This is a genomic window from Streptomyces sp. NPDC028289 (assembly GCF_055565975.1).
On record NZ_JBVHTI010000011.1, the window covers coordinates 1 to 56,219 of the forward strand.

The following is a 56,219-nucleotide window of genomic DNA, read 5'->3' on the forward strand; positions in this document are numbered from 1 at the left end:
GCCTCAGGGAAGCCCTCGGCACCACCGCCTGACTCACCCCCGACGGCGGCCGCCCCACCCCGGCGGCCGCCGCGGAGGACACCTCCATGGCACGAGCCACCGAACCTCATGAACTACAACGCAGCGGGAGGATCAGCATGAGCGACGCGCAGACGCCCAGCGTGCAGATCGTCGACAACACAGCAGCCAACCGTTACGAGGCGCGCATCGGAAGCGTGGTGGCAGGCTTCGCTGAGTACATACGTACCGAGCGACTCATCGCCTTCGTGCACACCGAGGTCAACCCCGGATACGAGGGCCAGGGTATCGGCGCGGCACTCGTCCGTTCATCCCTGGACGAAGCGCGCTCTGCGGGTCTCGCTGTCCTGCCGGTGTGCCCCTTCTACGCGGGATGGATCGCCCGTCATCCCGATTACCAGGCTCTCCTCTACTCGGGCAAAAGCAAAGTCAGCGACTGATGACCACGACACCTCCTGCGGGTTCGGACCCGACGCTGAGGGACGGCGCCAAGCGCTACGAGGGCTCAGACATCGCGGTCAGTTACGAAGCGCGGATCTGCCTTCATCAGGCAGAGTGCCTGCGAGGGCTCCCGGCTGTCTTCGACGTCGAGCATCGGCCATGGATCGACGTAAGTGCTGCACCAGCTGAGGCCATCGCCGAGGTGGTGGAACGGTGTCCCAGCGGCGCTCTGCAATATCACCTGCGCGCGGGCCGGGACGAGGAACCCTCGCAGCCCACCCGGCTGCGACGGCACGCGGGCGGGATTCTGTACCTTCGGGGCGACCTGCAGATAGAAACAGCTGCAGGAATTCGACGTGAAAGCAGGGTCATGCTGTGCGGCTGCGGCACTTCCGGCAACCAGCCGTTCTGTGACCACTCCGGGCCTTGCGGAAGCGCAGCCTGACAATGTCGACCAGCGGGGCCGTGTGGAACCGCCGTCTCGTATGGTGGACTCATGGATGATAGACAGGCTCCGCTGTCAGAAACCGAAATGCGGGCATGGCGCAGCCTTTTGCGCATGAGTGCGCTCCTGGCCAGCAGAACGGCACGCCCTATTCAGGTCGAATTCGGGCTTTCCGAAGCCGATTGCGCCGTGCTGGCGGAGCTCACGCAAACCGTCACGGAGGACGGCTGGATACGCATCTCTGAGCTGATTGCCTGTCTGGGCTGGGAGAAGAGCCGCCTGTCTCATCAGTTGAGTCGAATGGAGAAGCGCGGCCTGGTCGCGCGAAGAGAATATGCCGATGACCGGCGAACCGCTCTCGTAGCGGCTACCCAGACAGGGCGATCAGCCATCGTCGAAGCGACACCCCGCCAGGCGGAGGAAATCCGACGACTTTTCCTCGACCACCTTTCCCCTGGACAATTAATCTGGCTGACGGAGATCGCGGAACGCGTCACCGAAAAGATGCGTGTCACTCCTGAAACTCCTTAAGTGCTGTGCCCGAAGATTTGAGGAACTCGTGCCAGAAAACATCGAGAAGGCGCGGACCGCCATCATGACTGTCGACGATGACCCGGGAGTATCCCGAGCCATCGCCCGCGATCTGCGGCGACGTTACGGGGCCGCGCATCGAATCGTGAGGGCGGAATCCGGTGCAACCGCACTTGAAGCACTTAACGAGTTGAAGCTGCGCGGCGACCAGGTGGCCCTCATCCTGGCCGACCATCGCATGCCGGACATGAACGGCATCGAGTTCCTCGAGCAAGCCATGGATATCTTTCCCAGCGCCCGCCGTGTCCTGCTCACCGCCTACGCCGACACCAACGCAGCCATCGACGCAATCAACGTGGTGGACCTGGACCACTACCTGCTCAAGCCGTGGGACCCACCGGAGGAAAAGTTCTACCCAGTCCTCGACGACCTGCTCGCGGCGTGGCGTGCCAGCGACCACCGAACCGTGACCAGCATCAAAATCATCGGCCACCGCTGGTCCGCCCGTTCCTCCCAGGTACGGGACTTCCTGGCCCGCAACCAGGTGCCCTACCGGTGGTACTCCTCCGACGAACCCGAAGGGCAGCGGCTGCTGGGCGCCGCGGGTCAGGACGGGACGCGACTGCCCGTCGTGATCACTTCCGACGGCACGCCGCTGGTCGAGCCGGAGGTACCAGACCTCGCGACCTGGGTCGGGCTGGCCACCGAGCCGACCACCGACTTCTACGACCTCGTCGTCATCGGCGGAGGCCCGGCCGGACTCGGGGCCGCCGTATACGGCGCCTCGGAAGGACTTCGCACGGTCCTGGTCGAGCGGTCCGCGACCGGAGGACAGGCCGGACAGAGCTCACGCATCGAGAACTACCTGGGCTTTCCCGACGGCGTCTCCGGAGCGCAGCTGACCGACCGGGCCAGGCGGCAGGCGGCCAAGTTCGGCGCAGAGATCCTCACAGCGCGGGAGGTGACCGGCCTGGAAACCAGCGGGGCCGCCCGGGTCATACGCTTCTCCGACGGCACCGCGATCGCTGCCCGCAGCGTCATCCTCGCGACAGGCGTGTCCTACCGCCAGCTCCCCGCCGAAGGCGCCGACTCCCTGGCCGGCTGCGGGGTCTACTACGGCTCGGCGCTGACGGAAGCCGCATCCTGCGAAGGCCACGACGTATACATCGTGGGCGGGGCCAACTCGGCCGGACAGGCCGCGATGCATCTGTCACACACAGCCAAATCGGTCACTCTCCTGGTACGAGGGCCCTCCCTGGCAGCGTCGATGTCGCACTACTTGATCCAGCAGATCGAGCAGACTGCCAACATCCAGGTCCGCTGTCATACAGTCGTCGACTCCGTACAGGGGACCGACCACCTCAAGCAACTCATCCTGCGCGACACCGAAACCGGCCAGAGCGAAACCGTGGAAACGCACTGGCTGTTCGTCTTCATCGGTGCCGCCCCGCTGACCGGCTGGCTCGGGGATGCCGTCCAACGCGACGCACGCGGCTTCATCCTGGCAGGCCCTGATCTCACCCCTGACGGAAGCACTTCTGATTCCTGGGAACTGGATCGAGCCCCCTTCCACCTGGAGACCAGCATCCCCGGCGTGTTCGTCGCCGGTGACGCACGGGCTGAGTCCGCCAAACGCGTTGCCTCCGCCGTAGGCGAGGGAGCCATGGCCGTCATGCTGGTCCACCGCTACCTGGAGCAGTCATGACCAGCCCGCTGCCCTGCTACGTCCAGGAGATCAAACAGCTCTTCCTCTTCGAGAAGCTCGCCCCCGAGCAGCTGGACCGCCTCTGCCAGGACGGGCGCGTCGAGCTCGCCCAGCCCGGCATCCTCTACACCGAAGGGCAGCCGGCCACCTGCTTCTACGTGCTGCTCGAAGGCACTGTCGTGATGTACCGAAAGGTCGGCCAGGACGACGTCGAGGTCAACCGCACCTCACAGCAAGGTGTCTACGCCGGCGCCATGCAGGCATACCTCGGCGATCGGACGCCGCAGGTATACAACAACACCCTGCGTGTCACCGAGCCGACCCGGTTCTTCGTGCTTCCCGCCGACACCTTCGCCACCGTCATGCAGGAATGGTTTCCCATGGCCGTTCACCTACTGGAGGGGATCTTCTTCGGTGTGAAGAACACCCAACAGGCCATCGGGCAACGTGAACGGCTCCTGGCCCTCGGATCTCTGTCAGCGGGGCTCACCCACGAACTCAACAACCCTGCCGCCGCAGCCGCGCGAGCTGTTGCCGCACTGCGGGAGCGACTGGCGGCCATGCGCCACGATCTCGCTGCGCTCGCCGGCGGCAAGTTCACCACGGCCACGCTAGCCGTTCTGATCGAGGCCCAGCAGCAGACAGCCGCCATGGTCGGTAAGGCACCACAGCTCAGCCCACTGGAGACCGCGGACCGCGAAGACACTCTCACCGACTGGCTCGACGGTCACGGCATCGAGCACAGCTGGCAGATCGCGCCGACCCTCGTACAAGCCGGCCTGGACGACGCCTGGCTGGACCACATCGCGGCGAGGGTCGACCAGCCCGCCTTGCCGACAGCGATCAGATGGCTCAGCCAGACCGTCGAGAACGAGCTGCTGATGAACGAGATCGCGGAATCAACGGCACGTATCTCCCACCTCGTGGACGGAGCCAAGCAGTACGCGCAACTGGACCGAGCACCCTACCGCCCCGTCGACGTACACGAGCTGCTGGACAGCACCCTGATGATGCTGTCCAGCAAGATCGGACCTCACATCGCGGTCGACAAGATTTACGACACCACACTGCCCGCAATCCCCGCCTACGCCGCTGAGCTCAACCAGGTCTGGACGAACCTGATCGACAACGCGATCACCGCCATGAGCAGCGCCACGGACACAGGGACACTCACCATCCGTACCGCCCGCGTCCAAGATCAACTGCTGGTCGAAATCCGTGACACCGGCGCCGGCGTCGACGCCGAGATCCGCGACAGGATCTTCGACCCCTTCTTCACCACGAAGCCCGTGGGGGAAGGCACCGGACTCGGACTCGACATCGCCTGGCGAATCGTCGTCAACAAGCACCACGGCAACCTCAGCGTGGAGTCCGCACCAGGCGACACCCGCTTCCAGGTACTGCTCCCTCTCGCCGCCCGCACACCCAACCTCGAGGAGTCTCGATGACCAGCCACCCCGCGATCGACCCCACCACACCACCGAGCGGGACCGGTTGTGTCGACTGCGAGGCCACCAATGGCTGGTGGTTCCACCTCAGGCGCTGCGCCGCATGCGGGCACGTCGGCTGCTGCGACAGTTCCCCCTCCCAGCACGCCACGGCCCACTACCGCGCCACCGGGCACCCCGTCGTCCAGAGCTTCGAACCCGGAGAAGACTGGTTCTGGGACTTCGCCCGCAACGATGTTCTGGACATCGGGCTGGAGCTCGCACCTCCCAGCAGCCACCCCGAAGCACAGCCGGCCCCGGGGCCGGCGGGCCGGGTGCCGCAGGACTGGGTCCGCCAACTGCGGCGTTGACACCCCCCACGGAACGCGAGCGAGCAGAGGCGATTCGCCCGTCTGTTGTGAGCGGGGTACCGAACCGCGGGCGAGATGGGGGCCACATAAAGGCCATGCAGCCAACGCTATCCTCGGCGGTGGCGCTATCTGCACCATCGATACGGGACGCGACCAGTTGGACGCTACTCGAAAACGCCCAGCCCGGGGGCTGGGCGCGAGCGCCTTCCTTACATGTGCAATGTCCGATGTACATGCTTAAAGTGCCTCGGCCAGCTCTTTGATTCGTGCGCAGAGGGCTGGGACCCGCCGAAACGAGGACGCCCTCGGCGAGGGCTGCAGGAGCAGACGGGTCAGCGCCGGCGTCGCACTTCGAACCCGGAGACTCATTCTGACCCGGAACGGAAACATGGAAAACCCAGACCAATTTCGGAGATTCCCTTTCATGGGTCAAACAGAAACGAATCCCCAGCTCCCAAGCGTAGTATGTCGAAAAAGAATGGATGCTAAAAAGTTTTGGACTGGCAGCCGTGCGAAAGTCAGGTACCCCTGGGGGGTATCTGTTGATCGTAGTAGTACCGGGCGGCTGCCCGGGAGTCGAGATGATGTGAGGTGCGTTGGCCACCTTCCTCGTCGGCCCGTTAAGGCCAATCCGTAGGACGTCCTGATCTGTGGGGTTCCTGCCCATTAATGAGGGGCGTAGAACGAAACCAGGATGCAGGCTGGTCAGCATAGAGATGTGCCGCAAGGGCGCGTCGGTAATTACTCAGGGAGTAAAGCATGTCTGAAAAGTTCACTGGGCGTTGTGAGTGCGGCGCCATTACTTACGAGTTCAGTAACGCACCCGAGTTCGTCGCGAACTGCTACTGCAAGGACTGTCAGAGGTCGTCCGGCGGCGTCATGGCGAGCTACTTCAGTGTCGCCCAGGACGACTTCAAGCTCCTCAGTGGCAGCCCGCGTTCCTACCCCTATGTGGCCGACAGCGGGAACACCCTGGAACGCAACTTCTGCGCCGATTGCGGTGCCAGGGTCTTCACCGACAAACTCTCGGGGTTCCCGGGCCAGGTTTTCGTGATGCTCGGCAGCATGGACGACCCTGAAAGCATCAAGCCGCCGCTCATGGAGATCTTCACGGCGCGCCGCATCTCTTGGACCAAAGCGCTCGATGTGCCGCAGTATCTCGCTCGTCCCGACGCAGACCCGCAGTCCACGGTCGGGCGCCTGCCCGGGGGGTGCGGCTGAGCGTTGATCCACAACGTGATGGTTGTGGATCAATCGTTTGAGACGAGAAAGCAGGTTCCGGCCTGCAGTGTTGAGAGCATTGCAGGCTCCCTGCCTGCACGGCAGGTGAGACAGTCCGAGTTGCGCATGTGTCCCATGCTCCCGCGACGGTGTTCGCTGCGTCCGATTATCGGCGAGCGCCGCATCGAGGGTGACGCGGTCTCCGTGCCGGCGACCTTCGTCTCCACCACAGCCAGTCCCGGCTCCGTCATGTTCGCGTCGATGGCCGCCCCCTCCCGCAGCAGGACATGCTGGCAGGCGGCGGCGTTCGCTGTCTCCGCCAGCATCACCCGTCCGATACGTGGCGGGCGGGCGGCCACGTCGAGCGCTGGCGTAGCAACACAGGCACCCCGACTGCGTCTTCGCCTCGGCCATCCACACGAGTGTTCTTGCCCCAGCCGTACACCCTCAGGCGCTGCCGGAGCAGGCCAAGCGCGCACTCACCGGCGCCACGCAGTCAACGCGGACTGATCACAGCGCCTCACAGGCCTCCGGGCCGCAAACAAGGAGTACGAGTTGAGTTCTCTTTTCGACGGTTACACCCTGAGGTCGCTGACCATCCCCAACCGCATATGGATGGCCGCGATGTGCCAGTACAGCGCGGCGCCAGAGGGGGAGGCCGTCGGTGCCCCGACTGACTGGCACTTCGCCCACCTTGCGGCACGGGCCACCGGTGGAACCGGTCTGATCCTCACTGAGGCCACGGCCGTGAGCCCTGAAGGCCGCATCTCTCCATACGACCTCGGCATCTGGAACGACACGCAGGTGGCCGCCTTCCGGCGCATCACCGAGTTCCTCAAGTCGCAAGGAACCGTACCGGGTATCCAACTGGCCCACGCCGGGCGCAAAGCGTCGACTGAACGGACTTGGGTTGACCGCGGCCGGCAGATCGCTCCGAACGAGCCCTTCGGTTGGACGCCGGTAGCCCCCAGCGCAATCGCCTTCGACGAAACGTCCACCACTCCGAAAGAGCTCACGGCTGAGCGCATTGGCGAGATCGTCCAGGAGTTCACCGACGCCGCCAGGCGCGCGCTGGCAGCCGGATTCGAAGTCGTCGAGCTGCATGGGGCCCACGGTTATCTGATCCACCAGTTCCTGGCTCCCTACAGCAATCACCGCACCGACGGGTACGGCGGATCCTTCGAGGCTCGGACCCGCTTTGCCCTGGAAGTCGTCGAAGCTGTTCGGGCAGTGTGGCCTGAGGAGCTGCCGGTCTTCTTCCGTATCTCCGCCACGGACTGGCTCACGGAAAACCCTGAGGATGACCGGGAGGGCTGGACAACCGAAGACACCGTGCGCTTCGCCAAGGAGCTCCAGGCCCGCGGCGTTGACCTCATGGACGTCTCCACCGGCGGCAACGTTCCCGACGCGAAGATTATCGTCGGCCCCCACTACCAAGTGCCCTTCGCTCAGAAGGTCCGCAACAAGGCCGGGATGCCCGTGGCCGCTGTCGGCATGATCACGGAGCCGGAGCAGGCCCAGGACATCATCGCCTCCGGCCAGGCGGACGCGGTTCTCCTGGGTCGCGAGCTGATGCGCAACCCGTACTGGGCGCGCCGCGCAGCCAAGGAACTCAACGGCCAAGTCGCCGGCCCTGTCCAATACCCCCTCGCATGACGACGCTGGGGGCAGCAACCTGATGATCTGCTCGTCCTGCCGGCTGTGACGTCACACGCCGCGAGGGCGCACAGCTTTTCTCCGACGGTCATGGTGGTCGGAGAAAAGGCGATTTCCCTCGCAACGTGAAGAGCGTGACTAGGGAGAAGGGGAATTACCGCCAGCTCGACAACGCCGCCGGCATCGTGCCGGAGGAACTACGGCCTGTCGAGGACTCCGGGTGTGTCGTGCAGGACCACGCTCTGCTGCAGCGGAACCCGCCCCGTGCGGAGCGTGTTCACCGGTGCCGCCGGGTCGGCCGTGCCGAAGGAGATGCCGAACAGCAGCTTGAGCTCCGCGGGGACGCCCAGGAACTCGCGGACGGTGTCGGCGTAGACGCCGAGGACGGTTTGCGGGATGCCGGCCAGCCCCCGGGTCGCCAGCGAGAGCAGGAAGTTCTGCGCGTACATGCCGATGTCGCCGGCCGTCCGTACCCCGTCTCCGAGGGTCGGCATGAACAGGAAGGCGGCATGGGGAGCGCCGTAGAACTCCAGGTTCTCGCGGACCGCCGCCCTCCTGCCGTCCCGGTCCGAGCGCTCGATGCCCCGGGCCTGGTAGACACTCGCGCCCAGGGCTCGCGACCGCTCGACGTGGATGCCCTCGTCGCCGTAGCCATCGGTGAAATCCTGCGAGGTCCGCCCCTCCTCCTCGGCCCGGAGCAGTTCTTTGGCCAGGGCGTCCCGTGCCGCACCTGAGACGACGTGCACGGTCCATGGCTGGGTGTTGCTGTTCGAGGGGGCCGTCTGTGCGTCTTCCAGCACGCCGCGGATGTCCGAAGGGGACAGGGCGCTGGGCAGGAATCGCCGGGGGAGCGTCGGGAGCGCGCGATGTCGGTGAAGGGTGATGCGGTGCCGGGCACGGCGGTTCCTCTCCCTGGCGCGCGGCCACCGCCACGGAGGCCGCGGCACGGCGCCGTACGGCAGGCCGCGTGACGTGGCAGCTGACGTATGGGCCGGGCGCGGGACGCACCCTTCGCGGGTACCGGCAGGCATGCGGATGCTCGCAGGCAGCGGAGTGCCGAGACCGCAGGTCGCAGCGTGGGGGACTGCGCGCTCTTCGTGTTCGTCGTGTGTGTTCGTGGGCTGGGGGCGCTGCCGCTCTCGTGTCGTTGCGTGCGCGAGAGTCGCGTCGGGTGACTCAGCGGTGGGCGGCGCGGTTCATCTCGACGACGTCGTCGACGGTGGGGTTGGCCGGGAGGGCGGCGAAGCGTTCCGGGAGGCTGTCACGGATGGCCGCGTCCTTGACGCGGTCGGCCGCGGCCAGGGCTGCGGGCAGTTCGTCGAGGGTAAGTTCGGTGCAGTAGGCGGGGCTGTTCGGCTGCTGGCGCCAGGAGTCGGCCAGCGTGCCGGCGTCGTAGGGGTCGAAGCCGGTGTCGTCCACCAGGCTCATGGCCACCTTCCGCGCCTCCTCGGAGTCACCGGCGACGGGGATGGCGAGGCGGCCGGGCGTTCCGGCCGGGACGCCCTTGGTCCGCTGGGTCTCGGCCAGCGCGGCGTTCCACGCCTTGACCACGGGGCGGCCGAGCAGCTCGGCGGTGTACACGCTCTCCACCTGGCCGTTGTCCACCGCCTCGATCGGGTCGCTGAGCATGCCGGGGTAGTAGTTCGAGGTGTCGATGACCACTGTCTCGTCGGGCACCGACGCGAACAGGTCCGCCAGCTGGCCCGCCACCCCGAACGGGATCGACAGGACGATGACGTCCCGGCCCTGGACGGCGGCGTCGGAGAGGTCCGCCGCGCGGGCCCCGGACTCCAGTACCTCCGCCCGGACGGCCTCGGGGCCGCGGGCGTCGGCCACCTGGACGTCGTGACCGGCCGTGCTGAGCTTGGCAGCGAGGTTCCCGCCGATTGCACCAGCGCCTATGACAGTAATTTTCATGATTTGTTCCTTAGAAGGTTGTGCCGCCCCTGGGGGCAGCACGATGTGATGGATGGGTGATGGTGCCGCCTGGCCTTGCGGGAGCGGAGCGGGGCGCCTAGCGGTTTACGCCTGGGGGTCCTGCTGGCGGTAGCCTCTCGCGATGAGCGTGCGGAGCCGGTCGAGCGACTCCTCCTCGGTGCCGGTGCCCTTGATCCAGGCGACGGAGCAGGCCGCGAGGAACAGGTCGTTCCCCCGCACTGACGCGCGCACGCGCCCGGCGAGCTGGGCGGCTCGCACGTATTGATCGGTGGCGGAGATGAGGATGTGGCAGGGAATGGTGAGCGGGTTGTCCGGCTCCTGTGCCCGGGCGGCGGCCATGAGCGGGTCGGGCAGCCCGTTGAAGGCGCTGAAGTACTCCTCCATCGCCCGCAGCCACTGTTCCAGCGCCTCGGCGGGGTCGCTGATTTGCTCGATGTCCGCCTGGCGGGCCACCAGTTCCTCGCAGCGGGTCTGCAGTACAGCCGCCAGCAGTGCCTCCCGGGTGGGGAAGTGCCGGTACAGGGTGCCGGGTCCGACGCCCGCCTCCTTGGCCACCGCCTCGAGGGAGGTGCCGACCCCATGCTGCAGGAAGTGACGCTGCGCGGTCTCCAGGAGGGCAGCGCGGTTGCGCTGGACGTCCGCGCGGGGCTTGCGTCCCCGCTGTTCACCGGCGTTCATGCGCCCTCCTGCCTGCCGTGATCCTGCGGCCGCATCAAAACGGATGCTGCCTCCGTACTTGGTCGAGAGTAAAGCGGAGGCGGCGTCCGGTCAAATGGGCGGTCTGAGCGCGGAGCCTGGACACCTCAGAGGGCCGACACATTGAGCAGCCGTAGAGCGCGGGAACCGTGCGGGCTGCACCATTCCAGGGGCCCCTATCCCGTCTCTCCAGCGCGGAGCCCGGTTCTCGGTCCAGGACGTCAGGGGGTGAGCTGCTGGTGCCCTATGACGGAGAGCAGTTCGAGTTTGCTCTGGCTCTCCGTGCCGGGGCGGGTGGTCAGCACCACCAGGGTCTGGGCGCGGTTCTCGGTGTACAGGAGCTGGGCGTCGACATCGATGCGGCCGAGTTCGGGATGGAGAAGGGTGTTGCAGTCGCCGTAGCGGGCGACTTCCTGCAGTTCCCACATGCGGACGAACTCGGGGCTGTGTTCTTGGAGTTCGGCGAGGATCCGGGCGGCTCGGGGGGTGTCGCTGCCGGCGGTCAGTGCGGCCCGCAGGCGTGCCGCCTGGGCGCGGCCGTGGCTTTCGTGGGTCTCCTCGGGATACACCAGTCGCTCGGCGGGGTCCATGAACCAGCGGTAGTAGCCGCTGCTGGCCAGACCGGTGTGGCGGGTCTGGTCGCCGAGCAGCGCGATGGCCAGGGGGTTCATCGCGAGAGTGTCGGACAGGTCGGTCGTTACCAGGGCCGGGGTGTCGTCCAGGCGGTCCAGGACCCGCATCAGGGTCGGGCTGACATGCTCGGAGCGGTGAAAGCGGGCCGGAGCGTTGTGGCCGATGAGCGCGAAGAGATGGTCGCATTCGTCCAGCGTCAGCCGTAGTGCCCGGGCGAGAGCCGCGGTGATCTGCACGGAGGGCTGCGGAGCACGCTGCTGTTCCAGCCGGGCGTAGTAGTCGGTGGACATGCCGGCGAGCTGCGCGACCTCCTCGCGTCGCAGCCCCTGCGTACGCCTGCGCGGACCCTCGACCAGCCCGACATCGCGGGGCCGCAGCGCCTCACGCCGATGACGCAGGAATTCCGCCAGTTCCTTCTTGTCCATGCCACCCATCCTCGCCCCATCCCGCCCGGCTATCCAGAGACCGCCGATCCATGGCTAAGCCACTCCTCTCCCAGCCGCGCGAAGCCGCTCACACGGCCGACGCCGAGGGCGTTCTCAGCGAGACGACCCGATGATCATCAGCCCTGCGTGATCCGCTGGGAGATTCACCAGCTGTCGGCAGTGCGCCGGAGGCCGTCGGCATGGCAGACAGCTGGCCGCGACATTGCCCCGTCGAGGACACCCAACGCTTGACCGGCCCCGGGCCTCGTCGCCCGGCCCGGCTGGCACGACGAAGTTCGCCGTGTCAGCCGGGCGCTCGCGTGCCCCTCGGCGCTCGGACGGAGCCGGTCGCCTCCAGTGCGACGACCGGGGCGGAGCCGAAGGCGCTTCCGTACCGTTCCGCGGCCTCGGTGAGGAGCTCCCCGAGGCGGATCCTGCTCGCGTTGGTCCATGATGCGGCTCAACAGGACCCGCCCGCGTGCTGTTGTTCCGCGTCTGTCACAGGTCGGTCAGCTGCCGCTGATCATGGCGAGGACCTCGTCGTAGGAGCCGTTGGCCTGTGCGTCGCGGAGGAACCTGGCGCGCTCGACGACAATCTCCTTCGCGTCGGGCTTCTCGCGCAGCAGGTCGAGAGCCTCGGTGAGGAAATCGTCCAACGGCATGGATTGCTCGTTGTCCTGCTGGCCCATCAGGGTCGTGCGTACAGCCGGCGGGACCACCTCGATCACCTGGACGCCGGCGTCAGCGCCGGCGAGCTGGATGCTCAGGCTCTCGGAGAACGAGTGCAGCGCGGCCTTGGTCGCGCTGTAGGTCGGTGTGAACGGGAGCGGTACGAACGCCAGCGCGGAGGTGACGTTCACGACGGCCGCGTCGTCCTTGCCCGAAAGCAGCGGCAGGAAGGCGTACGTCATCCGGATCGTGCCGAGCAGATTGGTCGCGATGTGATCCTCCGCGGCCTGGAGTCCGGCCGGGTCGAGGACGCTCTCCAGCAGCTGAATGCCTGCGTTGTTGACCAGGATGTTCAGCCCGGGGTGGCTCGCCGCCACGGTCTCACGGGCCCGGGCGATCGAGTCGGGGTCCGCGACATCGAGAACGAGGGCGTCGATGCCGGGGTGCTCGGCCGTGATCTCGTCGAGGAGTTCCTTGCGCCGGCCGGCGACGATCACCTTGTTGCCTGCCTCGTGCAGACGCAGGGCCAGACCGAGGCCGATGCCCGAGGTTCCGCCGGTGATCAGGATCGTGTTGCCGGTCATCTTCATGGGGGACTTGCTCCTTCGGTACGGCGGGCCGGTGAGCGCCCGCAGCCTCGACCGTAGGAGCGCCCGCGCAGCGGCGGGAGAGGACGGTTTATCCATGGATGGGTGGTCTCTGCCTCGTGAAGCGAACGCTGGCCGTCGGGCTGGGTCCTGCAGAAGCGGGACGGCGGCCGCGGTCCCGGCCGAGGCGTTGTCCACGCCGTCGACTGCCAGGAAGCACTCGCCGGGGCGCCGCTGCTGACCCTGGACCAGGCGCTGGGCGCCGCGGAGCATCCCGGTACCCGGCTGTGCTCTCTGTGCAGCCCATGCTCGACATCCCGTACGAGCTGGTTGAGCACGTCTCGTAGCTCACGACCGCAGCTCTTTCTCGTGCGCGATCTCCATCGTGGCCGGCTGGGGAGGATTGTCGGTCCATGGACATGTGATCCTCTCCCGCCCCCGCCGATACACCCCCATAGTCGAGACTGCCGGGCGCGCCCGGCCCCTGCGGCGAAGGAGAGTATCGCCGAGGTCAACGGCGCCTACGACCAGGTGCTGGCCCTGCTGAGCGGCGCCAAGGCCTGATCCAGCAACGCACAAAATGGAGAGCCGAACATGAAACCCACGAATGAAGACACCGTCGAAATCAGCAGGGTCGTGGCGCTGTGGGCGCACATCATGGACGACCACGAACTGGACCGTCTCGGAGAATGCCTCACCGAAGACGCGGTGTGGGACGGCAGCGTCTTCGGCGGTGACCCGGTGGTCGGGCTGGACGCGATCGCGGCCTTCATGAGCGCCCCCGGACACGCGAAGGCCCACCACACGACGAACATCGTCGTGTCGGAAGGCCCGGGCGACGAGGTGCGGGCCCGATCCAAAGGACTGAGCCTGCTGGAGGGCGGCGATGTCGCCAGCGTCGTATACGCCGACGACCTGCGACGCACCGATGACGGCTGGCGCATTTCCCGGCGGGCCATCCATCTCACCTGGCCACGTCGCTTCTAGGGGTGCTTGCAAAAGCCGGGTGCTTGCGGGCGAGTGTCATGCAGTGGGCGAGTTGCAGGAAGGCGTCGTGCATGTCGTCGCGTGCTTCCCACCGGATCCACAGGCGGCGAGGTCCACGGAGCCAGGCGTTGGCGGACTCGGCGTCCCAGCGGACCTTGCCCGGACCCGAGCCGTGCGGCTGGCTCCGTCGAGCGATCTCCGGTGTGATGCCACGCTCGCGCAGTCGGCGGCGATAGAGGTCGTAGTCCTGGCCGCGGTCGGCATACAGCATCCTGGGTTTGCGCCGGGGGCGGCCCCTCTTGCCCGCACCGGCCCAAGGCTGTCGATCAGCGTCAGAAGCCCGGTGACATCTTGGCGGTGACCGCCGGTCAGAGACACCCGCAGCGGAGTGCCGCGGGCATCGGTCAGCACGTGATCCTTCGAACCCGGCCGCCCGCGGTCAACCGGGCTCGGACCGACTTTCGGGCTGCTTCGCCCCCGCTCGGCCTGCACATGAGAGGCGTCGACGGTGGCGCGGGAGAAGTCGAGACGGTCCGCCGCCCGCAACCCGTCCAGCAGCACCCGCTGGAGCTCCTCCCACACCCCTGCCTCCTGCCACTCGGCCAGCCGCCGCCAGGGGGCAGGACCCGAACCGAACCCCAACTCCTGCGGCAGGAACTCTCACTGGACACCTGTGTACAGGACGAACAACACACCCTGGAGCGTCCTGCGGTCATCGCTCCGCTTACGCCCCCGGTATCGGAACCGCCGCTCATGCTTCGGCAACAGCGGCTCGATCACCACCCACAACCCGTCACTGACCTCCCACGGCTTCCGCCGCGCCAGGTCACACCCCACAGAAAACACGGGATTACGTACATCTCCGCCGTAGCGCAACACGATCTTTCTGCACGGACCCCAAAAAAAGGACGTAACGCCGCCATGAACGCTTTCACCACCGCCGTAGCCGTCGGGTCGGAGGAGCCGCTCAGCCCCGGCTACGACGCGGCGACCAAGGACGACGCCGAGTTCAACAAGTACTTCCGGCACGGCTTCATCACCATCGACGACGTGCAGATGCACTACGTCATCGGCGGCGACGGCCCGCAGGTCATGGTGCTGCTGCACGGCTGGCCGCAGAGCTGGTACGAGTACCGCCCGATCATGCCCTCACTGCTGCCCGGCCGCACCGTCATCGCCATCGACCTGCCGGGCATGGGCGACTCGACCGGAAACCCGCCCTCCATGACCAAGACGGTCCTGGCCACGTACGTCCACAAGCTGCTCAACCACCTGGGCCACCACGAGAACGTACAGGTCGTCGGCCACGACTTCGGCCTCAACGTCGCCTACCCACTGGCCGCCCAGCACCGCGACCAGGTGGCGGGCCTGTTCCTCATGGACGGCGGCCTCGTCGGCAAGAACCTGAAGTTCGCCACCCTCGCATCGGTATCTTGGCACTTCTCCTTCTTCTTGCAGAATCCGCTCGCCGAGGAACTGGTCACCGGCCGGGTCGAAACCTTCCTCACCCACTTCTTCCAGAGTGTGAAGACCGCCGGCGAGAACGTCTCCGACGACGAACTCGCCGAGTTCGTCCGGGTGTTCTCCCGTCCCCAGGTCCTGCACGCCGGCTTCGAGCTCTACCGGACCCTGACCCAGGACGAGGCCGACAACACCACACTCCAGGACACCCCGCTGACCATCCCGGTCCACATGATCACCCAGGCCGCCCTCGCCGACGTGTTCCTGCCGCCCATCCAGGACGCCGCCCCCCACGCCACCTCCGCCGTCGTCCCCGGCACCGGACACTTCCTCGCCCACGAAGCACCCGACCGCGTCCTGGCCGAGATCAACGCCTTCTACCCCACCTCCACCCCCTGACGAAAAGGCACCACACGACCACATGACGTCCAAACCATCCGATGCCAGAACTCGCGCGGTCCCTGAACGGAGACCTCGAAAGCCGGTACACCGAGGCCAACGTAAATGGCGCCTGACGACGTCTCAGCCGGATCACACCTGCCGGCATCCGCGGACGAATGGATCCGCACCCCGGTCGGGGAACACGTCGAGGTGCAGTCCGCGAGTGGTGGGACGGGCGTGGCGACCGCGCTCGTCGGCGGCGCACCGATCCTGCCAGTCCGGCCCGGCGAGCTGTCCGGTCCGTCCCTGGGCGTCACGCTGGAGGCGTGGGGTCCGGCGGGCGAGCCGGTCCGTGGGCAGACCGCCGAGCTGGTGATCACCCGACCGATGCCGTCCATGCCGCTGCACTTCTGGAACGACGCAGGTGGCAGCCATCACAACGACTCCTCCTTCCCCGCCTACCCGGGAGTGCGGCTGCACGACGACCGGGTCACCATGACCCAGCGCGGCACGGTGATCGTGAACAGCCGTCCGGACTCCACCCTGAACCGCCCGGGGGTTCGGATCGGATGAGGAGCGCGGGAGGGCGGCGGTGTCGCCAGCGTCGTCCACGCCGACGACCTGCGACGCACCGATGCCGGCTTCCAGTGAGGTGTCTGTTGCCTGGCGTCACCACCTGTGGCAGTTGACTGGCTTTCAGGAGAGCAGAAGGCCGGTACGCGCGGTTCGCCGACGAGCCCTCCATTCAGGAGCCGGAGGGGTTCTCCGGCTGGACGTGGTGGCCTTGGAACAGACCCGGGCCAAGCGCCGGTCTCACAACCGGCTGGGCCGCGGTGCAGTGGGGCACTGTACGGATGCCGGCACCTTCTTGTCGGCGTCGGCCGACGTGCCGCCGGGGGTGGCGGGGTTCGTCGCGGAGCAGTTGGAGACAGGGGCGAGACACGAGGGCCTCTCACGGGTCACCGCGTCGGCCCCCGTACCTCCTCACATGGAAATTGCGCGGTTCAGGCGGACAAGGTATTCCGCGTCCGGCTGCACGCCGGCCTCGAAGCGTTCCCGGATCACGGCGAGCCCGAGGTCACGCCGCTTCGGTGATCGCGCCGCGTCGGCCGTCGCCAGTGCGTCCGGCAGCTCTTGACGGGTGAGATCCGTGCAGTAGGCGGGTGTGCCGGGCTGCTGCCGCCACGATTCCGCGAGCGGCCCCGCATCAAAGGCGTCGAACCCGGTGTCCTCCACGAGTGCCATGGCCAGGTCACGCTCGCGCGGACTGTCGGCCGCGACGGGGAGCGAGATGCGGTCCGCACTTCCCGCCGGCTTGTTCCTGTGCGCGAACGACTCGGCTCCGATCGAGTTCCACGCCTTGACGATGGGCCGGCCCAGCAGCTTTGCAACCCACACGCTCTCGGCCTGGCCGGCCTCGATCGCCGCGATTTCGTTGTCCCGATGCGGGAAGTAGTTCGACGTGTCGATGACAACCGTGTCAGCCGGAACCTTGGCGATCAGCGGCGCGACCTGCGGAATGCGGGCGAAGGGTATGGAGAGGATCACGGCATCGACGTCCACTACGGCTTCCGCCGCTATCACCGCTCGTCCGCCCGAGGCCAGCACGTCCGCCTCGATCGTCTCCGGGCCGCGCGAATTGGCCGCCTTTACCTCGTGCCCGGCCGCGCTCAACCGCCTGGTCAACGTCTTGCCTATGTTCCCGGTGCCGATAATGCCGATCTTCATGGTGAAACTCCTTGTCCGGAATGGAACCCCGGTTTCAGTGACCGGGGTTCCCGGGCTTGGTCCCTGCGGCGCGGCCGGGGCTGCGGCCGCGCCGCGGACGCGGTGGTGTCAGTGGGTGATGACGACCTTGCCGAAGTGAGCGCCGCTCTTCGTGCTCGTCGTGTGTGTTCGTGGTGTGCCGGCGTTGCCGCCCTCGTGCCGTCGCGTCCGCGAGAGTCGCGTCGGGCGACTCAGCGGTGGGCGGCGCGGTTCATCTCGACGAGGCCATCGACGGTGGGGTTGGCCGGGAGGGCGGCGAAGCGTTCCGGGAGGCTGTCGCGGATGGCCGCGCCCTTGCCGCGGTCGGCCGCGGGAAGCTCGTCGAGGGGCAGTTCGGTGCAGTAGGCGGGGCTGTTCGGCTGCCGGCGCCAGGAGTCGGCCAGCATGCCGGCGTCCTAGCCGGTGTCGTCCACGAGCCGCATGGCCACACGCCGCGCCTCCTCAAAGTCGCCGGTGACGGAGCTGGCGAGGCTGCCGGGCGTACCGGCCGGAACGCCCCGGATGCGCTCAGGAGGGCAGCGCGGTTGCGCTGGACGACCGCGCGGGGCTTACGTCCCCGCTGTTCACCGGCGCTCATGCACCCTCCTGCCTGCCGTATTCCTGCAGCCGCATCAAAACGGATGCTGCCTCCGTATATCTGCGAGAGTAAAACGGAGGCGGCATCCGGTCAAACCGGCGGCCCGACCACGGAGTCCGGACAGCCCAGGGGGCCCACCTGTCTGGCCGCAGCGCGCAGGACAAGAGCCGTGCGGAAGTGGGTGCGCGGGGTGCCGCGCCGCCGGACCCGACGACTTCCGGCGTCCTGGACCGTGACCCGCATGCATCACCAGCGCCCCTGGCCGGATTCGGCACACAGGTCTCCAGCTTGTTCGGCCCCTCCCGCGCCGAGCCCGGCCCGGTCCCCCCAGTCCAGGACGTCAGGGGGTGAGCTGCTGGTGCCCGATGACGGAGAGCAGTTCAAGCTTGCTGTGGCTCTCCGTGCCGGGGCGAGTGGTCAGCACCACCAGGGTCTGGGCGCGGTTCTCGGTGAACAGGAGCTGGGCGTCGACATCGATGCGGCCGAGTTCGGGATGGAGGAGGGTCTTGCAGTCGTCGTAGCTCTGTGCGACTTCCTGCAGTTCCCACATGCGGACGAACTCGGGGCTGTGTTCTTGGAGTTCGGCGAGGATCCGGGCGGCTCGGGGGGTGTCGCTGCCGGCGGTCAGCGCGGCCCGCAGGCGCGCCGCATGGGCGCGGCCGTGGTGTTCGTGGACCTCCTCGGGATACACCAGACGTTCGGCCGGGTCCATGAACCAGCGGTAGTAGCCGCTACTGGCCAGACCGGTGTGGCGGGTCTGGTCGCCGAGCAGGGCGATGGCCAAGGGGTTCATCGCGAGGGTGTCGAGCAGGTCGGTCTGCACCAGGGCCGGGGAGTCGTCCAGGCGGTCCAGGACCCGCAGCAGGGTCGGGCTGACATGCTCGGAGCGGTGAAAGCGGGCCGGTGCGTTGTGGCCGATGAGCGCGAAGAGATGGTCGCATTCGTCCAGGGTCAGCCGCAATGCCCGGGCGAGAGCCGTGGTGATCTGCACGGAGGGCTGCGGAGCACGCTGCTGTTCCAGCCGGGCGTAGTAGTCGGTGGACATGCCGGCGAGCTGCGCGACCTCCTCACGTCGCAGCCCCTGCGTACGCCTGCGCGGACCCTCGACCAGCCCGACATCGCGGGGCCGCAGCGCCTCACGCCGATGACGCAGGAATTCCGCCAGTTCTTTCTTGTCCATGCCACCCATCCTCGCCCCATCCCGCCCGGCTATCCAGAGACCGCCGATCCATGGCTAAGCCACTCCTCTCCCAGCCGCGCGAAGCCGCTCACACGGCCGACGCCGAGGGCGCTCGCAGCGAGACGACCCGATGATCACCTGCCCCTGCGTGATCCGCTGGGAGATTCACCATCCGTCGGCGGTACGCCGCAGGCCGTCGGTCTGGAAGACGGCCCGCCGCGACGGTCCCCCGTCGAGGACACCCAACGCTTTGACCGGCCCCGGGCCTCGTCGCCCGGCCCGGCCGATGGGACGAGGTTCGTCGCGTGACGGCTCTCGCGTGCTGTTGTTTCCCGTCGGAAACAACAGGTCGGTCAGCTGCCGGCGATCATGGCGAGGACCTCGTCGTAGGAGCCGGTGGCCACTGCGTCGCGGATGAACCTGGCGCGCTCGACGACAATCTCCTTCGCGTCGGGCTTCTCGCGCAGCAGGTCGAGGGCTTCGGTGAGGAAGTCGTCCAGCGGCATGGCGTGTTCGCTGTCCTGCTGGCCGAACAGGTTGGTTTGCACGCCCGGCGGGACCATCTCGATCACCTGGACGCCGGTGTCAGCGCCGGCGAGCTGGATGCGCAGGCTCTCGGAGAAGGAGTGCAGCGCGGCCTTGGTCGCACTGTAGGTCGGGGTGCTCTGATAGGGGACGAACGCCAGCGCTGAGGTGACGTTCATGACGACCGCGTCGTCCTTGCCCACCAGTAGCGGCAGGAAGGCGTACGTCATCCGGATCGTGCCGAGCAGATTGGTCGCGATGTGATCCTCGGAGACCTGGAGTCCGGCCGGGTCGAGGAGGTTCTCCCGCTGCATGATGCCTGCGTTGTTGACGAGGACGTTCAGCCCGGGGTGGCTCGCCGCCACGGTCTCACGGGCCCGGGCGATCGAGTCGGGGTCCGCGACATCGAGAACGAGGGCGTCGATGCCGGGGTGCTCGGCCGTGATCTCGTCGAGGAGTTCCTTGCGCCGGCCGGCGACGATCACCTTGTTGCCTGCCTCGTGCAGACGCAGGGCCAGACCGAGGCCGATGCCCGAGGTTCCGCCGGTGATCAGGATCGTGTTGCCGGTCATCTTCATGGGGGACTTGCTCCTTCGGTACGGCGGGCCGGTGAGCGCCCGCAGCCTCGACCGTAGGAGCGCCCGCGCAGCGGCGGGAGAGGACGGCTTATCCATGGACCGGCGCTCCCTGGCTGAGCCGCAGACGACGCTCCTGCCCGGTCAGCGCCTCCAGAGCGGGCGTAGCGAGCCACCGGTAGGAGAACCCGGGGGCCAGGATCACAACCTGTTGGAAGACGGTGAGCCACGTGGCGTTCGCAGCGATGAACTCCCCCATCCCCGCAGTGAGATGGAGGCGCACGTTGTCCCAGACGAGCATGATGAGCCCGCCGAGCTGGATGCGGGCCCGGACGACTAGGTCGCGCAGGTCTCGCCAGCCGAAACCCTTCGGCTGGCCCAGGCGGCACCGGTACTCGCGTACCGCGTAGAACATCCGCGAGCGGCGGCCCGGCTGGTAGCAGACCATCCCTGCCATCGACACCCGGCCCGATCCTCGTCCGCGTACCCGCACCACGGCGTGCAGCCCCTGCGGCCCCAGGTCCTGGAGCGCGGCGGCGTCAGCGACTGCCCGGCCTCGTCCTGGAAGACGATCCAGGCACCGAGAGCCGCCGCGGTGCTTTTACCCGCAGCCAGACGTCCTTCTTCCACAACTCGACCGCCGCGTCGTCGCGTTCGATGGCCCGGCGGGCGGGCTGCTGCCACGATCAGCCGTGCCGTCTCAGGAGCCGCCACGTGCCTTGGAGCGTGTACGAGACGTGGAGCATAAGACCGATGAGCGTCTTCACCCGGGCCAGTGTCCACCGCTGATCTGCCCAGCCGTGTGCCAACGGCCCACGCTGCAACTCGCTTTCAAGCCGGGACAATTGAGCATTGCTGAGCTGGGGTCGTCCGGGTGATCCCACGGAGGCGGCACCGGCCGCACCGTGTTCGCGCCAGGGCCGGCGCCACCGCTCCACGGACCGCTCACTCACTCGCAGCGCGGCGGCGACCTCCCGGTTCTTCTCCCCGCGCTCGAAGCGGTCCACGGCCTGCAGTCGGACCCGCTCCCGCGCTGCCCTCCCAGCGTCGGTCAGCTCGCCGCCCTGCGCACATCTCACAAGCCCACAGCTACCTGACCATCGCAGAGGCGTCAGGAGAACGCCCCGACATCACCCGATCAAGTTCAGCAGGTTCTCTCCGGAGTCCTTGAGAGTGTGTGAGAGCGCGAACGATCAGGCTCCTGACAAGCCAAGGAGCGTGTCGGCGTTGCCATGGGCGATCCGCGCCCGATCGGCGGGAGAAACCGGCAAGTTGTTGAGGAACGCCGTGGCCTCGTCATTGGGGCTGTACGGATAATCGACCGAGAAGAGGATGCGATCCGCGCCGAAAGCGGTCAGGGCGGCGAGGAACGCGGATTGGTCGAAGAAGCCACTGGTCGTGATCCACACCTGATCCAAGATGGTCTGCGATACGTCTCGCTGCAGCCCGATTTCCTTTCCCGGTCCGAACATCGCATCGACGCGCTGGAGCATCATCGGCAGCAGCTCGCCCATATGGCCGATGATCAGCTTCAGATCCGGATTTCGGTCGAGTGCGCCCGACACGGCCAGGCGCAGAATGTGAAGCCCTGTTTCCGCATGCCAGCCGAAACCGGCATTGGACAAGATGAACGCGGTAAAGTCCGGCAGCCCCTGGAAGTAGATGTCGCGCACCGCACGTGGCGCGGGTCCGGGATGGATATAGAGGGGGGCGCCGATGGCCTCGGCACGCGACAGGATCGGAGCGAAGCGCGGGTCGTCGAGGAACAGTCCGTCGGTGGTCCCGTTGATCGAGGCGCCGCGGAAGCCCAATCGGGTCACGCACCGTTCCAGTTCGTCCGCGGCCGCCTCGGGATCCTTCATGGGGAGGTGCGCGAACGCCGCGAACCGATCCGGTTGCCGTTCGACGGCCTGGGCCAGTCGGTCGTTATAGTCGCGCGCAAGGCTCACACCCTCCTCACCGGCCAGCATCTCGGCGCCCGGGCCCACGGCCGACAGCACCTGCATGGTGATTCCGGCTTCGTCCATCGAGCCGATGCGTTCCTGCTCTGTATCGTCCAGGGCCCGGTCGAGCGCACTCGCCGGCTCGTCTGCATCAGAGGGCGCCCATCCGGCCGGCACCCATCCGGATGCAGCAACGTCCGCGGCGGAAATCCTTTGCGCCAGATCAGTGAAAAGGACATGTTCCTCTAGAGCAACGATGCGCATGATCTTGTTCTCCGTCCAATTGGAATGTGAGTGCGACACAAGGGGGCGGCGGTCAGCGGCTCGGCTCGTAGGTGAGTTGCTTGACGTGCCGCAGGGTCAGGGCGGTTTCCACGGCCTGCACTCCGTCGAGGCCGCCGATCTTCTTGCTGAGGTATGTGTAGAGCTCGCCGGTGCTCGAGGTGGCGACGGTCGCGAGGAGGTTGGCCTGGCCGGTGGTGGCGCCGGCGAAGCGGACCTCGTGGTGTTCGGCCAGTTTCCGTCCGGCGGTGTCGAGTGCGGAGGGGGCGACGGTGAGCCAGAGCATCGCGCTGATGCCGTGTCCGAGGGACTCGCGGTCATGCTGCACCTTGAAGTAGAGGATGCCCGTGGAGCGCAGACGCTCCAGGCGCCGCTTGACAGCGAACTCCGACTGGCCGGTGCTGGTCTGCAATTCACTGAAGGTCGCCCGGCCGTCGCGCCGCAGCACGGCGAGCAGCGCCTCGTCCGCTCCGTCGAGAGCGATGCGGGCGGCTACCGGCTCGCTGTACGGGAGACGCAGTGCCGCCTCCTGGTCGGGTTCGAGCGCTTGAGTCTTGTCGAGCCAGCCGAGCGGGCCGCCGTAGAAGGTGTGCAGCAGGCAGTGGGCGCTGACCGAAATGACCTGAGGCGTGCGTTGCAGGCGGTCGAAGAGCAGTTCGTCGCGGTCCTGTCGGCTGCGGGCTCCCATGGCGCACAGCACTTCGGTGCCGCCGGAGATGAGATCGACGTGTGAGGTGTCGGGACGCCGGGCCAGCGCGGTGGCGAGTTGTTCGGCCACGTCGGGAGTGCAGCGCAGCCGGACGATCCAGCTCTGGCGGCCCAGCAGGCTCTCGTCGGTCATGCCGACGATCCTGAGTCCGGCGGTGGTGCGCAGTTTGCGGAAGCGGCGGGCGACGGTCTGGTCGGACACTCCGAGGATTTCGGCGATGCGGCTGAACGGCGCCCGCCCGTCCACCTGGAGCGCGTGCAGCAGCTTCAGATCAAGCGCGTCGGGTGAAGGGGACTGCATCGATGGCTCCTGCTTCGGCCGGGTGAAGTTCACGTCGTGTCGTACGACAGCGCTGTGTGGCCCGGGACGGGAAGGGTCCGGTCCCGGGCCACTGTGCGGCGCCGTGCCCGTCCCCACGGACGGCGCCGGTACCGGCGCGGTGACTGTCCGCTCCTGAGCCCGTGCCGGTACGTCTGGTGTTAGCTCGGTGGAAGGCCGGCGCTCACCGAGGGGCGGTTGCCTGCGGCCCAGCTGTCGTCCGAACGTCGGCGGTGGGCTGGTCGGGTGTGCGAGGCCCTTGGACGGAGGCAGCCGGGCCCGTTGCCGGCAGGACCGACTGCTGCGGCCGGCGCAGCAGGACGAAGCCCACCACGGCCGCCAGCAGGGTCAGGACGGCCGCGACGACCAGGCAGAGCTGAAGACCGTCGATGAACGCCTGAGACACGGCGCCGAGGACACGCGGGGTGTCCGCGCCCAGGCGAAGCCTGCCGACCGCACTCAGTCCGCCGGCGTCCGCGGCCTCGGTGACGCGCCGGACCGTCGCCCCGCCCAGCCCCGCGTCGGTGAGATGTCCGGGCAGAGCGTCCACGGCCCGAGCGGACAGCAGCGCGCCCAGGACAGCGGGGCCCAGGGCGGCGCCGAGCTGACGGAAGGCGTTGTTGGCGGCAGCGGCCATACCGGCCTGGTGGAACGGCACCGAACTGACGGCGGTGGCGGTCATCGGGGTCAGCACGAACGACACGCCCAGGCCGAGCAGGGCCAGCCGCCAGGCCACTGAACCGAACGAGGTGCCGGCGTCGATCGTGGTCAGCGACAGCAGCGCGACCGCCGCAAGCAGGAGGCCGCCGGGAATCAGCACCCGAGGAGACACCCGGTGCACCAGGCGCCCCATGGGGACACCGAGGACCATCGGCACTATGCACACCATCATCAGCCGCCAGGCCGATTCGAGGGTGCTGAGCTGCTGGACCATGCCGAAGTAGAGGCTGAGGGCGAAGAAGAACCCGATGAGCCCGAGGAAGCTGATCATGGCGATCAGTGCGGTGGCGGTGAAGGAGGGGCTGCGGAACAGTGTCAGGTCCAGCATCGGGCTTGAGCTGCGCCGCTCCACCAGTATGAAAGCGACCGATGCGACAACAGCGGTGGACAGGGCGAGCATCACCTTGGTGTCGGTGAAGGAGTTGGCGCCGCCCTCGATGATGCCGTAGACCAGAGCGGTGATGGCCAGCGCGGAGGTGAGCTGGCCGGGCCAGTCCAGTCGGCGCGTGCCTGGGGCACGGGAGTCGGTGAGCAGCTTCGTCGAGACGACCAGCGCGAGCAGCGAGGCGGGGACGGGCAGCAGGTAGAGCCAGCGCCACGCGAAGTGGTCGAGGATTACGCCCGCGATGACGGGGCCGAATGCGAGGGCGGCTATCAGGGAGGTCGCCCACACGCCGATGAACTTCCCGCGCTCGCGCGGGTCGGGGACGGCGTGGCTGATCAGGGCCAGGGTCGAGGGCAGCAACGCGGCCGCGCCCAGACCGGCGAAGGCCTGTCCGGCCCAGAGGACCTCGATTGACTGGGCGCACAGTGCGATCAGGGCACCCAGACCGCTGAAGGCCAGGCCCGCCTGGAAGACCTTCTTGCGGCCGTGCACGTCACCGAAGACGCCCGCGGTGAGGATGAGCGCGGCCATGGGCAGCACGAACGCGACGCTCACCCAGGACAGCTGAGCGGTCGATGTGTTCAGCGCGCGCTGAATGGCGGGCAGGCTCGCCGAGACGGTGGTCACCGGCAGATAGGCGACGAACACGCCGATGCAGGCCATGACGAATGTGGGCACCCGCCGTTCCTGCGGCGCGTTCCCCGTGGTCGTGACGTTCACGAAAGACTCTCTCCCTTAGGTGCCAGGCGCTGTGGTCGGCTGGCTTCCGCCGCAACGTTCCGGCTTGCCGGGGAGCAGAGGCCAGCCACGAGCGCCGGATCCCGGAAATTCGACATCCGAGCCTTCGGTCCGGAGGAAGTCCGACCCTGCGAAGAAACTACGGACAACAGCACTCTCCGGCGCACTGCGAAGACGGCGCCGACCAGCGGTGCCCGACTCGGGTGAGCAGTTGCATCACCCGGTCTGCCCGGAGGTCTGACAGAGCGGCGGGTGCAGCCGTCCCGGCCGCGCTGGAATTCGGGCGCGGGGACGGCGCCGGCAAAGGCAAAGGTCGTCATGATCAGTCCTTGTGTGGGAGGGGCCATCCCGGAGGGCGTGCCAGGTCACGGCGTCAGTAGCGGGTTGAGGGCACGATGTTCGTCGACTGCCTGGGGACCCGGCCGGTGGATCGGGCCCGTGCCCAGGGTCAGGGACAGGCCCGTGCCCTGGTTGGCGTGGGCGATGATCTCCGCGGTGATGGAGATCGCCGTCTCCTCAGGCGTGCGTGCACCGAGGTCGAGACCGATCGGGGAGCGCAGCCGAGCCAGTCGGTCCTGCGCGACGCCGGCCTCGCGCAGGAGACGCAGGCGTTCGTCGTGCGTCCGGCGGGATCCCATCGCGCCCACGTAACCGACGGGCAGATCGAGTGCCAGCTGCAGCAGGGGGATGTCGAACTTGGAGTCGTGGGTGAGGACGCAGACGGCGGTACGGCCGTCCACCTCGGTGCGTTCCAGGTAGCGGTGGGGCCAGTCGACCACGACCTCGTCCGCGTGCGGGAAGCGGGCCGCGGTGGCGAAGACGGGGCGGGCGTCGCACACGGTGACCCGGTAGCCGAGGAAGCTGCCGGCCTGGCTGAGCGCGGTGGCGAAGTCGACCGCGCCGAAGATCAGCATGCGGGGGCGGGTCGCGGCCACGTGGACGAGGACGGAGAGCCGTTCGGGGCAGGGGTCTGCGTCCCCGCCGAGCGCGACGGCCGCGGTGCGTCCCGCCCGCAGCTGGGCTGTGGCCCGGTCCGCCACGGCCATTCCTGTCGGCCCTGCGGCCAGCGTCGCGTCGGCGCTGCAGCTGTCACCGAGAACGCTCAGGGTGGCGCCGATCAGTCCGTCGGGGCCGTCGACGACCTGTGCCACGGCGGCGGGTCGGCCCGCGGCGACCTCGGCGAACACCGCGGCGAGATGCGGCCGGGTCGCGGGGTCGATGCGCTGGACGAGGACGTCGAGTTCGCCGCCGCAGGTCAGGCCGACGGCGAAGGCGTCGTCGTCTGAGTAGCCGAACCAGGCGCGCTGCGGGGCGCCCCGGTCCTGTAGCACCTGTCGGCACAGTTCGTAGACGGCGCCTTCGACGCAGCCGCCGGAGATGCTGCCGACGGCGTTGCCGTCCTCGTCCACCGCGACCGACGTACCGACGGGCAGGGGCGCGCTTCCAGTGACGTCGACGACGGTGGCCAGGGCGAACGGGCGTGCCTCGCGGCACCAGCGGTGCAGTGTGTCCGCGATGTTCAGCATGAGTCCTTCTCCGTGGTTTGCCGTCGGGGCGTGGGGCGGGTCGCCGCCGCGTCGTCGGGGAGTGCATACGCGGCGGCGACCCTGGTGGGTCCGGCAGCCGGGCGGGAGACCGGTTACCGGACAGGCCGGTGGCATTGAAGACCGCGTTGGCGAACGGGGCCTGCGCCGTGCGGAACGGCCCCCGGGCAAGCCCCGGATGTGCATTTCCGGGGAGGCTGAATTTCCAGTGATCCCGTGGGTGGTGCGATGTCGGTCGCACCACCCGAGCACTCCTGCCCGGAGTGATCCTGACGGGTTGACGGCCTACATCACGTGCTCGATCCGGATGGGCAGCTGGTTCTGTCGCTGTCCGGTGGCGTGGAAGACCGCGTTCGCGACAGCGGCTGCCGCGCCGATCATCGTGACTTCGCCGAGGCCCTTCACCCCGAGGTCGTTGAGGAGCAGGTCGGGCTCGTCGATGAAGTCGAAGTCGATCTCCTGTATGTCGGCGTTGACCGCGAAGGGATACTCCTCCAGCGTGGTGTTGAGGAATCCGCCGAAGCGCCCGTCGACCTCGCTCGACTCCCGGAGGGCCTGGCTGATGCCCCAGACCACGCCCCCGCGGACCTGACTGGCCGCGGTGACCGGACTGGCGACCCTGCCGCAGTCGGCCACGCAGAGCGCCCTGGGCACACTGATGCGCCGTGTCGTGGCCTCGATGCGGACCTCGACGAAGTGAGCGACCCAGCTGAAGGCCGTGAAGTCCGGGAAGACCGGACCCGCGGCGGAGAACAGGCCGGCCCGTGAACGGTCGAGCATCTCGGGGGGCTGGCCCGGTCCCACGGAGGTCACCTCCACCTCCGGCGACCCGCCTCCGGTGGCTCGAACCGTGGCTGCCACATCCACGGTCCCGGTGTCGCCCGTGCCGAGGTGCTTGCGCAGCTCGCCAAGTGCCTTGTGCACGGCGGGCAACGCGGTCGCGGTGCCCCACGCACCGGCGGTGAGATGCTGCGGCGCGAAGCGCGTGTCACCGACCCGTACGACGACGTCCCGCACGGGAACACCGAGGTCCTCCGCGACCAGGAGAGCGATGGCCGAGCGGATGCCCTGCCCCATCTCGTGGCCGTCAACACTGACGGTCACCCGGCCATCGGCCGCCGCGGACATACGGGCCACGGCCGGAGCGACCAGGACCGGGTGGCCGCCGACAGCGACGCCCATGCCCACGAGCGATCCGTCAGCGGCACGCATCGACCCCGGCCGAGGATCGCGTTTGTCCCATCCGAACCGCTCCGCACCCCGCGTCAGACACTGCGCCAGGTGGCGGGAGGAGAAGGGCAGACCGGTGACCGGGTCCGTGGCGGTGTCGTTGGCCAACCGCAGCTCGACGGGGTCCTGGCCGGTGGCGTAGGCCAGTGCGTCGATGGCCGACTCGAACGCGAAGCTGGCCGGGCCCTCCATCGGAGCCCTCATGAATCCCGGCGTCTGGACATCAGTTTGAACCAGGCGCTGACGTCCCCCGAAGTTGGGTACGGCGTACAGCCTCGACGTCATCTCCGTGAACATGGCGGGGTACAGGTCGTGGCGGGACGTCTGGTGCTCCGCGTCGTGGAGGGCGGCCAGGAGCCGTCCCGACGGGTCGGCGCCGAGCCGGATGCGATGACGGCTGACCGGCCGGAAGCTGCCGGTGTGGAACGTCTGCGGGCGCGGAATGACCAGCTTGACCGGACGCATCAGCCGGCGTGCGGCGAGCGCCAGCGGCCCGATGTGCGGCTGCAGTGCGTTGCGGGATCCGAAACCGCCTCCGATGTAGGGCGAGATCACTTCGACATCCGCCGGATCGAGGTTCAGCTGCGTGGCGACTCCGTGGCGCAGTGCGCCGGCGTTCTGGGTGCCCTCGTGCACCACGAGCCTGTCGCCCTGCCATTCCACGACCGAGCTGGTCAGTTCCATCGGGACCTGGTGCTGCGCCGGGTGCAGGTAGGTCTCGTCGATCTGCACGGGGCTCGCCGCGTAGGCGCTCTCGGCGTCGCCCACCTTGATGTCGGGAAACCAGGGCAGGGCTTCTTCCTGGATGACGGAGGTGGCGCCTTCGTCGTCGAGTCCGACGGCGAACGGCTCGGTCTCGTAGCGTGCCCGGACGAGTTCCGCCGCCTCGGTGGCGGCGACCGGGGTGTCGGCGACGACCAACGCGATCGGCTGTCCCCGGTAGGCGACGACATTGCTGAGCAGCGGCTGCAGGCTCTGGAAGGAGAAGCCTCCACCCATCAGGAACCCGGGACCGCGCAGTTCGTCCTCGGTGAACCGGGTCAGGACCAGACGGACTCCGGGGACCGCCTCGGCCGCGGCGGTGTCGATGGCCACGGTGCGGCCCCTGCCGATCGTGGCCACGGCGAACATGGCATACGCCAGGTCGTCCGGGACGCGGTCGGCGCCGTAGCGTGCGCTGCCGGTGACCTTTTCGTGGGCGTCGACGCGGCGCAGGTCTGGGGTCTTCATCGGGCGGCTCGCTTCCCGGCGGTGAGCAGTGCGTCAGTGACGGTGCGGATGCCCAGCTCCACTCGGAACGCGCCGGTGCGCGGAGGGCGGGCCCCGGCGAAGGCGACTTCCCCCGCGCGGCGGGCGGTTTCCAAGGTGAGTCGCTCGCCGATCAGCGAGCGTTCCGCTTCCGTCGCCCGCCAGGGGCGCGTGGCGACCCCTCCCAGACCGATCCGGCAGTCCGTGACCGTTCCCTGGGCGTCCAGCGTCACGGCGGTGGCGGCCGAGGTGAGGGCGAAGGCGTAGGACTCCCGGTCACGGATCTTGTGGTAGGTGGAGCCGCGACCGGCGGGTGTCGCGGGAACGCGGATCCGCAGGATCAACTCATCGGGAGCCAGGGTGTGTTCGAGCAGGGGGTTGTCCCCCGGTTCGACGTGCAGCTCGCCGAGCGGCAGCGTCCGCTCGCCGCCTGGGCCGACCACGTCGAGTACGGCGTCGAACGCGATCAGGGCTACGGCCCAGTCGCCCGGGTAGGTGGCGATGCAGGTGTCACTGGTGCCCAGCAGCGCGTGGGTACGGTCGAGTCCCTCGAGAGCCGCACAGCCGCTGCCGGGATTCCTCTTGTTGCACGGGAACTCCGCCCCGCCGCGGAAGTAGCCACATCGCGTGCGTTGCAGCAGGTTCCCGCCCACCGTCGCCATGTTGCGCAGTTGCTGGGACGCCGCCCGCCACAAGGATTCCGACAGCGCCGGATAGTCGCGGCGTACGACCGGATGGTCGGCGACCTCGGCCATTTTCGCTCCCGCACCGAACGACAGTTCGCCCTCACCCGTGCTGATCTCGGTCAGCTCGACGAGACGGTGAATGTCGATGACGGCCGGCGGCGCCTCGATGCCGAGCTTCATCAGGTCGTACAGGGTCGTGCCACCGGCCAGGATCCTGGTGCCCGGCTCGGCGGCGGCCAGGGCATCGACGGTCCCGGCGACGCTGTCGGGCACCACATAGGCGAATGAGCGCACCGTCTACACCTCGCTCTGCGCGGCCTGGTCGGCCACCCGGCGGATGGCGGCGGTGATGCCGACATACGCGCCGCACCGGCACAGGTTGCCGCTCATGTACTCACGGATGTCGCCGTCGGTCTCGGCGTGGCCTTCGGCCAGGCAGGCCAGGCCGGACATCACCTGCCCAGGTGTGCAGTAGCCGCACTGGAGGGCATCGCAGTCGACGAACGCCTGCTGCAACGGGTGCAGCGTGCCGTCGGGAGCCGCGACCCCCTCGATGGTCGTCACGTCCTGTCCCGCGACCTGGACCGCCGGCGTCAGACAGGACACGACGCGACGGCCGTCGATGTGCACCGTGCAGGCACCGCACTGCCCCTGATCGCACCCCTTCTTGGTCCCGGTCAGCACGAGACGCTCCCGCAGCACGTCCAGCAGAGACTCACGAGGATCCAGAGCGAGGCACACCTCCTCGCCGTTGACGGTGAAGGCCGTCTCCACCAGGCCGGTCGGCGGCCTCGTGGTCGTCGATGTCTTCTCCATAGGGGGCTCGCTCCTTCGTTGCGGCGGGCGGGTGAGCGCCTGCGGCCTCGACCGTAGAAGCGCCCGCGCAGGAGCGGGAGAGGAAGGTTTATCCATGGATCGGCGGTCTCTGCCTGATGGAGAGGTCCCTGAACGGTCCAGCCACCCCAGCCCAAGCCCCTCGGACGACACGCACAGGCGCACATCCGCCAGGCCGTTTCCCGGTCGGTCGTAGGTACGTCGCGTGGTCTGATCGAGTGATCGCGGAGGGTTTCGCACCACGTCTGACCAGCGGGCGCCTACGGGGGATGTGCGGGCTCGCGACAATCGTCGAAGGCGGAAGATCCGACCGCCCCGCACTCCGGACGAAACCCCCAGAGCGGGTCTACCTGACCTGCACCTTCAGGTCACCAAAGGATGGCCGCCAACGGCCCCTCGGCGGCAGGTGCGTTCGGCGGCGGAAGGTCGGACTGAAACCAGGCGGCCCGCGGGGTGCGTGCCGAAGGAACGCCGACGCGGGGCGTCCGCGCCCTACTCGGTGGCGGTGACTTCGGCGAGCGGGACGGCGCGCTCCCCGGCCGGGTCCGGGCCGCGCGGTGCCTCACGCCCTGCGCGTGGCTGTCCGTGTCACGCCTTCGGCGGCACCACCAAGGACAGTGATACGCGTGGGAATGCCCGGCGTCCCCGCAGGCCCAGCGGTCGATGCGGCTCGTTGACGATCACATGGTCCCACCGCCCATGTACACCCTCATGTGGTGAAAGCCGGACCGTCCGACAATGACAGCGCACGTCGTCTGGATAGGGGGTGGTGCCTGCGGAGACGATCCGAGAGGTGCGCCCCTTCCCTGGGGCTTACCTGGGCGTCGACACCTGGTCCTTGGACGAGCGCGCAGTTGTGGAAAGGGGCTCGGATGCGCCCTGCCCCGAGCTGAGCCCGTCCAGCAGGAGATCGCCGAGCTCGGAGAAGGCGTCGCCGGCGGTCAGGCCGGTCCTCTCCAGGAGGACCCCCGACTGGACCGCGTCGATGGTGACCGCTACGACGTGGGCGGCGAAGTGGCCGTTGAGGGCGCGGAAGACGCCGGTCTGCACGCCCTCTTCGATCAGTTCGTGGACCCGGTGCGCCGCGGCGGCGGAGTTCTTGCGGTAGATCTGCGCCGTCGGCTCGTAGCCGACCATGTCGTCGTAGAAGGCGTGGGAGTGCCGGCGCATGGCTGTGCCGACGCCGGTGAGGTAGACGCGGATGCGCTGCCGGGGGTCGGGCTCGGCCTGGACAGCCTGTTCGATCTCGGCGGTCGCCTCCCGGAAGAAGGCGCGGGTGACCGCCAGTACCAGCTGTTCCTTCGTGGAGGCGAGGCTGTACAGCGTCGCCTTGGAGCACTCGAGCCGTTGGGCGAGCTCGTCCATGGTCACCGCGGTGAAGCCTTCGGCCAGGATGATCGCCTCGGCCTGGAGCAGCAGTTCGTCCCGCCGGCGTGTGTCGACAACGCGCCTGCGCGCTGTTCGGCGTGGGCGTCGGTCACGCGAGTCAGTTTGGGCCGTCACCGCGGCAGTCTCCCATGAGGATCTTCGCCTGAAGCGGCGAGTGGTCGTCCGGGCCGGAAGCCGACCCCTTGCAAATGGGTACCAGCGTACCTCCTAACGTACCCACCGAGAATGTCCGCGTGAGCGACTCGTCGTCAGGCACCGATCTGCAGCAGTGTGCGGCCGAGGCCCCTTCGCTGGTCCAGGTGCTTCAGCGCAGCCGCCGCCTGTTCCAGGGGAAAGACGGACGAGAGGGGCGGGTCCAGCCGACCGGACTTCAGCAAGGGCCGGAGTTCGCGCCAACAGGCACGGGCGGCCTCCGGATCCTGTCGCCAGTACTCGTCCATCCCCACTCCGAGCACAGAGGTGTTGGTCAGCAGCAGACGATTCACTTTGACCGTGGGGATGCCCCGGCCCGCGAATCCCAGGACGAGGAGGCGCCCCCCGCCGTGCCGCAGCGCGCGAAGCGAGTCCGGGAAGCGATCCCCACCGACCGGGTCGACCACGAGGTCGACGCCCTGGCCGTCGGTGAGGGCTCTGACTGCGTCGAGGAATCCGCCGACACGTATGACCTCATGTGCTCCTACGGACCTGGCCAGTTCGGCCTTCTCCTCAGTGGATACGACCGCGATGACGCGCGCGCCGTGTGCTGCGGCCAGTTGGCAGGCCGCGCTCCCCACTCCGCCCGCGGCTCCGTGGACGAGGACGACCTCGCCGGGGCGGAGAGCACCCCGGTGGACGAGCGCGAAATGCGCGGTCAGGTAGTTCAGGGGCAGGGCCGCTCCACGGCGGGTGTCGACGTTGTCCGGGAGAGGAAAGACCATCGTTGCGTCGACAGCGACGGTCTGGGCGAAGCCACCGGTGACCGGCAGGGCTGCCACGCGGTCACCGGCGCGGAATCCGGCGCCGTCCGTGCGGGCCGTTCCGGACACCTCCCAGCCGAGGACGAACGGCAGTTCGGGACGGGTCTGGTACTCCCCGCGAGTCTGCAGGATGTCCGGGAAGACCACGCCCGCCCATTCGACGTCGATGAGAACCTGGCCCTCTCGGGTCTCCGGCTCCGGAAGCTCTTGTACGACCAGGGCATCAGGACCCTCGAATGCGGTGACGAGTGCTCCCCGCATCAGTACCTCCCGGTCCCAAGGACCGTTTCGTGACCACTGTGTGTTTGCACATCTGCGAACCGGGTCGGCTGTGTGACCGTCCTCGACGACTCCCTCTCACGGGTCACTCGTTCGCGGGGCTCGCGGTTACCGGATGGAGGATCCGATGGAGATGCCGCCGTCGACGTCCAGGACGATGCCGGTGATGTAGCCGGCGGCTTCGCTGGCGAGGAAGGCCGCGGCTTCGGCGATGTCCTCGGGCCTGCCGGTGTGGCGCATCGGGACCTTGTTGGTGAGTTTGTCGCGGGCGGGGCCGTTCATGGAGGCGAGCATCGGAGTCTCGATGAGGCCGGGGGCGATGGCGTTGGCGGTGATGCCGTGGCGGGCGCCCTCGAGTGCGAGGGTGCGGGTCATGCCGACGATGCCGGCCTTGGCGGCCACGTAGTTGGTCTGGCCGAAGTTTCCGCGCCAGGACATGGACGAGAAGCTGATGATGCGTCCGTAGCCCTGGCGTTTCATGGGGCCGAACGCGGCGCGGGCGCAGTGGAAGCCGCCGGTGAGGCTGACGTCGATGACCGCGAGCCAGTCGTCGTCGGTGATGTCCTCGACGCGGTTGTCGCGGATGATGCCGGCGTTGTTGACCAGCACGTCGAGGCGGCCGAGATCGGCGGTGATGCCGGTGATCCAGGCATTGACCTGGGCCGAGTCGGTCACGTCCATCACGTCGGTGCGGAGTTTCGCGTCGTGGGTGTCGGCGATGGTCCCGGCGGCATCGGTGAGGGCTTGTTCGTTGACGTCGGCCAGCGCGACGGTGGCGCCCTCCGCTGCGAACCGGGTCGCCATGGCGAGGCCGAGACCCTGTGCGGCCCCGGTGATGGCGACGACCCGTCCGTGGTAGCGGTTCACTTGTTGTCTGCTTTCGTGGTCCGGAGAGCGAGAAAGGCGCGCAGGGCGTCGGCCACCGAGCTCGCCGTCCAGTTGTCGGCGAAGGTGGCCAGTTCCTCGCGCAGAGCCTGCTCGGGGGTGATGCCGTCGATGCGGTGCAGGAGTGTCTTGAGGCGTTGCTGGGCGGGGCTGTGGCGGTCGGCCAACTGGTGGCAGACGCGGGTGGCTGTGTCGTCGAGGTCGGCCTCGGGCACGATCGCGTGGATCCAGCCGGTGTGCGCGAACTCGGTGGCGGGCAGCAGTTCGCCGGTGAGCAGGAGCCAGCGCGACAGGCCCCGTCCGACCGCGCCGGGAAGCCGGACGCTGGACCCGCCGGCCGGTACCAGCCGCCGCTGTAGGTGGCCGTCGCCGATGAGGGTGGTGTCGGCGGCGACGACGACATCGCACGCCAGCGCGAGTTCGAGGCCCCCGGCGACGGCGTGACCGTGCAGGACGGCGACCCAGGGTTTCGGGCTGGCCGCGATGCGGCTGAAGCAGGCGGATACGTCGGCCAGGAAGCCGACCGGGTTGTCGCCGCGGTCGTGCAGCTGGAGGAACTGGTGGAAGTCCCCGCCGGCGCAGAAGCTCGGCCCGTTGCCCGCCACGGCGATCACTGCTGTGGCGGGGTCGTCCTCGGCGCTGGTGATCTCCTTGCCCAGGGCCTCGATGAGTGCGGCGTCGAGGGCGTTGCGCCGCTCCGGGCGGTTGAGCAGCAACCACCTGACGGCGCCGCGTTGTTCGACGAGGAGAGGTGCGGTGTCGGTCACTGTGGCTCTCGGCTTGAAAGTTCCGTGCGGCGACGGCTGCGCAGCAGGTAGCGCTGGGTCTTCCCGCTGGGTGTCTTGGGCAGGGCGTCGATGAAGTGGATCGTGCGCGGGTAGGCGTGGGCGGCGTAGCGGGTCTTGACCAGCAGCTGCAGCTCAGCGGCCAGCTCCGGTGATCCGTCACCGCCGTCGCGGAGGACGACGTATGCCTCGATGACCTCGCCGCGGACGTCGTCGGGTGCGCCGATGACGCTGCACTCGGCGACGGCGGGATGCTGCGCGAGGACGCTCTCGATCTCGAACGGCCCGATCCGGTAGCCCGCCATGATGATGACGTCGTCGTCGCGGGAGGAGAAGAAGAAGTCCCCGTCGTCGTCGACCCGGCCGGCGTCGCCCGTGAGGTACCAGCGGCCGTCGGCGGTGAACTTGGCGCCGGCCTGACCCGGGATCTGGTAGTCACGGAAGGTCATCAGCGGGCTTTCGGTGACGTCGATCGCGACCCGGCCGAGCACGCCCGGTCCGGCGGGCTCGTCCTTGTCGTCGGCCAGGACGGTCAGGCTCCAGCCGGGTACCGGCCGGCCCATCGATCCGGCCTTGAGGGGGCGGGCGAGTTCGGGGTGGTGGTGGTTGGCCAGGGGCATGCCGACCTCGGTCTGGCCGAAGTGGTCGTGCACGGCCAGGCCGAGCGCGGAGCGGGCCCACTCGTTGACCTCGGGGGTCAGTGGCTCGCCCGCGCTGGACGCCCGCTGCAGGCGCAGTCCCTGCGGTACCGGCGCCGTTGAGGAGCGCAGTCCCCGGTACACGGTCGGGGCGGCGGTGAAGTCGGTGACCTGGTGGTCGAGGAGGGTGCGCCAGGTTGTCTCGGGGGAGAAGCCGCCGGACAGCAGCAGGCTGGGGATGCCGGCGGCCATCGGAGCGACGATGGCGGAGTACAGCCCGTAGGCCCAGCCGGGGTCGGCGGCACACCAGTAGACGCTGTCCCGGGTGACGCCAAGGCCGTACTCCAGGTAAACCTGCCATCCGGCGATGTAGGAGACAGGGTGGATGACCCCCTTGGGCTTGCCGGTGGTGCCGGAGGTGAACATGTGCACCAGCGGGCCGTCCCCGCTCATGAGGACGGCGGGCACCGGCTCGGTCGACGCGTCCGCGACGAGATCGGCCAGCGACGCGTCACCGTGCTGCGCGCCGGTTCCGGTGACGACGAGGCGGCGCTGGGGGTCGTCCGGCATGTCGGGGCCCGGGTCGAGCTTGTGGCGCTGGTCCGGGTCGACGACCACGACGCGCGCACCGGCGCCTTCCAGGCGCAGGGCGATGGCCTGGGGTGCGAAGGCGGTGAAAAGCGGGACGTAGACCGCGCCGAGCCGCCAGATCGCGAGGATGACGGTGACCAGGTCGGTGCTCTTGCCCATCAGGGTCGCCACCCGGTCGCCCGGACCGACCCCGAGCCCCTGCAACGCCCGCGCACAGCGGTGCGACTCCGCGGCGAGCTCGCCGAAGGTCAGGGCGGAAGTCTTCCCGGCGCTGTCGACCACGGTGAACGCCGTGCGGTCGGCGGGATGCCGGTCGCACAGCAGTCGGGCAACATTCAGGGACGGAGCCGTGAAGGTCTCGGTCAGTTCGGCGACCCGGTCGGCGGCGCTCATCGCTGGTCCTTGCGGTCGATGATCGGCAGGACCAGACGGCTGGGGTGGTTCGGCCCGTGATGGATGTGGTTGACGGCGGGGATCATCTGCTCCTCGCTCTCACGGGCGATGACACCGCCGGTGTTGGTGTTGCGGTCGTAGCGGGGGAAGTTGCTGCTGGAGACGTCCACGCGGATGCGGTGACCGGGAAGGAATACGTTCGAGGTGGCTGTCATGTCGATGGTGATCTCGTAGACCGTGCCGGGCTCCATCAGCTCTTCCGTGGCGAGGCCGCCCCGGTAGCGGGTGCGCAGGATCCCGTCGCACAGGTTGATCGCCTTGCCGTCGGGGAAGACGTCGACGAGCTTGGCGGTGAAGTCGGTGTCCACCGCCGAGGAGGAGACGAACAGGGTCAGGCTGACTGGACCGGTGACCTCGACAGGCTCTTCGAGCACGGGGGTGGCGAAACACAGCACGTCGTCGCGGCCGGTGACGGTCCGCTGGTCGACCGGGCCGCAGAATCCCGGTGTCACCGGCATGGACGCCCCGCCGGCCGAGGGAACCGGACGGCGCGGGTCGTAGAGGTAGGTGTCGTGCTCGACGCCGGCCGGTGGCTCGGTGGTCAACGCGCCGTCACCGTCAGCAGTGTTGGCACGACCGCCGCTGGTGAGGTGGTAGTCGGTCCACAGCGTGTCGGGCAACGGCCACTCCTGCTCGTCGCGCCACTGGTCAATACCCATCACGAAGATCTTCACCGGTGCCACGTCGTCCAGAGCGGTGGTGTCGCCGCGCAGCCAGCGGTCGAAGAACTTCACATGCAGACCGGTCAGGCCCAGCATCTGGGCACTGGCCAGCGGGCCGAAGGAGCGGTCGGGATAGACGCCGGTCGTGGCCATGTGATCCCACGGACCGATGATCAGCCGTTGCCCCTCGCGCGCCTGCGCAGTGCCCGTCTGTCGGCGGGCGGTGGTGTAGGTGCGGATGGTCTGCCCGATGTAGAGGTCGTACCAGCCGCCGATGTTGAGCGCCGGAACGGTGACGTTCTTGAGCTCGGGCGTCAGCTCCATGGCGTCCCAGTACGCGTCGTGGGAGGGGTGGGCCATCCAGTCGTCCCACCACTTCCCGTACGCAGCTAGGACCGGAACCTCCGCCGTCGGCAGCACCTCGTTGAGTGACTCGGCGGACAGCAGCGCCTGGCCGAGCTGCTGCACCTGGTCCACGGAGCCCTCACCGGCCGCCAAAGACCGCTGCGCATCGGCCGCGTACATCATGGCGTTCCACAGCGTGACCAGACTCAGTGAGAGCGCACCGCCCGCGCCATACCAGGGCGACTCGTAGTTGTCGATCGAGGTGAAGGCCGGTGCGATCGCCTTGAGCGCAGGAGCGGCGGTCACGGCGGTCTCCCACTGCACCATCCCGAGGTAGGACGGCCCGTACATGCCCACCGTGCCGTCCGACCATGGCTGTTCCGCGATCCAGGCGACGGTGTCCTCGCCGTCGGCCCGATCGGCCATATGCGGAACGAACTCGCCTTCCGAGCGGTGGGTGCCCCGGCAGTCCTGTACCACCACCGCGTAACCGGCCTCCACCAGAGTCAGGAGGTCGGGGATGGCTGACTGGCCGAAGCCCATCACGTCCTTGCCGTACGGCAGGCGCACGAGCAGCGTCGGGGCCGCCCCTTCGGCCGGATGCCACACGTTGGCGGCGAGGGCTACGCCATCACGCATCGGGACCTGGACGTCTATGTCGTATATGTGCTGCATCGGTGCTCCTCATTGAGCTGACGGCGTCGCCCCCGGATGTGGGTACGTTAAGAGGTACGTTCGTACCCTGTCAATTACCCGATGGAAGGTGGATCAACGCCGCCGCGGTCGAGGGGCGGCTTCCGAACGGGTGCAGGCGAGGTGGCAGACGGCACAAGGCTGGGTTCCGAGGCGACGTCCCAGGTGGCCGTCCGGACGATGGGTACCGGGCCCGGGCACTTCGTCGAGAATCTCAGGGAAGGACCGTTCGAGACGGTCGGCGTCGACTGAGACGAGGGCGAGAGCGAGAGCGGTGACCGAACCGCTCAGCGCCTCCAGTGTGGCTGTCAGCTGACAGACCGCGCTGGGGTGTTCACGAAGTGGGGGTTTACCTGGGATGATGCAACCCGACGTAGAGCACCTTCCCGCGACTGCGAAGATCACTTCCCTTTTGGTGTTCGCCGCGCAGAACCCTCATCCGTCGTCACCCCGACGGAACCACCGAGACCGTTCCGACCGCCTCGGACGGCCTCACCTCACCCACCACCCCCACCGCGGTACGCGGAAACCAGCTCTCATCACCGACGCCAGCCTCGCCGAACCCCACGACGCCAAGGTGCGGCGCGGAACGATCGACCCCGCCTCACCGAGCTGCGGCACGACCGCCTGAACCTGTCGCCGCCCGGCGTCCGGAGCGGTACCTGTTGCGGATCCCGGCAAGCAGGTACAGCCAGTGTGAAACACGCAGGAAACGGGTGCTTCCTAGACTCCGGCAGATGCGCCACCTGACTGTCCTCGAAGCCCCCACCGAGTGGAGCCGGTTCACCGAAGGTTCCGTCGAACGCCGCATGCTGATCGCCCTCGGCGACCGGCTCGGTACCACGCTGCGTCCGAAGCCGCTCATGCTGCCCGACGGCAACCGCGTCGAGGTCGAGGGGATCGACGCCGACGGCCGGGTGCTCGTCCAGCTCGTCGGCAATCAGGGCACGTACAAGCCCGCTTACCGCAACAAGGTCATGGCGGACATGTTCAAGCTGCTCTGGCTGCGTGACGCGGTGCCCACCGCCGAGCGGGCGGTGCTCCTCGTCTCCGAGCTGATCGTGCAGGCGCTCGGCGGCTGGGTGGGAGGCGCGGCGGCGGACCTCGGAATCGAGATCTACGTCTTCGACGGCAGCACGGCCGTAACGCTGCAGCAGCGAACGTAATACTCGCGAAACAAGAAGCGGTGGCGGAGCGAAACACGGGGCTCCTACGGTCGGAAACACCTAAGCGGATTTCCGCGTCGCAGTCTCCCGCACTCGCTACGCACGCTCTCCGACTTCCAGGATCGGGCCTTCGTGCTCGCGACATGGATGGGAGCGTGAAGGTGACTGGTACGCCAGCACTTGAGTTGCGGTCGGTGCACCGGGTCTACGGATTCGGGCCGTCCGCCACGAATGCCCTCGACGGCGTTGATCTGACGGTGCCGCCCGGCCGGTTCGTCAGTCTCATCGGGCCCAGCGGCTGCGGCAAGTCGACGCTGTTGCGCATGGTGGCCGGGCTTGAGCAGCCCGATCGCGGTGAGGTCCGGGTGCATGGCGTGACGCCGGCGAAGGCGTGCGCCGCCAAGATGATCGGACTCGTGCCGCAGAGCCCGGCGTTGCTGCCCTGGCTGTCCGTGCTGCGGAACGTCACACTGCCGCAGAAGATCAACAGGGGTGCCGCCGGGCGTCGCGAGCGCATCGGCGGCTTCGAGAAGCGGCAGGCGACCCCGGACATGCGGGACCTCCTGGTCAAGGCGGGTCTCGGCGAAGCCATGCACAAGCTCCCGGCGCAGTTGTCCGGCGGTATGCAGCAGCGTGCCGCGATCGTGCGCGCCTTCGGTCTGCGCCCCGACGTGCTCGTCATGGACGAGCCCTTCTCGGCACTCGACGAGTTCACCCGCGAGAGCCTTCAGGACCAACTGCTCGACCTGTGGGATGAGTTGAAGACAACGGTACTGTTCGTCACCCACTCCGTCTCGGAGGCCGTCCGGCTCTCCGACACCGTGGTCGTCATGGCACCGCGGCCGGGCCGCATCGTGGACACCATCGACATCGGCCTGCCCCGGCCGCGCGGAGAGAACCTCTTCCGGGAACGTCGCTTCCACGAGTACGAGGACCTGATCCGAGACCGTCTGCGTCATGCCTGGCACGGCGCGGCCGCGTGAAGGGGGTGCGGGAGATGACCGTGACCGACGAATGCGCCGGCACCACCCCGGCGACGGAGCCGGAGACACCCGTCGAACCGTCGCGCTTCAGCCTCGGGCATCCGAGGTCCCGGATCGCCTGGGTCCGTCCCTCCGTGTGGCTGCCCCTCGCCGTGACGCTGGCCTTCCTCGCCGTCCTGTGGCAGTGGGGAGCCAGGGAACTGCCCTACCTGCTGCCGCCGCTGCCGAAGATCGGCGGCTCGCTCACCACGGAGTTCGGCTACTACGTCGACAACGCCCTGGTCACCCTGGGTGAGGCGACGGCCGGCCTTGCGCTGGGGTTCGTCGCCGCGGTCGTCCTCGCGGTGCTGACGACCGAGCTTCCCGTGGTGCGCCGGGCGGTCATGCCGATCGCGGTCGTCCTCAACGTCACCCCGCTCGTGGCGATCGCACCGGCACTGGTCGTGGCCTTCGGTTTCGGCCCGCTGCCCAAGCTCGTCATCGCCGGCTTGATCTGCTTCTTCCCGATCCTCATCAACACCGCGGCCGGTCTGCGGTCGGTGCCGCAGCAGGTGTTGCAGGTGTACCGGACGATGGACGCGGGCCGCTTCGAACTCCTGCTGCACGTGCGCTTCCCCAACGCGCTGCCGTTCCTGTTCGCGGCGCTGCGCATCGTCTTCCCCCTGTCGATCGTCGGCGCGGTGGTCGCCGAGATGTCGGCGTCCGGATCGACCCGCGGCCTCGGCACCGCGATCAGTGTGGCCTCGTCGATGAACCAGCTGCCGGTTGTATACGCCTCGATCCTCGTCCTCGCGGTCCTGGGCGTACTCCTGCTGCTCGTCGTGACGCTGGTGGAACGCCGCGTCCTCCACTGGCACGACAGCGCGCACAACTGACCCGCCCTCATCTCTTCGTCCCCGGTGGCCCTCGACGGCGGGGCACTCGGCACCTCCTGCCCTGATCCGCGCCACGGGCACCCCTTCCCGGGCGCCTCTTTCCCAGTCACCCCTTCCCCGGCGGCCCCCGCCAGTTCGGAGTCACCCATGCGGTCCACCCTCATCAGATCCGGCCTCGCCTCCCTCGCCGCCGTCGCGTTGACGGCCGGCGTCGCGGGATGCGGCTCGGACTCCTCCGACAGCACCTCGGCGGGCTCGGCGGGTTCCGCGATCTCCGCCGCGCGGTGCGCCGAGAACAAGGCCGCCGGAAAGATCACCTACCTGTCGGGCTACCAGTACCAGTCATCGGTGTCGATCCTCGAGTACATCGCCGCCGCAAAGCTCGGCTACTTCAAGGACCTCTGCCTCGACGTCGCCCTCAAGCCCGGCACCGGCGACACGGCACAGAACACCAAGCTCCTCGCCAGCGGACAGGCGACCGTGAGTCCGGTCGCCGAGCAGGACGTCATCCAGGCCCGGGCCAACGGCATCGACATCACCGGCATCTCCTCGTACTCGAACGCCGGCCTCGAGATCCTGATGACGAACAAGGACATCACCAAGCTGACCCAGCTCGATGGCAAGGTCGTCGGCCACAAGGGCTACGTACCCGCCACCGTCCAGGCCATGATGGTCAAGGCCGGAGTCAAGTGGGACTCGCTCAAGCTGGTCAAGCAGGGCTACGACCCCTCCGTACTGCCCCGCAGGCAGGGCGGCCTGGAGGCGCTCACTGGATTCGTCTCCAACGAGCCCAACCAGCTCAAGGCGGCCGGCGACGACGTCACGGTGTGGAAGCCGGTCGACTACGGCGTCCCCAGCTCACTCGGCGCGATGGCGGTGAACCCGGCGTTCGCCAAGGCCCACCCGCACGCCGTCGAGGACATCCTGCGCGCCGCGCTGCACGCCTTCGACTACTGCACGTCCAGCGACAAGCACATCGCCGAATGTGTGGGGTACGCGGCCGAGCTGTCCGGACCGACCTACGACAGAAAACTGAACGCGGCGATCTGGAAGACCGAGACGCAGGTCGTCAAGGACAACCCGACGCCCGGTCAGCCCCTGGGCGGCATCGACCCCGAGAACGTCACGGGGCTGGTCGGCATGCTGCACCAGTTCAGGATCGTGCCCGACAGTGTGACGGCCGACCAGGCCAAGGGGTGGTTCGACGCTTCCTTCGTCAAGAACGTATACGCCGCCGACAAGCTCGTCTGGCCCGCCCCCTAGCCGCACCCGCCGCTTCAGCAGCCCGCACGGCTCCCGGCTCCCCGCACGGCGCCGGCGATCTCACAGAAGGACTCACCCGCATGCCCGCGAAAGAGTACGGAATCTTCCTCCCCATCGGGAACGGCGGATGGATGCTGTCCACGACCGCGCCGCACCCCGAGGCGACCTACGCGTGGAACAAGCGCGCAGCCATCCACGCGGAGACCATCGGCCTCGACTTCGTCATGTCGATGGCGAAGTGGCGCGGCTTCGGCGGCAGCACCGACCACTGGGGCCGCTCGCTTGAGTCGATGACGATGATGGCGGCGCTCGCCGAGGCGACCAGCCGCGTCAAGATCTGGGCGACCCTGCACGCCAACGTCCACAACCCCGCCCTCGCGGCGAAGATGTACGCCACCCTCCAGGACATCTCCGGCGGCCGCGCCGGCATGAACATCGTCAACGGCTCCTACGCGGGCGAGTTCGAACAGTTCGGCGAGTGGGACCCGCAGCTCAGCCACGCGGACCGCTACCGGATGACGGAGCTGTGGACGGAGGCGGTCACCCGCCTGTGGACCGAGGACTCCGTCACCATGCGCACGCCGTACTTCGACCTGGTCGACTGCGAGTCCCGCCCGCATCCGGCCACCCGCCCGACCCTCATCAACGCGGGCAGGTCGGAGGACGCCCGGCGCTTCCAGGCCAAGTACGCCGACGGTGCCTTCCTCTCCGCCGAGAGCCTCGACGAGATGCGGATGCTCTCTGCGGACGTCCACGACCGGGCGAAGGCCCACGGCCGCGTCTGCAAGACCTACTCGATGCTCACCGTCGTCCAGGACGAGACCGACGAGCTGGCCGCCAAGAAGGTGAAGCAGTGGGGCGCGGGACTCGACCGCGAGGCCCTCGCCCACATGCGTCGCACCTGGGGCATCCCCGAGGACCAGGCCCGCGCGTGGGCCGACGGCGCGGACGGTGAGGCGGCGTTCCAGACGCCGTACGTCGCCGGATCGGCGCAGACGGTCACCGACCACATCGAGTACATCGTGCGCGAAGCCGACCTCGACGGACTCATGCTGATCTTCCCGGAGTACGACGAGGACATGCTGCTGTTCGGCGAGACCGTACTGCCCGCCCTGCGCGCCCGCGACGAGGTGGCAGCCTGATGCCCGGCCTGCGCGACACCCAACTCGCCCACCTCACCCGACCCGGCAGCAGGCCCGCGCTGGTCGTGGTCGACGTACAGCGCGACTTCGCCGATCCGGCCCGCCTCACGGAATACGGGATGACGGACGCCGCACTGGCTGCCCTCGACCAGGCGGTCACCCGCGTCGGTGACCTCGTCGACGCGGCACGCGCCGCCGAAGTGCCCGTCCTCTGGGTCGAGTTGGGCAGCGACCCGGCCCGTCCGTGGCGGGCGAGCAACTGGCTGCGCGGCGGCGACTACGACGCCCCCATGAGCCCGGCCGAACCGTGCGTCCTCGGTACGCCCGGAGCCGAGTGGTACCGCGTGCGCCCCGCCGAGAGCGAACCGCGCGTCGTCAAGCGCGGTTACAGCGGCTTCCTCGACACCGATCTCGCCGCCCGGCTCCACGAGGCCGGCTGCGACTGGCTCACCGTCGTGGGCCTGACGAGCGAGTGCTGCGTGTACGCCACGGCCCAGGACGCCCTGCAACTGGACTGGCCCGTGGTCGTTCCCCGGGACGCCACCGCCGCCTACGACCTCGACGTCAACGCCGCCGCCCTCGCCCAACTGGCACTCAACGTGGCCGTGCTCAGCGACGCCGACGAGGTCACCGAGATGTGGAAGAAGGCAGCGCGGTGACCGGCATGCACATCGGCTACGACCTCTCCTTCACCCACACCGAGGGTGCATGGGCCCGGCAGGGCTCCTGGGTCGGGCACGACTTCCCCGACGTACGCATGTACATGGAGCTGGCCCGGACTGCCGAGCGCGCCGGCGTGGACCTGCTGTTCTTCGGCGACGGAAGCGGCATCCCCAGCACCTGGCGGGGGAGCATCGAACCGGCCGTGGAGTGGGGCATCCAGTGGCCGCGCCACGACATGTCACCGGTCATCGCGGCGATGTCCACCGTGACCGAGAAAATCGGCTTCGGGCTGACGTACTCCTCGACGTTCATGCACCCCTTCTACGTCGCCCGGCTGCTCAACTCGCTCGACCACGTGACGGGCGGACGCATCGCCTTCAACGTCGTCGCCTCGACGCGCGGCGCGGACGCGGCGAACTACGGGTTCAACGAGCTGATGGAGCACGGTCTGCGCTACGAGCGGATGGAGGAGTTCATCAAGGTCTGCCGCGCGCTGTGGGACTCGGTGGCCCCCGACGCCATCGTGCGCGACCGGGACACGGGCCGGTTCGCCGACCCCGCCAAGGTGCACCCGATCGATCACGAAGGGCGCTTCTTCACCGTCAAGGGCCCGCTCGCGTCGGTGCCCAGTCCGCAGCACCACCCGCTCGTCGTGCAGGCCGGCAACTCGCCCCGTGGCATCACCGCGTCGGCACGGCTCGCCGATCTCGTCTTCGGTTTCGGCGGCAACCTCATGGCCCAGCACCGCCACCGCAAACTGCTCGACGAAGCACTCCTCGCCGAGGGACGCGACCCGGCCAGCGTGGGCATCCTCTGGGCCACGCAGGTCATCGTCGGCCGCACGACCGCCGAAGCCGAGGCACGCCGTGACGCGGTGCACGAGTTCTGGAGCGAGGAGGCCGTCGCCACCTACCTGTCGCACAACGCCGGCTACGACCTCTCGACGCTGCCGGAATCCTTCCGCCTGGCCGAGTTGCGCGACGACATCGTGGCGGCCAACGCGAGCCCGGCCGGCCTCGTCGGCTCGCTCATCGCCGAGTTCGGCGAGGACCACACGATGAGCCGCGACGAGTTCTTCGAGCACGGCCGCGAGCGGGCGACGGGTCTCGACCACGGCATCGTCGGCGCCCCCTCCGCCATCGCCGACGCACTGGAGGAGAACTTCGCCGCGACCGGATCGCGCGGCGGCTACATGTTCTCCAGCCCGCTGGCCATGCCCTCGGGCTTCGCCGAGATCAGCGAGCTGCTACTGCCGGAGCTGCGCCGCCGCGGTGCGCTCGCACCGGCCTACCCCGGCGCCACGCTGCGCGAGAACCTGGCGGTGTGACATGGCCACACCGAGCGAGCGACGCCACTGGCTCGCCCTCGGCAGCCTGTGCGCGGGGTTCTTCATGCTGCTGCTGGACAGCACGATCACCTCGGTCGCGCTGCCCGCACTGATCACCGGCCTGCACACCACCGAGACCCTCGCGATGTGGGTCAACAGCGGCTACCTCATCGCCTACGCCGTGCCCCTGATCATCGCGGGACGACTGGGCGACCGCTACGGACACCGGCGCGTCCACCTGGTCGGACTCGCCGCGTTCACCCTCGGGTCGCTGCTGTGCGCGCTGGCCCCCACCATCACGGCACTCATCGCCTGGCGGGTGGTCCAGGGCGTCGGCGCCGCGCTGATGACCCCGCAATGCCTCACCATCATCAAGGCGCTCTTCCAGCCGCCGCGCCTCGCCGTCGCGCTCGGCACCTGGGGCGCGGTCGGCGGCGCCGCGGTGGCCGTCGGGCCGCTGGCCGGCGGTCTGCTCGTCGCCGTCGGCGGCTGGCCCGCCGTGTTCTGGGTCAACGTCCCGGTCGGCATCGCCGCGATGGCCGCCGTGGCCGCCTTCGTACCGGCCTTCCCGCGCCAGAAGGCGGGCATCCCGGTGTGGGCCATCTGCGCGAACGCGACCGGCGTCGGCGCACTCGTCCTCGGCATCCAGGGCACGGACGCCGCGAGCACGGACGTGCTGGGTGTGCCCCGGTGGCTTCTCGCCGTGGCAGGCACGCTGGTCGTCGCGGCCGTCGTCCGGCTGCAGCGTCACGACGGGCAGCGCGCGCTCGTGCCCGTCGCGTTGCTCCGCAGCCGCGGGTTCGTCACCGCGTCCTGGGCCGGCGCCGCCGCTGCCTTCAGCGCCGGCTCGGCCATGATCCCCCTGATGCTCTACCTCCAGCAGAAGCGCGGGCTCGATCCCGGCGCGGCGGCACTCACCCTCGTACCGATGGGCGTGCTGTGCCTGCTCGGAGCACCCGTCTCGGCCCGGCTCAACAACGGCATCGGGCCCCGTGCGGTCGCCGTCATCGGCTCCCTCGCACTCGTCGTCTCCATCGGAGCCTCGGCGGCGCTCGTCGCGACGGACGCGCCGATCCCCGCGCTGACCGCCGCCTTCGCCGTGTACGGGGTGGCCAACTCGTTCGTCTGGTCGCCCCTGTCGATCGCGGCGGTGAGCTCGGTGGCGCCGGACGAGGTCGGGGCGGCGTCCGGAACCTTCAACGCCATGAAGCAACTCGGCGCCGTGCTGGGCAGCGCGGTCTGTGCTGTTCTGCTGGCCGGGTTCGGCTACGCGGCCACCCTCGGCGGCCTCGCCGCCGTCGGACTGCTCTGTCTTCTCGCGTCCGTGTTCCTCCGAGTCGACCGTCCCGGGGCCGGTTCTCCCGCGGTCTCCACCACCGCGCCCCCTCTACCCACAGGAGTCGCCTGATGAAAGCCGTCGCCGTCGTCGGAAACCCCAAGTCGGGCTCACGCACCCGCGATGCCGCCGAACGCCTCGCCGCAGCCCTCGGGCTCGACTGCGATGTCCTCGAAGTCACCTCCCTGGGAGCCGGCCTGCTCACCTGGGGCGACCCGGACGTCACTGCGGCCGTCGAGCGGGTCAGGTCCGCCGGCATCGTCATCGTGGCATCCCCCACCTACAAGGGGACCTACACCGGCCTGCTCAAGCTGTTCCTCGACCAGTTCCCCACAGATACCGGCCTCGCGGGCCAGGTGGCACTGCCCCTCATGCTCGGTGCCGGACCGGCGCACGCGCTCGCCCCCGAACTCACCCTCAAACCCGTGCTCGTGGAACTCGGTGCGACCTGTCCCGCACAGGGTCTCTACCAGCTCGACTCCACCTACACGACGGATGACTCACTCGCCCGCTGGGCCGGACAGTGGGGTCCGATCGTCCTTGACGCCGCGAAGACGGGAGCAGAGCGATGACCGCACTGAAGGGTTTCACCTCGGATCACGCCGAGGTCAAGCGGGCGTTCGCCGGATTCCCCTCCGGAGTCGCGGCCGTCTCGGCACGCGTCCATGGCGAACCCACCGTCATCGTCGTCTCGTCGTTCACCGTCGGAGTCTCGTTCAATCCGCCCATGGTGTCCTTCGCCGTGCAGCACACCTCGACGACCTGGCCGGTGCTGTCCCGCGCGCAGACGATCGGGGTCTCCGTCCTGGGAGAGGAGCACAGCGACAAGACCCGGCAACTCGCGTCCCCCAGCAAGGAGGGCCGGTTCGCCGGCGTGGAGACGGTCCAGGCGGAATCCGGCGCGATCTTCCTCGAAGGTGCGCCGGTCTGGCTGGAGTGCACCGTCGAGCACCGCTACCCGGCCGGCGATCACGACATCATCGTGCTGCGCGTGCTCACCATGCTGACGGACGACGACCACAATCCTCTCGTCTGGCACCGACAGGCACTGAAGATGCTGGACAGCTGACAGGACCTCGGCGGGCTGTTCCGGGCGCGGTGAGCGTCCGGAACAGCCCGCCGAGGCAGGAACCGGTGCCGCAGGGTCCCGGTCGGGGAGGGCCTCCCCAGCACCCGCCGACACTGTTTCGACGACTTGCCTCGCTCCGTACGCTGGGGAGCGTCCCACGGCTGGATCTCCAGCCGCTGGGCCTCGCGGGTGCGTTCGCGGACGATCTCGGTGCGACAGCGGGTGACGTCCCGCAGCCACGGGCCGTGTCGCCGCGGTTCCGCCCTCCGGGGGACGACAGCACGGTCAGGCGCTCCAGCTCCGCCTGAACCTGTGACAGTTCCATGCGCGGTAGCTCGACCCGCTCTTTCAGCAGCACCTGCCGCTCGGTGTTCTGCCGCGGTAGCCACTCCGGCATCGCCGAGGCCCCTCCCTGAGATGTCCATCAACCCACTTGGCGTTGGAAGAAGTTGCCCGGCAAGGGCTGACAACTGATCATCCAGCCAGAACAGGGTTTCGAGCTGCCGATCTTCCGGCCCCGTCTGAATCTCGACACGCCGTCGGCGCGCAGCCCGGGGCGACCGCCACCCACGCTGGGCGTGCTCACGGGAAGGGCCCCGTCTGTCCTGGTGCACGGCGGCCTGGAGGATGTCGTCGGCGGGAGACGTACATGCATGCCGTCGAGGGGTGACCGCACGCGACGGGCACGGCTACTTGTCGGCGCCGACCTTGGCGGTGTCCGACTCGACCTGCGGCGCCGTGGTGGTGCGGGAGTGCAGGACCTTGCGGGCCTGTTCGGTGTCGAAGTCGTTCTCCCACTTGCCGATCACGATGGCGGCGACGGCGTTGCCGAGGACGTTGATGAAGACGCGGCCCTCGTTGAGGATGCGGTCGATGCCCACGATCAGGGAGAGGGCGGCGAGCGGGATGTGGCCGACCGCGGTGACGGTGCTGGCGAGGACGATGAACGCGCCGCCCGCGATCCCGGCGGTGCCCTTGCTGGTGAGCATCATGACGCCGACCATGATCAGCTGCTGCTGCCAGGACAGGTCGATGCCCATGGCTTGGGCCAGGAAGAGGGAGGCCATCGTGAGGTAGACCGCGGAGCCGTCCAGGTTGAAGGAGAACCCGGAGGGGATGACGATGCCGACCACGGGCCGGCCGATGCCGAGGATCTCCAGTTTGCGTACCAGCTGGGGCAGTACGGCCTCGCTGGAACAGGTGCTGAGGGCGACGAGCAGTTCTGCCTTGAGGAAGCGGATGAGGCCGAACAGGCTCAGGTGGCAGGCCCGCATGATGGCGCCGAGGACGACCAGGACGTAGACGACGCAGGTCGCGGTGAACAGGATGATGAGGTAGCCGAGCTGTTTGAGGCTCTCGGCGCCGTAGGTGGCGACCACGGTGGCCAGGGCGCCGAAGGTACCCAAGGGCGCGAGCCGCATCACCCAGCCCACGATGCGGAAGACGACGTCCGACAGCGCCTTGATGCCGCGGGTCAGCGGTGCCCCTTCTTCGCCGGCCATGTTCAGGGCCGCACCGAAGACGATCGAGACCATCAGCGCGGACAGGATCGCGTCCCCGGTGATCGCGCCCAGTAGGGAGGCGGGGATGAGGGAGGAGATGAAGCCGGTGAAGGTGGCGTGCTCGGTGGCGGTCTTGGGCACGTCGTCGGCGTTCAGTGACGAGGGGCCGACGTGCAGGCCGGAGCCGGGCTGGAAGATGTTGGCGACGACCAGCCCGATCAGCATGGACACCAGGGACAGCACCAGGAAGTAGCCGATCGCCTTCACACCGATCCGGCCGGCCTTGCGCAGGTTGTCCATGGAGGCGATGCCGGTGGTGACCACGCAGAAGACGACCGGGATCACGATCATCTTGACCAGGGCGATGAACCAGTCGTTGAGCGGTTTCAGGTCCTCACCCAGCCCGGGTGCGAGGATGCCGACGGCGATGCCGAGGACGGCGGCCAGGACGACCTGGAACCACAGCTCCCGTATGAGACGGCTCAGCCGTGACCGCTGCGGACGGCCGGCGACGGTGGTGGCGCTTGTCATCGTTGGTGCTCCTTTGCACGACGATCGTGTGTGGCCCTGTCCCGTGGGGGTGCGGGGGGACGCGACACGGCCCGGGCGTCCCCGCTCTCGTGTGTGGCGCCCGTATTCGGCGGCGTCGGCCGACGGCGCCCGCCCGGTGGCGGGCGCGTCCGCGGTGGGGTGGCGGTCAGCTGTGCAGGGCGCGCAGCACCTTGTAGAAGGCGGCCTTGCTCTCGAAGCCGATGCCGGGGGTGTCGGTCAGGCCGACGCGGCTCTTCTCGACGGCGGCGTCGTCGGCGAAGCCGCCGGTGGGCTGGAACTCGCCCGGGTAGGACTCGTTGCCGCCGAGCTTGAGGGCGGCTGCGATGTGCAGGGAGAACTGGTGCCCGCCGTGCGGGATGCAGCGCCTCGATGACCAGCCGTGCTGACGGAGCATGTCCTGGATGCGCAGGTACTCCACCAGACCGTAGGAGAGCGCGGGGTCGACCTGGATGGTGTCGCGGTCGGGGCGCAGGCCGCCGTAGCGGATCAGGTTGCGGGCGTCCTGGAGGGAGAAGAGGTTCTCGCCGGTGGCGATGGGGCCGGTGTAGTGCTCGGCGACGGTGGCGTTGAGGTGGTAGTCGAGCGGGTCGCCGATCTCCTCGTACCAGAACAGCCCGTAGGGCTCGATGGCCCGCCCGTACTCCAGGGCCGTGGTGAGGTCGAAGCGGCCGTTGACGTCGACGGCCAGCCGGGAGCCGTCGCCGTCCAGGACGTCGATGACGGCCTCGATACGGCGCAGGTCCTCCGCCAGGTCGGCGCCGCCGATCTTCATCTTGACGACGTCGTAGCCCAGGTCGAGGAAGCCGCGCATCTCGTCCTGAAGGTCGGTGAGGGTCTTGCCCGGGGCGTAGTAGCCGCCGGCGGCGTAGACGAAGACGGAGTCGTCGGGCTGCCCGTCGCCGTAGCGCTCGGACAGATACCGGTACAGCGGCTTGTCCTCGATCTTGGAGGCCAGGTCGAACAGGGCCATGTCCACCACGCCGACCGCGACCGAGCGCTCGCCGTGCCCGCCGGGCTTCTCGTTGGTCATCATCACGTCCCACGCCTTGGCGTGGTCCAGGCCGCCCTGCTCGTCAAGCAGGCTGCCGGGCTCGGCCTCCAGGAGGCGGGGCAGGACCCGGCGGCGCAGGATCTCGCCGGCGCTGTAGCGGCCGTTGGAGTTGAAGCCGTAGCCCACCACGGGCCTGCCGTCTCGGATGACGTCGCTTTCGATCGCCACGATCGAACAGTCCATGGAGCTGAAGTCGATCCAGGCGTTGCGGATGGAGGAGCTGATCGGGATGACGCCCTCGTAGACGTTGGTGATCTTCACTGCGGAGCCTTTCTCATATCTTATAAGATGCAACTCCTGTTAGAGTGAGCTGGTCCGCTGCGGGATGTCAAGGGACGGGGAAGCTCCGGAAAGGAATGGTCAGGGGGCTATGGCAGGGCAGAACCTGTTCTTCAGCAAGAGCGACCTCGCCTACGCAGAACTCCGCGATCGGATCCTCTCCGGCACCCTTCCTGCCGGGTCACGGCTCGCCCAGTACGACCTCGCCGAGTCCCTCAACATGAGCATCACGCCCCTGCGCGAGGCCATCCGCCGCCTCAGCAGCGAGGGACTGGTCACCGTCGAAACCCACCGCGACGTCCGGGTCTCCGTCATGAACTCGAACGAAGCCCGCCAGCTGTTCGAGGTCCGCCTGTCCCTGGACCCGACCGCCGCCGAACTCGCCGCCCAGCGACGGACCGACGACGACATCGCCACCATGCAGGCCGCCGTCGACAAGCTCCTCCCCGTCACCCGCCAGTGGGGGGAAGAAGCGCTCACGGCCCACCGTGCCTTCCACCAGGCGCTGTACCGGGCCTCGCACAACGACGTCCTCATCCGTCTCCTGGACGACCTGTGGGACAAGTCCGACCGCTACCGCCGCCTCGGCCTCGAACTCCCGCCCGGCGACGAACCCCGCACCCGCGACCTACAGGAACACCACCAACTCGTCTCCCTCATCGTGGACGGCCGCGCCGCCGAAGCCGCCCAGCTGATGCGAGGCCACATCACCCACAGCCTCACCGCCATCGCCATCAGCGCCCTCGAAGACCGCGAGGGCCTTCGCGCGAAGTGACGCGCGGCGACCGGCTCCGTCGGGGTGCATGAGGGGAGAGGACTGGGAGTGCGTGAGCTGGAGCATTTCCTGGCAGTCGTTGACCCCGGCGGCTTCAACCGTGCCTTCGCCCTGCACGTCTCGCAGCCGCGCCTGACGCTTCTCACGGATGTACTCGGCCAGGTCATCGAAGTTGGGTGGAGAAGGGGGTACGGTTCAGGAGCGTGAGATCTGGGTTTCGGTCCGGCACGACGGCGACCGCGCTGCAATCAACTGCTGCTCTGCTGCATTGAACGGAATGCATCGCCGAACGCGGTCACGCGCAGGCCTTCTGCCACCCTCGGTGGGCGCGCATAGGTGTCCCATGTTTCGGTGAAGCGGGCGTGCCGCGAGAGCGCTTGGACGGTCTTCGGATCATGCTGGCCTGGTCCGCCGAGTGTGGTGGTGTAAAACACCTTGAGATCGTGGAAACGGGTGCCTTCAGGAAGGCCGGCCCATGCAACAACCCGTCGCCACTTCTCGTTGAAGTCACTACTCTGAACAGGCCTTCCGTATCGGTTCGTCACGATGAGGTCTTCGTCCATGGGCTCGACGTGCCGCCGAGTCCGACGCTTGCGCGCGGCGGATTGAGTGACGGGTTCCGGCTCGCTGAGGTGAGCCACGTGGGTAGCCAACCGCTCGATCAGGAAATGATCCACAGGCAGTGTCGCGTAACTGGCATTGGTTTTGAGCGGTACGGCTTTGCCGCGCTGGCGCTGCTCTTGAACGTACAGGAGATCCTCCTGCCAGCCGACGCGTGTCCGTGTCAGACCCAGAGCCTCGCCGGCACGCAGTCCTGCGCACGCGCCGAGCCACACCAGGACTTCGTAGCGCGGCTCGATCGTCCGCATGGCAAGGGCTGCTGCGGCCACCTGCTCGGGGGTGAGGGCGTCCCCCCTGTCGTCGCTGATCTCGGGAAGCTCGATGCGGGACACGATGTTTGCGGGCAGCGGAATGTCTTCGTCCATCATGTAGTGGATGAGAATGCGCCAGGTTTTGAAAATCTGGACAATTGTGCGAGGGGATCTGAGGTTGGGTTTTTCTAGCAGATGATCCACGAAGGCCATCGAGTCGCGACGCCGTAGCGATTCCGGTATGCGATTGCCTGCGAACGGCAGGATGTGATTGTGAAGATGACTCTCGTACGTATTGATCGTATTCGCTCTCTTTTCCTTCTTCCGCTTTCGGTCGATCATCTGCGCGCCGAAGAAGGCTACTCGCGCACTGTGTGCTGGTTGGTTCCCTCTCGTCATGGACGCGGCCTCGGAGGTCAGCTCGGCGAGGCGGTCGAGGGCTTCCTGCCATGTATCGAACGACTCTCTGCGCTCTTTTCCGAGGTGATCGACGTGGCGAGTCTGCCAGCGGAGTCCCCGTCCGTGATCTGTGGACGGGTAAAGGGGGCGGTTTTTGGTCCCGCACTTACAGGGGGTATCACCCCGGTCAGGTTTCGGATATGACTTGTGCCATCGGTCGAATGGCAAAATCGGTCTGGCCATATGTTCTCGTTCGTTGCTTGTGGGCTAGCGACCTCGCTGCCGCGCCGTGGGCTATCCGTTTGCCGGGCAGGTCGTACGAGTGATTGGTTTTCGTAGCCGCCGGGCTGTTCGTGTGTGCTCACGTGGAGGATTTCCAGCCCAGAGCCTGATTATGCACAGCTGTTCATGGCCTGAGGGAAGTCGTACCGGTCGAGTCGCTGTGTGCCAGCACGCGAACCGTCACCAGACCCCCGACTCCTGTCCCTCGGTATGCAGATCCGACGGCTCCGGGAAGAGCGGGGCTACAGCTTGGAAGAACTCGCAGAGCGCAGTGGAATGAGCTTTCGCGGCCTCATCTACATTGAGCACGGCCAGCGCAGCCCCAGTGTGCTCACGCTCTTGGATATTGCAGCTGGACTCGACGTGCAGCCAGGAGAACTCGTTAACCACATCACACGGGAAGAATCCGGAAAATCCGAGCCCCGGTAATGCGGGTCGGCGATCAAACGATCGTGTTTTTTCCAAGGCTGTGATGAGTCCGTAGGATCTGCTGATCGGGCCCCACGCAGGAGGTGCGCACGAACCCGTAAAGGCGCTCACTCCGCGCGGTGTCGACGCGCCCTGTGCGTAGGAGGCGCCTGCTGTGACATCTACCAGTCGTGAGGGTCCATCTCCCCCTTCCGGCTGTGCCGCAATGACGGTCGCGCACTGCTGTCTGGAGTTGGCGACCTGACGTGTCCATTTCCAGCCAAGGGGAGGGATTCTACTAACGAGGCACGAGTGCCGCGATGAATCGTATGATGCGTCAGAACCGCATGCGGGTGGGGCACTTGAGGCGGTTTACAACCGCCTGTGTCGTCGAGGGCGCGGGCCTCATCGCTCGGGGGATGTCGATGTACCTTGCCTGTCTGTATGCGGAGAACTTCCGGATCTTCGGCGCGGTGCCGCAGAAGGACAGCGACAAGGACGCCAGCCTGAGCCTGGACTTCGGTCCCGCCACGAACGTCCTCGTCGGCGAGAACGACAGCGGCAAGACGGCCATCATCGATGCGATCCGCCTGTGCCTGCTGACGACCGCGGCCGACTTCTACCGCATCACGCGCGACGACTTCCACGTCGGACCGGACGGCCGCGCGGGCACCTTCAAGATCACCTGCGGGTTCAAGGACCTCACGACGGCGGAGCAAGCCGTCTTCCTTGAGTTGCTGACCACGGACGATGAGGGCAACGTCGCCCTCTACGTCACCGTCAAGGCAGAGTTGATGGACCCGCTGCGGCCCCACCGCGTCGCGGTGACCACGCGCACCGGCCGCGATGGGCAGGGACCCGCCCTGGACGGTGCCGCACGTGAACTGCTGAAAGCCACCTACCTGCGTCCGTTGCGGGATGCCGAGGCGGAGCTGCGCTCCGGCCGGGGATCACGGCTGTCGCAAATCCTGGCCGGTTACCCGGCCATGCGCGAGCAAGGTGAGGATGACTTCGACGAGGAGAGCGGCAGCGCCTCCACCCTGGTCGGCATCCTGCGCCGCGCGGAACGGCACATCAGCGACAACAAGGCCGTAAAGACGGCCCGGGACGACATCAACACCGGTTACCTGCAGAAGTTCTCCATCGGGTCCGACGTCCTGCGCGGTGAGATCGGCGTTGCGGGTGATGCCACGCTCGCCCGTGCGCTGGAGCGGCTGGAGCTCACGCTGTTCGCGGGTACAGGGGAGTGGACCCGGCATGGTCTGGGTTACAACAATGCCCTGTTCATGGCGGCCGAACTGCTCCTGCTCGGCAACAGCGCCTTCGCGCCCCTGCTGCTGATCGAGGAACCCGAAGCCCACCTCCACCCGCAGCTCCAGACCCGCATCATGGATCTCCTGCGGGATCGCGCCGAGACCGCGAACACAGCGGAGACGCCGCCGGTCCAGGTCATCCTCACTACCCACAGCCCCAACCTGGCCTCGGCCATTCCGGTCGAACACCTCACCCTCGTCGCCCGCGGATCCACCTTCCGCCTGGCACCGGGCCTGACCCAGCTCGATGAGGGCGACTACGCCTTCCTCACCCGCTTCCTCGACGTGACCAAGGCCAACCTGTTCTTCGCCCGCAGCGTTGCCATCGTCGAAGGCGACGCCGAAGCCATCGTCCTGCCCGCCCTCGCACAGGCGGTCGGCCGGTCCTTCAGCGAATGCGGCGTCAGCGTCGTCAACGTCGGCGGCGTCGGTC

Annotated in this window: 49 protein-coding genes and 4 pseudogenes (1 of these 53 running past the window's edge); 26 read left to right on the forward strand and 27 right to left on the reverse strand. The window is 68.2% G+C overall.

All coding sequences use genetic code 11. From position 1 onward, the window contains the following. The first annotated feature begins 137 nt into the window (after window positions 1–137). The 8 genes from ACZ4UV_RS44835 to ACZ4UV_RS44870 all read left to right on the forward strand — a co-directional run bounded on the left by ACZ4UV_RS44835 (window position 138) and on the right by ACZ4UV_RS44870 (window position 7,815). On the forward strand, window positions 138–458 hold the full coding sequence (locus ACZ4UV_RS44835) for a GNAT family N-acetyltransferase (protein WP_355490225.1): 321 nt from the start codon (window positions 138–140) through the stop codon (window positions 456–458). Next, complete coding sequence (locus tag ACZ4UV_RS44840) at window positions 458–904, forward strand: (4Fe-4S)-binding protein (protein ID WP_467846531.1); 447 nt, start codon at window positions 458–460, stop codon at window positions 902–904. The genes ACZ4UV_RS44835 and ACZ4UV_RS44840 overlap by 1 nt, the downstream gene beginning before the upstream one ends. Window positions 905–955: 51 nt before the next feature. Beyond that, window positions 956–1,435 (forward strand): MarR family winged helix-turn-helix transcriptional regulator, encoded by a 480-nt coding sequence (locus tag ACZ4UV_RS44845; protein WP_467846536.1) that lies wholly within the window; start codon window positions 956–958, stop codon window positions 1,433–1,435. Between the two features lie 64 nt (window positions 1,436–1,499). Next, entirely contained in the window at window positions 1,500–3,140 is a 1,641-nt protein-coding gene (locus ACZ4UV_RS44850) for an NAD(P)/FAD-dependent oxidoreductase (RefSeq protein WP_467847438.1), read from the forward strand. Then, window positions 3,137–4,588, forward strand: a complete 1,452-nt coding sequence (locus ACZ4UV_RS44855) for an ATP-binding protein (RefSeq protein ID WP_467846541.1) — start codon at window positions 3,137–3,139, stop codon at window positions 4,586–4,588. The genes ACZ4UV_RS44850 and ACZ4UV_RS44855 overlap by 4 nt, the downstream gene beginning before the upstream one ends. Next, window positions 4,585–4,938, forward strand: coding sequence for a UBP-type zinc finger domain-containing protein (locus ACZ4UV_RS44860; protein WP_467846546.1), 354 nt, complete (start codon window positions 4,585–4,587; stop codon window positions 4,936–4,938). Before ACZ4UV_RS44855 ends, ACZ4UV_RS44860 begins: the two co-directional genes overlap by 4 nt. A gap of 759 nt (window positions 4,939–5,697) precedes the next feature. Next, window positions 5,698–6,159 (forward strand): GFA family protein, encoded by a 462-nt coding sequence (locus ACZ4UV_RS44865; RefSeq protein ID WP_467594405.1) that lies wholly within the window; start codon window positions 5,698–5,700, stop codon window positions 6,157–6,159. Window positions 6,160–6,714: 555 nt separating this feature from the next. Then, the gene (locus ACZ4UV_RS44870; protein WP_467846555.1) at window positions 6,715–7,815 is read left to right on the forward strand and encodes an NADH:flavin oxidoreductase/NADH oxidase; all 1,101 of its coding nucleotides are present in this window, start codon (window positions 6,715–6,717) and stop codon (window positions 7,813–7,815) included. Window positions 7,816–8,012: 197 nt separating this feature from the next. Here ACZ4UV_RS44870 and ACZ4UV_RS44875 read toward each other — a convergent pair whose 3' ends face one another. The 5 genes from ACZ4UV_RS44875 to ACZ4UV_RS44895 all read right to left on the reverse strand — a co-directional run bounded on the left by ACZ4UV_RS44875 (window position 8,013) and on the right by ACZ4UV_RS44895 (window position 12,766). Then, entirely contained in the window at window positions 8,013–8,615 is a 603-nt protein-coding gene (locus tag ACZ4UV_RS44875; RefSeq protein WP_467846561.1) for a nitroreductase, read from the reverse strand. 376 nt (window positions 8,616–8,991) lie between these two features. Beyond that, window positions 8,992–9,732: an NADPH-dependent F420 reductase gene (locus ACZ4UV_RS44880; RefSeq protein ID WP_467846565.1), complete on the reverse strand. Its 741-nt coding sequence runs from the start codon at window positions 9,730–9,732 to the stop codon at window positions 8,992–8,994. Window positions 9,733–9,837: 105 nt separating this feature from the next. Then, window positions 9,838–10,431, reverse strand: a complete 594-nt coding sequence (locus tag ACZ4UV_RS44885; RefSeq protein WP_467846568.1) for a TetR/AcrR family transcriptional regulator — start codon at window positions 10,429–10,431, stop codon at window positions 9,838–9,840. Window positions 10,432–10,670: 239 nt separating this feature from the next. After that, a complete protein-coding gene (locus tag ACZ4UV_RS44890; RefSeq protein WP_467846572.1) occupies window positions 10,671–11,507 on the reverse strand; it encodes a helix-turn-helix transcriptional regulator in 837 nt (278 codons plus the stop codon). A 509-nt stretch (window positions 11,508–12,016) separates the two neighbouring features. Then, on the reverse strand, window positions 12,017–12,766 hold the full coding sequence (locus ACZ4UV_RS44895) for an SDR family oxidoreductase (protein ID WP_467846574.1): 750 nt from the start codon (window positions 12,764–12,766) through the stop codon (window positions 12,017–12,019). A gap of 123 nt (window positions 12,767–12,889) precedes the next feature. Here ACZ4UV_RS44895 and ACZ4UV_RS44900 point away from each other — a divergent pair. Together ACZ4UV_RS44900 and ACZ4UV_RS44905 are read left to right on the forward strand one after the other, a co-directional pair. Beyond that, window positions 12,890–13,063, forward strand: a pseudogene (locus ACZ4UV_RS44900) (DUF6233 domain-containing protein); the annotation flags it as partial. A 294-nt stretch (window positions 13,064–13,357) separates the two neighbouring features. Then, window positions 13,358–13,750 (forward strand): nuclear transport factor 2 family protein, encoded by a 393-nt coding sequence (locus tag ACZ4UV_RS44905; protein WP_319097808.1) that lies wholly within the window; start codon window positions 13,358–13,360, stop codon window positions 13,748–13,750. Here the strand turns inward: ACZ4UV_RS44905 and ACZ4UV_RS44910 are convergent. Then, window positions 13,728–14,575, reverse strand: a pseudogene (locus tag ACZ4UV_RS44910) (IS5 family transposase). The gene ACZ4UV_RS44905 and the pseudogene ACZ4UV_RS44910 overlap by 23 nt on opposite strands. Window positions 14,576–14,671: 96 nt before the next feature. Between ACZ4UV_RS44910 and ACZ4UV_RS44915 the strand changes: the two are divergent. Both ACZ4UV_RS44915 and ACZ4UV_RS44920 read left to right on the forward strand, forming a co-directional pair. After that, window positions 14,672–15,610 carry an alpha/beta fold hydrolase gene (locus ACZ4UV_RS44915; RefSeq protein WP_467846580.1) on the forward strand — a complete coding sequence of 313 codons (939 nt, stop codon included), beginning with the start codon at window positions 14,672–14,674 and terminating at the stop codon, window positions 15,608–15,610. 105 nt (window positions 15,611–15,715) lie between these two features. Beyond that, window positions 15,716–16,165, forward strand: coding sequence for a hypothetical protein (locus ACZ4UV_RS44920; protein ID WP_467846583.1), 450 nt, complete (start codon window positions 15,716–15,718; stop codon window positions 16,163–16,165). Window positions 16,166–16,576: 411 nt separating this feature from the next. Here the strand turns inward: ACZ4UV_RS44920 and ACZ4UV_RS44925 are convergent, their stop codons facing one another. The 18 genes and pseudogenes from ACZ4UV_RS44925 to ACZ4UV_RS45010 form a co-directional block, all read right to left on the reverse strand. Further along, entirely contained in the window at window positions 16,577–17,320 is a 744-nt protein-coding gene (locus ACZ4UV_RS44925) for an NADPH-dependent F420 reductase (protein ID WP_467846587.1), read from the reverse strand. A gap of 230 nt (window positions 17,321–17,550) precedes the next feature. Continuing rightward, window positions 17,551–17,745 (reverse strand): hypothetical protein, encoded by a 195-nt coding sequence (locus ACZ4UV_RS44930; protein ID WP_467846593.1) that lies wholly within the window; start codon window positions 17,743–17,745, stop codon window positions 17,551–17,553. Window positions 17,746–18,276: 531 nt separating this feature from the next. Then, entirely contained in the window at window positions 18,277–19,116 is an 840-nt protein-coding gene (locus ACZ4UV_RS44935) for a helix-turn-helix transcriptional regulator (RefSeq protein ID WP_467846596.1), read from the reverse strand. A gap of 353 nt (window positions 19,117–19,469) precedes the next feature. After that, window positions 19,470–20,219, reverse strand: coding sequence for an SDR family oxidoreductase (locus ACZ4UV_RS44940; protein ID WP_467846598.1), 750 nt, complete (start codon window positions 20,217–20,219; stop codon window positions 19,470–19,472). A gap of 208 nt (window positions 20,220–20,427) precedes the next feature. Beyond that, window positions 20,428–21,295, reverse strand: a pseudogene (locus tag ACZ4UV_RS44945) (IS630 family transposase); the annotation flags it as partial. A 114-nt stretch (window positions 21,296–21,409) separates the two neighbouring features. Continuing rightward, window positions 21,410–22,423: an amidohydrolase family protein gene (locus ACZ4UV_RS44950; RefSeq protein ID WP_467846601.1), complete on the reverse strand. Its 1,014-nt coding sequence runs from the start codon at window positions 22,421–22,423 to the stop codon at window positions 21,410–21,412. A gap of 52 nt (window positions 22,424–22,475) precedes the next feature. Then, window positions 22,476–23,450, reverse strand: a complete 975-nt coding sequence (locus ACZ4UV_RS44955) for an Lrp/AsnC family transcriptional regulator (RefSeq protein WP_316779874.1) — start codon at window positions 23,448–23,450, stop codon at window positions 22,476–22,478. A 202-nt stretch (window positions 23,451–23,652) separates the two neighbouring features. After that, window positions 23,653–25,293, reverse strand: coding sequence for an MFS transporter (locus ACZ4UV_RS44960; RefSeq protein WP_372487795.1), 1,641 nt, complete (start codon window positions 25,291–25,293; stop codon window positions 23,653–23,655). A gap of 383 nt (window positions 25,294–25,676) precedes the next feature. Then, window positions 25,677–26,837 (reverse strand): XdhC family protein, encoded by a 1,161-nt coding sequence (locus ACZ4UV_RS44965; RefSeq protein WP_467846607.1) that lies wholly within the window; start codon window positions 26,835–26,837, stop codon window positions 25,677–25,679. A gap of 303 nt (window positions 26,838–27,140) precedes the next feature. Continuing rightward, window positions 27,141–29,315, reverse strand: coding sequence for a xanthine dehydrogenase family protein molybdopterin-binding subunit (locus ACZ4UV_RS44970; protein ID WP_467846610.1), 2,175 nt, complete (start codon window positions 29,313–29,315; stop codon window positions 27,141–27,143). Further along, window positions 29,312–30,313 carry an FAD binding domain-containing protein gene (locus tag ACZ4UV_RS44975; RefSeq protein WP_467846614.1) on the reverse strand — a complete coding sequence of 334 codons (1,002 nt, stop codon included), beginning with the start codon at window positions 30,311–30,313 and terminating at the stop codon, window positions 29,312–29,314. The genes ACZ4UV_RS44970 and ACZ4UV_RS44975 overlap by 4 nt, the downstream gene beginning before the upstream one ends. Window positions 30,314–30,316: 3 nt before the next feature. After that, on the reverse strand, window positions 30,317–30,835 hold the full coding sequence (locus tag ACZ4UV_RS44980) for a (2Fe-2S)-binding protein (protein ID WP_467846618.1): 519 nt from the start codon (window positions 30,833–30,835) through the stop codon (window positions 30,317–30,319). A gap of 831 nt (window positions 30,836–31,666) precedes the next feature. Continuing rightward, window positions 31,667–32,356: a TetR/AcrR family transcriptional regulator gene (locus ACZ4UV_RS44985; RefSeq protein WP_286253787.1), complete on the reverse strand. Its 690-nt coding sequence runs from the start codon at window positions 32,354–32,356 to the stop codon at window positions 31,667–31,669. A gap of 134 nt (window positions 32,357–32,490) precedes the next feature. Beyond that, window positions 32,491–33,459, reverse strand: a complete 969-nt coding sequence (locus ACZ4UV_RS44990) for an NADPH:quinone oxidoreductase family protein (protein WP_467846623.1) — start codon at window positions 33,457–33,459, stop codon at window positions 32,491–32,493. 126 nt (window positions 33,460–33,585) lie between these two features. Further along, window positions 33,586–34,344 (reverse strand): SDR family oxidoreductase, encoded by a 759-nt coding sequence (locus ACZ4UV_RS44995; protein WP_467846627.1) that lies wholly within the window; start codon window positions 34,342–34,344, stop codon window positions 33,586–33,588. Further along, window positions 34,341–35,129 (reverse strand): enoyl-CoA hydratase/isomerase family protein, encoded by a 789-nt coding sequence (locus tag ACZ4UV_RS45000; protein WP_319097796.1) that lies wholly within the window; start codon window positions 35,127–35,129, stop codon window positions 34,341–34,343. The genes ACZ4UV_RS44995 and ACZ4UV_RS45000 overlap by 4 nt, the downstream gene beginning before the upstream one ends. Beyond that, window positions 35,126–36,769: an AMP-binding protein gene (locus tag ACZ4UV_RS45005; protein ID WP_467846632.1), complete on the reverse strand. Its 1,644-nt coding sequence runs from the start codon at window positions 36,767–36,769 to the stop codon at window positions 35,126–35,128. Before ACZ4UV_RS45005 ends, ACZ4UV_RS45000 begins: the two co-directional genes overlap by 4 nt. Beyond that, window positions 36,766–38,511: a CocE/NonD family hydrolase gene (locus ACZ4UV_RS45010; RefSeq protein WP_467846635.1), complete on the reverse strand. Its 1,746-nt coding sequence runs from the start codon at window positions 38,509–38,511 to the stop codon at window positions 36,766–36,768. Before ACZ4UV_RS45010 ends, ACZ4UV_RS45005 begins: the two co-directional genes overlap by 4 nt. A 755-nt stretch (window positions 38,512–39,266) precedes the next feature. Between ACZ4UV_RS45010 and ACZ4UV_RS45015 the strand changes: the two genes are divergently transcribed. From ACZ4UV_RS45015 to ACZ4UV_RS45060, 10 genes are all read left to right on the forward strand, one after another. Next, on the forward strand, window positions 39,267–39,695 hold the full coding sequence (locus ACZ4UV_RS45015; RefSeq protein ID WP_467846639.1) for a hypothetical protein: 429 nt from the start codon (window positions 39,267–39,269) through the stop codon (window positions 39,693–39,695). Between the two features lie 161 nt (window positions 39,696–39,856). Further along, on the forward strand, window positions 39,857–40,678 hold the full coding sequence (locus ACZ4UV_RS45020) for an ABC transporter ATP-binding protein (RefSeq protein WP_467846644.1): 822 nt from the start codon (window positions 39,857–39,859) through the stop codon (window positions 40,676–40,678). A gap of 14 nt (window positions 40,679–40,692) precedes the next feature. Then, a complete protein-coding gene (locus ACZ4UV_RS45025; RefSeq protein ID WP_467846648.1) occupies window positions 40,693–41,553 on the forward strand; it encodes an ABC transporter permease in 861 nt (286 codons plus the stop codon). 147 nt (window positions 41,554–41,700) lie between these two features. Beyond that, window positions 41,701–42,816, forward strand: coding sequence for an ABC transporter substrate-binding protein (locus tag ACZ4UV_RS45030; protein WP_467846651.1), 1,116 nt, complete (start codon window positions 41,701–41,703; stop codon window positions 42,814–42,816). 80 nt (window positions 42,817–42,896) lie between these two features. Beyond that, window positions 42,897–43,958 (forward strand): LLM class flavin-dependent oxidoreductase, encoded by a 1,062-nt coding sequence (locus ACZ4UV_RS45035; protein ID WP_365411815.1) that lies wholly within the window; start codon window positions 42,897–42,899, stop codon window positions 43,956–43,958. Then, window positions 43,958–44,617, forward strand: a complete 660-nt coding sequence (locus ACZ4UV_RS45040) for a cysteine hydrolase family protein (protein WP_467846654.1) — start codon at window positions 43,958–43,960, stop codon at window positions 44,615–44,617. The genes ACZ4UV_RS45035 and ACZ4UV_RS45040 overlap by 1 nt, the downstream gene beginning before the upstream one ends. Before the next feature lie 5 nt (window positions 44,618–44,622). Continuing rightward, window positions 44,623–45,948: an NtaA/DmoA family FMN-dependent monooxygenase gene (locus ACZ4UV_RS45045; protein ID WP_467847441.1), complete on the forward strand. Its 1,326-nt coding sequence runs from the start codon at window positions 44,623–44,625 to the stop codon at window positions 45,946–45,948. A 1-nt stretch (window position 45,949) separates the two neighbouring features. After that, window positions 45,950–47,356, forward strand: coding sequence for an MFS transporter (locus ACZ4UV_RS45050; RefSeq protein WP_467846657.1), 1,407 nt, complete (start codon window positions 45,950–45,952; stop codon window positions 47,354–47,356). Then, window positions 47,356–47,856 carry an NAD(P)H-dependent oxidoreductase gene (locus tag ACZ4UV_RS45055; protein ID WP_467846660.1) on the forward strand — a complete coding sequence of 167 codons (501 nt, stop codon included), beginning with the start codon at window positions 47,356–47,358 and terminating at the stop codon, window positions 47,854–47,856. Before ACZ4UV_RS45050 ends, ACZ4UV_RS45055 begins: the two co-directional genes overlap by 1 nt. Then, window positions 47,853–48,353 carry a flavin reductase family protein gene (locus ACZ4UV_RS45060; RefSeq protein WP_467846662.1) on the forward strand — a complete coding sequence of 167 codons (501 nt, stop codon included), beginning with the start codon at window positions 47,853–47,855 and terminating at the stop codon, window positions 48,351–48,353. The genes ACZ4UV_RS45055 and ACZ4UV_RS45060 overlap by 4 nt, the downstream gene beginning before the upstream one ends. Before the next feature lie 689 nt (window positions 48,354–49,042). Here ACZ4UV_RS45060 and ACZ4UV_RS45065 read toward each other — a convergent pair. Together ACZ4UV_RS45065 and ACZ4UV_RS45070 are read right to left on the reverse strand one after the other, a co-directional pair. After that, window positions 49,043–50,386: a cation:dicarboxylate symporter family transporter gene (locus ACZ4UV_RS45065; RefSeq protein WP_467846669.1), complete on the reverse strand. Its 1,344-nt coding sequence runs from the start codon at window positions 50,384–50,386 to the stop codon at window positions 49,043–49,045. A gap of 166 nt (window positions 50,387–50,552) precedes the next feature. Then, on the reverse strand, window positions 50,553–51,719 hold the full coding sequence (locus tag ACZ4UV_RS45070; RefSeq protein ID WP_467846672.1) for a mandelate racemase/muconate lactonizing enzyme family protein: 1,167 nt from the start codon (window positions 51,717–51,719) through the stop codon (window positions 50,553–50,555). Between the two features lie 109 nt (window positions 51,720–51,828). Between ACZ4UV_RS45070 and ACZ4UV_RS45075 the strand changes: the two genes are divergently transcribed. Both ACZ4UV_RS45075 and ACZ4UV_RS45080 read left to right on the forward strand, forming a co-directional pair. Then, window positions 51,829–52,512 (forward strand): GntR family transcriptional regulator, encoded by a 684-nt coding sequence (locus tag ACZ4UV_RS45075; protein WP_467846676.1) that lies wholly within the window; start codon window positions 51,829–51,831, stop codon window positions 52,510–52,512. Window positions 52,513–52,554: 42 nt separating this feature from the next. Continuing rightward, window positions 52,555–52,650: pseudogene (locus ACZ4UV_RS45080) on the forward strand (LysR family transcriptional regulator); the annotation flags it as partial. A 110-nt stretch (window positions 52,651–52,760) separates the two neighbouring features. Here ACZ4UV_RS45080 and ACZ4UV_RS45085 read toward each other — a convergent pair. Next, window positions 52,761–54,026, reverse strand: coding sequence for a tyrosine-type recombinase/integrase (locus ACZ4UV_RS45085; RefSeq protein ID WP_467846680.1), 1,266 nt, complete (start codon window positions 54,024–54,026; stop codon window positions 52,761–52,763). Window positions 54,027–54,275: 249 nt separating this feature from the next. On the opposite strand from ACZ4UV_RS45085, the gene ACZ4UV_RS45090 reads away from it, so the two are divergent. Then, the gene (locus ACZ4UV_RS45090) at window positions 54,276–54,494 is read left to right on the forward strand and encodes a helix-turn-helix domain-containing protein (protein ID WP_232646711.1); all 219 of its coding nucleotides are present in this window, start codon (window positions 54,276–54,278) and stop codon (window positions 54,492–54,494) included. Between the two features lie 308 nt (window positions 54,495–54,802). Then, on the forward strand, window positions 54,803–56,219 hold the 5' portion of the coding sequence (locus ACZ4UV_RS45095) for an ATP-dependent nuclease (protein WP_467846683.1). 560 nt of this gene lie beyond the right edge of the window; 1,417 of the gene's 1,977 nt are visible here — the first part of the coding sequence; its start codon is at window positions 54,803–54,805; the stop codon falls past the right edge of the window.

What these genes read in the sequence shown, in the direction of transcription:
- ACZ4UV_RS44835 (WP_355490225.1), top strand. Translation starts at nt 138, where the DNA reads ATGAGCGACGCGCAGACGCCCAGCGTGCAGATCGTCGACAACACAGCA.
- ACZ4UV_RS44840 (WP_467846531.1), top strand. Translation starts at nt 458, where the DNA reads ATGACCACGACACCTCCTGCGGGTTCGGACCCGACGCTGAGGGACGGC.
- ACZ4UV_RS44845 (WP_467846536.1), top strand. Translation starts at nt 956, where the DNA reads ATGGATGATAGACAGGCTCCGCTGTCAGAAACCGAAATGCGGGCATGG.
- ACZ4UV_RS44850 (WP_467847438.1), top strand. Translation starts at nt 1,500, where the DNA reads ATGACTGTCGACGATGACCCGGGAGTATCCCGAGCCATCGCCCGCGAT.
- ACZ4UV_RS44855 (WP_467846541.1), top strand. Translation starts at nt 3,137, where the DNA reads ATGACCAGCCCGCTGCCCTGCTACGTCCAGGAGATCAAACAGCTCTTC.
- ACZ4UV_RS44860 (WP_467846546.1), top strand. Translation starts at nt 4,585, where the DNA reads ATGACCAGCCACCCCGCGATCGACCCCACCACACCACCGAGCGGGACC.
- ACZ4UV_RS44865 (WP_467594405.1), top strand. Translation starts at nt 5,698, where the DNA reads ATGTCTGAAAAGTTCACTGGGCGTTGTGAGTGCGGCGCCATTACTTAC.
- ACZ4UV_RS44880 (WP_467846565.1), bottom strand. Translation starts at nt 9,732, where the DNA reads ATGAAAATTACTGTCATAGGCGCTGGTGCAATCGGCGGGAACCTCGCT.
- ACZ4UV_RS44885 (WP_467846568.1), bottom strand. Translation starts at nt 10,431, where the DNA reads ATGAACGCCGGTGAACAGCGGGGACGCAAGCCCCGCGCGGACGTCCAG.
- ACZ4UV_RS44890 (WP_467846572.1), bottom strand. Translation starts at nt 11,507, where the DNA reads ATGGACAAGAAGGAACTGGCGGAATTCCTGCGTCATCGGCGTGAGGCG.
- ACZ4UV_RS44895 (WP_467846574.1), bottom strand. Translation starts at nt 12,766, where the DNA reads ATGAAGATGACCGGCAACACGATCCTGATCACCGGCGGAACCTCGGGC.
- ACZ4UV_RS44905 (WP_319097808.1), top strand. Translation starts at nt 13,358, where the DNA reads ATGAAACCCACGAATGAAGACACCGTCGAAATCAGCAGGGTCGTGGCG.
- ACZ4UV_RS44915 (WP_467846580.1), top strand. Translation starts at nt 14,672, where the DNA reads ATGAACGCTTTCACCACCGCCGTAGCCGTCGGGTCGGAGGAGCCGCTC.
- ACZ4UV_RS44920 (WP_467846583.1), top strand. Translation starts at nt 15,716, where the DNA reads ATGGCGCCTGACGACGTCTCAGCCGGATCACACCTGCCGGCATCCGCG.
- ACZ4UV_RS44925 (WP_467846587.1), bottom strand. Translation starts at nt 17,320, where the DNA reads ATGAAGATCGGCATTATCGGCACCGGGAACATAGGCAAGACGTTGACC.
- ACZ4UV_RS44930 (WP_467846593.1), bottom strand. Translation starts at nt 17,745, where the DNA reads ATGCTGGCCGACTCCTGGCGCCGGCAGCCGAACAGCCCCGCCTACTGC.
- ACZ4UV_RS44935 (WP_467846596.1), bottom strand. Translation starts at nt 19,116, where the DNA reads ATGGACAAGAAAGAACTGGCGGAATTCCTGCGTCATCGGCGTGAGGCG.
- ACZ4UV_RS44940 (WP_467846598.1), bottom strand. Translation starts at nt 20,219, where the DNA reads ATGAAGATGACCGGCAACACGATCCTGATCACCGGCGGAACCTCGGGC.
- ACZ4UV_RS44950 (WP_467846601.1), bottom strand. Translation starts at nt 22,423, where the DNA reads ATGCGCATCGTTGCTCTAGAGGAACATGTCCTTTTCACTGATCTGGCG.
- ACZ4UV_RS44955 (WP_316779874.1), bottom strand. Translation starts at nt 23,450, where the DNA reads ATGCAGTCCCCTTCACCCGACGCGCTTGATCTGAAGCTGCTGCACGCG.
- ACZ4UV_RS44965 (WP_467846607.1), bottom strand. Translation starts at nt 26,837, where the DNA reads ATGCTGAACATCGCGGACACACTGCACCGCTGGTGCCGCGAGGCACGC.
- ACZ4UV_RS44970 (WP_467846610.1), bottom strand. Translation starts at nt 29,315, where the DNA reads ATGAAGACCCCAGACCTGCGCCGCGTCGACGCCCACGAAAAGGTCACC.
- ACZ4UV_RS44980 (WP_467846618.1), bottom strand. Translation starts at nt 30,835, where the DNA reads ATGGAGAAGACATCGACGACCACGAGGCCGCCGACCGGCCTGGTGGAG.
- ACZ4UV_RS44990 (WP_467846623.1), bottom strand. Translation starts at nt 33,459, where the DNA reads ATGCGGGGAGCACTCGTCACCGCATTCGAGGGTCCTGATGCCCTGGTC.
- ACZ4UV_RS45005 (WP_467846632.1), bottom strand. Translation starts at nt 36,769, where the DNA reads ATGAGCGCCGCCGACCGGGTCGCCGAACTGACCGAGACCTTCACGGCT.
- ACZ4UV_RS45010 (WP_467846635.1), bottom strand. Translation starts at nt 38,511, where the DNA reads ATGCAGCACATATACGACATAGACGTCCAGGTCCCGATGCGTGATGGC.
- ACZ4UV_RS45015 (WP_467846639.1), top strand. Translation starts at nt 39,267, where the DNA reads ATGCGCCACCTGACTGTCCTCGAAGCCCCCACCGAGTGGAGCCGGTTC.
- ACZ4UV_RS45025 (WP_467846648.1), top strand. Translation starts at nt 40,693, where the DNA reads ATGACCGTGACCGACGAATGCGCCGGCACCACCCCGGCGACGGAGCCG.
- ACZ4UV_RS45030 (WP_467846651.1), top strand. Translation starts at nt 41,701, where the DNA reads ATGCGGTCCACCCTCATCAGATCCGGCCTCGCCTCCCTCGCCGCCGTC.
- ACZ4UV_RS45035 (WP_365411815.1), top strand. Translation starts at nt 42,897, where the DNA reads ATGCCCGCGAAAGAGTACGGAATCTTCCTCCCCATCGGGAACGGCGGA.
- ACZ4UV_RS45040 (WP_467846654.1), top strand. Translation starts at nt 43,958, where the DNA reads ATGCCCGGCCTGCGCGACACCCAACTCGCCCACCTCACCCGACCCGGC.
- ACZ4UV_RS45045 (WP_467847441.1), top strand. Translation starts at nt 44,623, where the DNA reads ATGCACATCGGCTACGACCTCTCCTTCACCCACACCGAGGGTGCATGG.
- ACZ4UV_RS45050 (WP_467846657.1), top strand. Translation starts at nt 45,950, where the DNA reads ATGGCCACACCGAGCGAGCGACGCCACTGGCTCGCCCTCGGCAGCCTG.
- ACZ4UV_RS45055 (WP_467846660.1), top strand. Translation starts at nt 47,356, where the DNA reads ATGAAAGCCGTCGCCGTCGTCGGAAACCCCAAGTCGGGCTCACGCACC.
- ACZ4UV_RS45060 (WP_467846662.1), top strand. Translation starts at nt 47,853, where the DNA reads ATGACCGCACTGAAGGGTTTCACCTCGGATCACGCCGAGGTCAAGCGG.
- ACZ4UV_RS45065 (WP_467846669.1), bottom strand. Translation starts at nt 50,386, where the DNA reads ATGACAAGCGCCACCACCGTCGCCGGCCGTCCGCAGCGGTCACGGCTG.
- ACZ4UV_RS45075 (WP_467846676.1), top strand. Translation starts at nt 51,829, where the DNA reads ATGGCAGGGCAGAACCTGTTCTTCAGCAAGAGCGACCTCGCCTACGCA.
- ACZ4UV_RS45085 (WP_467846680.1), bottom strand. Translation starts at nt 54,026, where the DNA reads ATGGCCAGACCGATTTTGCCATTCGACCGATGGCACAAGTCATATCCG.
- ACZ4UV_RS45090 (WP_232646711.1), top strand. Translation starts at nt 54,276, where the DNA reads ATGCAGATCCGACGGCTCCGGGAAGAGCGGGGCTACAGCTTGGAAGAA.